Source organism: Actinoplanes teichomyceticus ATCC 31121 (assembly GCF_003711105.1).
Taxonomy (GTDB): domain Bacteria; phylum Actinomycetota; class Actinomycetes; order Mycobacteriales; family Micromonosporaceae; genus Actinoplanes; species Actinoplanes teichomyceticus.
On record NZ_CP023865.1, the window covers coordinates 57,672 to 114,435 of the forward strand.

The following is a 56,764-nucleotide window of genomic DNA, read 5'->3' on the forward strand; positions in this document are numbered from 1 at the left end:
TCTGCTGGGTGTCGGCGCCTTCCAGGAGTGCTTCCCGGCGTACCGGAAGGGGGTCCTTCCCGTCCGCGCCGCGGGCGAGGAAGTCGAAGCCCTCCGCCGGCACCGGCGTGGTCGGCGGCATGGCCCGGCGGCGTGCCGCCGCCGCGGTGGCGCTCACCGTGTCCGGACCCGCATCGGCCCGCGAGCTGTCGATCCGCCGCTGCGCCGCCTCGTCGGGCTGGAGGATGGCCGTGTCGTCCGCGGGCGAGCCCGCGTTCGCGGCCGCGCCCGCCGTCGCGGACCGGCTGCTCTCCGGCCAGGTGGCGCCCGGCTGCGCCGCGGCCTCCGGGACGGCACCGGACCGAGCGGCGCCCGGGAACGCCGGAGCAGCCGGCGGCGTGGCGGCCGCCGCCGCGAACGCGGGCTCGCCCGGCGCGCCGGTTGCCACGAACACGGAGTCTCGCGGTGGGGTGGCCGTCGGGAACGCGGCGTTTTGCGGTGGGGTGGCCGTCGGGAACGCGGCGTTTTGCGGTGGGGTGGCCGTCGGGAACGCGGCGTTTTGCGGTGGGGTGGTCGCCGGGAACGCGGCGTTTTGCGGTGGGGTGGCCGTCGGGAACGCGGCGTTTTGCGGTGGGGCGGCCGTCGGGAACGCGGAGTTTTGCGGTGGGGTGGCCGTCGGGAACGCGGAGTCTCGCGGCGGGGTGACTGCCGGGAATGCGGAGCCGGGGTGCGGAGCGGCGATGGCCCCGGGGAAGGCCGCGGCCGGGGATGCCGCCGCCGGGGATGCCGGGGCGTTCTGCCGGGTGGGCGCGGACCAGGCCGGGGCGGCGGCAGCCGTGGGCAGCGGAGCACCCGGCAGCCCGGGCGACCCGTTCGCCGGCGTGGCTGCCGGCACATCCGCGATGCCGGACTCGGCCGGAAGCCCGGGACCGGTCACGGCGCCGCGCGCGGGCCGGGACGAGCCGGCCGGCGAGGGGCTCACGTTCGCGCCCAGGCCCACCGGCGGTGTCAGTGGCCCGCCGGGCACGCCGTCCGGCGACGCGTCGCTCACACGCGGGATGTACGCGGTGTGGGCCTCGGCGTCGGGGGCGCGATGCCGTCCCCGCCCCGCCGGGCTCCCCGGGTACTCCGCGGGCGTGTTCGTCACTGGGCAGCCTGCGCGGATCGGAGGTCGGTCGACCCGTCGTACGCCCGCACTGTCACGTCCTTTTCCATCTTCTCCGTGTAACCGAGCCCGAAGTCGGCGACGGCCTCCCGGAACTGTCTGACTCCTTCTGCGGACTCCAACGCACGATGCATCGCTGTGGGTTCGCCGATCGCTGTGATCTTGAATGGTGGGGAGAAAACCTGGCCGTGAAGGAGCAGTGTGTTGCCGACACAGCGTACCGCGCTCGTGGAGATCACCCGGACATCCATGATCGTCATCGCCTCTGCTCCGCCGGCCCACATCGCGTTCACCACCGCCTGGACATCGCCCTGGTGAACGACCAGATCGTCGTTGTCGGGAGCATTGTCGCCGAAGTCCGATCCGCGCCGTGGCGAGTCGTTCAGAGTGACCGTCAGGCCGGGGCCGTGCAGGGCGGTGAACCCGGCCGGCTGGCGGCTGGCGTCGGCGTGTTCCCGGGCGGCCTTCACCGGGGCGTCGACCTCGGCGAGGCGGGCGGCCTCCTGATCGACCTCGGCGCGCAGGGCGGCCTCCCGCGCCTCGCCGGCGGCCAGGCGCTCGCGCTTGTCCGTGATGACCTGGGCCAGCTGGGGCCGCCGGTCGTCGCGCAACGACGTACCGTCGGCGGTCGTCGCGGACGTGGTGAAGAGCAGGCCCGCAGCCAGCGCGATCAGCGGAACCCCGACGGACCAGATCGTCCGGCGGCGGTCACGGCGGGGCCGGAGGCCGCGCGCGGCGCGCCGCAGCGCCAGCCGCCAGGAGGCTCCGTCGCGTCCACCTTGAAGAGCCACCGGAGCCTCCCTTCGAGCCGCGCCGGGCATTTTCTCGCCCCGGCGGGTGCCTGTTCGCGCACTGTCTTGATTACGCTAGCTGGCGAACAGTATTCGCCACGGGCAGCATTCGGAGTCCCCGGAGCCGCTCACCGGTGGTTGTTCACCACTTGTTGCCCTCAGGAGAGCACCGTGCCCAAGTCGCAGGTTCGCAAGAAGAAGGTCTACACCCCGCCGTCGGACATCCGCCCCGCGGTTGCAGCGGCGTCCAAGAAGCCGAGTCCGGTCTGGTTGCCGGCCACCGCGGTGCTGCTGATCGTGGTGGGCATCGCCTGGCTGGTGGTCTACTACCTGTCCTCGCAGCAGTGGCCGGTGGAGAGCTGGCGGTACTGGAACCTCGCGGTCGGTTTCGGCTGCATGGTGGCCTCGCTGGGCATCCTTTCCCGCTGGCGCTGAGGCGGGCGTGCCCGCCGCGGCGGGCACGTGACATCGATTCGTTCCAAGCGCACCCCCGCCTGGCGTGGGGTGCGCTTTCGGCTGAGGGGCCGTAAGTCCTTGACCTGCGGTCCGCACCGGCCTATTACTCATGGGTAACATAGGCTGGCGCCCAGCCGACCGAGGAGGCACACGCACATGGGCTACGCGCAGATCATCGCCACCGTCTTAGCGGGGGCGGTCACGGTGGTGGCCGTCGCCCTGGCAGTGCGCGCCGTACTCACGATCACCGCGGTGATCCGTCAGGGCCAGCCGGACCCGGCGCGGTTCACCGACCCGGCGACCCGGACGAGCACCCTGCTCAAGGAGTCGGTCGGGCACACCCGGATGCTGAAGTGGAGCGCGATCGGCGCCGCCCACTGGTTCGTCATGGTCTCCTTCGTCATCCTGTCGACGCTGGTCCTGGAGGCCTACTTCGAGGCGGTCGACCCGGAGGGCGAGCTGCCGATCATCGGCCACTGGGCCATCTTCGGCTTCGTCACCGAGTGGTTCGGGATCCTCGGCCTGATCGGCATCCTGTACCTGATCTACCGGCGGCAGGCGGACAAGCCGGGCAGCAAGAAGCGCAGCCGGTTCCTCGGCTCCACGATGTGGCAGGGCTACTTCGTCGAGGCGATCATCGTCGGGGTACTGATCTGCGGGTTCCTGATCCGCGGTTTCAAGGTGGCCAACGACCACTTCCCGTACCCGGTCTGGGCCGCCCCGCTGAGCCACGCGATCGGCAACGCCCTGCCCGCCTGGGAGGACGCTCCGACCTGGGTGGCGCTGGTCAAGCTGCTCATCTCGATGGGCTGGCTGATCACCATCTCGCTGAACCCCACGATGGGTGTGGCCTGGCACCGCTTCCTGGCGTTCTTCAACATCTACTTCAAGCGCAGCCCGGAGAAACCGGCCGGGTCCGGTCTCGGCGCGCTCAAGCCGATGATGAGCGAGGGCAAGCCGCTCGACTTCGAGGAGGCCGACCCGGAGAAGGACCTCTTCGGCGTCGCCCAGGTCGAGCAGTTCACCTGGAAGGGCCTGCTCGACTTCTCCACCTGCACCGAGTGCGGCCGCTGCCAGTCGCAGTGCCCGGCGTGGAACACCGCCAAGCCGCTCTCGCCCAAGCTGCTGGTGCTGTCGCTGCGGGACCACGCGTACGCCAAGGCGCCGTACCTGCTGGCCGGCGGCGGCAAGGACCTGACCGGCGAGGAGAAGGCGACGCAGGAGCAGCTGGCCGGCGTCGACGTGCTGGCGATGGCCGAATCGGAGCGGCCGCTGATCGGCGGCGTCGACGAGAACGGCGTCATCGACCCGGACGTGCTGTGGTCCTGCACCACCTGCGGCGCCTGCGTCGAGCAGTGCCCGGTCGACATCGAGCACATCGACCACATCGTCGACATGCGCCGCTACCAGGTGCTGATCGAGTCGAGCTTCCCGTCCGAGGCCGGCGTGATGCTGCGCAACCTGGAGAACAAGGGCAACCCGTGGGGCGCCCCGCAGAACACCCGCGAGGACTGGACCAAGGGCCTGGACTTCGAGGTGCCCCGGGTCGGCGAGGTCGAGGACTTCGAGTACCTGTTCTGGGTCGGCTGCGCCGGCGCGTTCGAGGACCGGGCCAAGAAGACCACCCGCGCGGTCGCCACGCTGCTGCACCAGGCCGGGGTCAACTACGCGATCCTCGGCGAGGGCGAGACCTGCTCCGGCGACCCCGCCCGGCGGATCGGCAACGAGTTCATCTTCCAGATGCTGGCCCAGCAGAACGTCGAGACGCTGCAGGAGGCCGGGGTCAAGAAGATCGTCGCGACCTGCCCGCACTGCTTCAACACCCTGGGCAACGAGTACGAGCAGCTCGGCCTCAAGGTCGAGGTGGTCCACCACACCCAGCTGCTGGCGCACCTGGTCGCCACCGGCAAGCTCACCCCGGTGCAGCCGGTCGACGGCGGGATCACCTACCACGACCCGTGCTACCTGGGCCGGCACAACCGGGTCTTCGAGGCGCCGCGCGAGGTGCTGGGTTCGGCGATCGAGGGCGGACTCACCGAGATGCCGCGCAACTCCGAGCGCTCCTTCTGCTGCGGCGCCGGCGGTGCGCGGATGTGGATGGAGGAGCGGATCGGCAAGCGGATCAACGTGGAGCGGACCGAGGAGGCCCTGGCCACCGGGGCGAAGACGATCGCGGTCGGCTGCCCGTTCTGCTACACGATGATCGGTGACGGGGTCACCGGCAAGGGCAAGCAGGACGAGGTCGAGGTGGTCGACGTCGCCACCGTGCTGCTGCGCTCGCTGAAGCAGGACGCCTGACGGTTCCGGAACGACCGGCCGCTTTCGCGGCCGGTCGTTCCGTGTTTCAGCCGCTGATCGCGGCGGTGCTGGTGGCGGCGACGGCGCCGGCCATGATCGCGGTCTGGATGTCCTGGATCGCCCGTTTCACCGCGGCCGCCGCCCAGGAGCCTTCGCCGATCTCCTTGAGCCGGGCCTTGACCTGCCTGCGGTCCAGGTCGGGGAAGACCTTGCGCTCCATCTGGGTCGCGGCGACCAGGGAGCAGAGCGCGGCGGTACGCGCGTCGACCTCCCCCGCCGTCGTCACCGCCACCCGCATCCGCTGCCGGGCATCGGTCTCGGCGACCGGTTCGGCGCCGTACGCCGCCGGGTACGTCGTACGCGGGAAGACCCACAGCACGGTCCCGTGCTCGACCCGGAGCACCTCGGCCGAAATCAGGTGATCAAGGACACGCTTCCGTGTGCCTTTCGCGAACTTCCCCACCCAGTGGGCGGGTTTGCGGGAGCGCGCGTCGTCACGGATCCTGGTCAGCGCGTCGTCCACCAGCGGGTCGCCGGTGGGCCTCGGGTCCACCACGGCCACCTTCTGGCCGACCACGTCGATCCGGCCGGCCAGGGCCAGTTCCAGCAACAACGCCCCACCCAGCCCGTAATCCAGGCGGATGCTGTCGAGGATCTTGCGGCCCTCGTCGTCGTACGCCAGGAGCAGCAGCTCACCGAGAAGGTTCATGACTCGACGTTAGAGGGCCCTGTCATCCACAGGGTTAGTGCCGGAAGGCACCGGTCCGGCAGAATGAGGTCCGAGGTGAAGCGATCATGGACGGCCTGCTCCTGACCGCGGTGCTCCCGCTGGCGGCTTTCGCGCTGCTGACGGCGGGCAACGCGTTTTTCGTGGCCGCCGAATTCGGTTTGGTCACCGTCGACCGGGCGGAGATCGACAAGCGTGCCGCCGCGGGTGACCGCCGGGCCGGCACGGTGCGCAACGCGCTGCACGAGCTCTCCTTCCAGCTCTCCGGCGCCCAGCTCGGCATCACGCTGACCGCGCTGCTCACCGGGTACCTGGCCGAGCCGGCCCTGTCCCGGTTGATCACCCCGGTGGTGGAGCCGGTGGCCGGATCCGCCACCGACACCATCACGCACGTGCTCGCGCTGGTCATCGCCACCCTGCTGTCGATGCTCTTCGGCGAGCTGGTGCCGAAGAACGCGGCGCTGGCCCGCCCGATGGGGATGGCTCTGACCACCGCGGCGCCCCTGCGCGCCTTCTCCCGGCTCTTCCGATGGATGATCGCCGCGCTGAACGGGACGGCGAACTGGCTGGTCCGCCGGATCGGCATCGAGCCGCAGGAGGAGCTGGCCAGCGCCCGCTCGCCGGAGGAGCTGGGCCTGCTCGCCGCGATCAGCGCCCGGGCCGGCGCGCTGCCGACCGAGACCGCGACGCTGATGCGCCGCACCATCCGGTTCGGCGAGAAACGTGCGGCCAAGGCGATGACCCCGCGGGTCGACGTGGTCGGGCTCAAGACCACGGCCAGCGCCGCCGATCTGATCACGGTGGCCCGCCGGACCGGGCACACCCGCTTCCCGGTGTACGAGAACACCCTCGACGTGGTGACCGGCGTGGCCGGCGTCAACGACGCGCTCGGGGTGCCGCCGGAGCGCCGCGCCGCCACCAAGGTGTCCGCGCTGGCCCGCGAGCCGGTCTACGTGCCGGAGAGCCTCGGCCTGGACAAGGTGCTGGCCGCGCTCCGGGCCGCCGACGCCGACCTGGCGATCGTGGTGGACGAGTACGGCGGGACCGACGGCGTGGTCACCGTCGAGGACCTGATCGAGGAACTGGTCGGGGAGATCGCCGACGAGTACGACACCGAGGTCGGCGAGACCGGCATCGTCGAGCTGACCGCCCCGGGCGGGGAGAAGACGTTCCTGGTCGACGCCCTGCTGCGGGAGGACGAGGTGCTCGAGCAGACCGGGTTCGCGCTGCCCGAGGGGCCGTACGAGACGCTCGCCGGTTTCCTGCTCGCCCGGCTCGGCCACATCCCGGTGGTCGGCGAGTCCCTGGAGGAGCACGGGTGGGAGTTCACCGTGATGGAGGTGGACCGGCACCGGATCGAGCAGGTCCGCGTGGTCGCCCCGCCGGAGGACCCGGCCGATGACTGAGCTGATCGTCACCGCGGTGCTGCTGCTGGGCAACGGGCTCTTCGTCGGCGGCGAGTTCGCGCTGATCGCCTCCCGCCGGACCGCGCTGGAGCCGCTGGCCGCCACCTCCAAGGCGGCCCGCTGGGCGCTGTCCGCGATGAACCAGATCCCGCTGATGATCGCCGGCGCCCAGCTCGGCATCACCATCTGCTCGCTGGCGCTCGGCGCGATCGCCGAGCCCGCCCTGGCGCACCTGCTGGAGGACCCGTTCCACGCGGCCGGCCTGCCGGAACGGGCGGTGCACCCGGTCGCCTTCGTGCTCGCCCTGATGGTGGTGGTCTTCCTGCACACCGTGGTCGGCGAGATGGTGCCGAAGAACATCACCCTGGCCGGGCCGGAACGCTCCGCGCTCATCCTGGGCCCGTTCATGCTGGCCTTCTGCACCGCCACCAAGCCGCTGCTGATCGCGATGCGCTGGGCTTCCCGGACGGTGCTCAAGTTGTGGAAGATCGAGGCGACCGACGCGGTCAAGACGGTGTTCACCGCGGAGGAGCTGGCCGGCATGGTCACCCAGGCGCGCAGCGAGGGCCTGCTCGGCTCCGAGCAGTACGCCCGGATCCACGCCGCGCTCGGCCTGAACAGCCGGACGGCCGCGGACACCCTGCTGCCGTGGTCGCGGGTGACCACGGTGGCCGCCGACGTGTCCCCGGCGACGCTGGAGGCGGTGGCCACCCGCAGCGGCCGGTCACGCTTTCCGGTGGTGCAGCGGGACACCCGGCGGGTGCTCGGGTTCGTCCACGTCAAGGACGTGCTCGGCTATTCCGGGGCGCAGCGGCGGCTGCCCATCCCGGCCGAGGTGATCCGGCCGCTCGCCGTGGTGGCGCCGGAGCGCAGCCTGGCCGATCTGCTGCTCACCATGCGCCGGGACCGGCTGCACATCGTGCTGGTCAGCGACGGGCGGCGGCCGCTCGGGGTGATCACGCTGGACGACGTGCTGCACGCGGTGGTCGGCGAGCCGGCCGGGGCCGCGCAGCTCCCGGCGGCGGTCCGCCCGCGCTGACGCTGGGCTGGGGGTCCGGCCGGTGGCTGGTTGCCGTGGTCCGGCTCCGGTGACGGTGGGCTGGGGGTCCGGCCGGTGGGTGGTTGCCGTGGTCCGGCTCCGGTGACGGTGGGCTGGGGGTCCGGCCGGTGGCTGGTTGCCGTCGTCCGGCTCCGCTGACGGTGCGGCCGCGGCCCGGCCGGTGGGTGGTTGCGCTGCGGTCCGCCCCGGCTGAGCGGGCCGGGTGTGCGGCGTCCGGCTCCGCTGCGGGCCCGCCGTCCGAGGCCGACGGCGGTGCGAGTCGCCGGTGACTTCCGCGTCCGCCGTCTATGCCTGAGGTCCATTCGTGAGTGGTGACGCTGGGGTCGCTCGGGTTCGGCGGATCGGGCTAACGCGTTCGGGTGGTCTTTCCCAGGTCCGGAGTTTCAACGCGGCCCGGAACCGACAATGCGGACAATAACCCCATGTTTCACTCCCGGCGGCGTGCCGTTCCGATCGGTGCCCTGTCAATGACCCTTGTACTGGGCAGCCTTGTCCTCCTGACCCCCCACTCCGTCAGCACCGCGGCGGGCGCTCAGCCCGCCTACCACCTGCTTCCCCCGCCCTCGGCCGGGGCGCTCCCCAATGCCACGCGTTTCCCGGCCTCCGCCGACCTCAGCCGCATCCAGGTGGCCACCGCGCCGGTGAGCCTGCGCTACGACTTCGACGCCGGGGTGGGCCGCCCCATCGCGGACACCGCGGGCGGCCACGAACTGCGGCCGCTCGGGCGCAACGGCGGGATGCTGCGCCTCGTACCGGAAGGAGCCGGCCTGGCCGTCGCCTATCCGGACCGATGCACCCTTCCCCGGGAACGGGATTGCCCCCGGGCGATCCTCGAAGGCCAGCGGGACGACAGCCTGAACCCGGGCCGCCGCCCGCTGCGCTACGGCGCCTCCGTCCTGATGACCCACGGTGACCTCGCGGACGGCGCGAACGTGCTGCAGAAGGGGTACTCGGTCGGCGGGGTGAGCCAGTTCAAGCTGCAGGTCGATCACCGGCAGGGGCATCCGAGCTGTGTGATCGCCGGCAACCCGGCGCGCATCTACCGCGCCGAGCCGCGCATCGACGTGGCCGACGGGCGCTGGCACGACCTGGAGTGCAACCGCACCGAGAACAGGCTGGTCATGCTGGTGGACGGGGTGCCCAGCGCGGCGGTCCCGGTGCCGCCGACGCTGTCCGTGGCGAACGCCGAGCCGCTGCGGGTCGGAGGCAAGGGGCCCGGCCGCGGCAACGACCAGTTCGCCGGCGAGATCGACAACGTGTTCCTGGACATCGGCGCATAGGTAGCCGTACTACATATGTAGCTGAGTTACGTATATAGTTCGGGCGTGACGAGTTCCGACGCGCCCGGCGGCTGGCTGTCCCCGATGCGCGAGCCGACGTACTTCATCCTGGCCGCGCTGCAGGACGAGCCCCGGCACGGCTACGCGATCATCAAGCGCGCCGCGGAGCTGTCCGGAGGCCGGGTCAGACCGGCGACCGGCACCCTCTACACCGCGCTCGACCGGCTCGCCGGCGAGGGTTTCGTGCGGGTGGTGCGGGAGGAGACGGTCAACGGTCGCGTCCGCCGGTACTACGCGCTCACCCCGGACGGGCTGGCCGCCCTGCGCGCCGAGGCGGTGCGGCTCGCCGAGGCCGCGAGCGTGGTCATCACCCTGTCCCCGCGTGCCGCGGGCGGCCCGGCATGACCACCCCGCTGGAGCGGACCTACGGCCGCCTGCTGCGCCTCTATCCGCCGGCGTTCCGCCGCGAGCGGGGCCCGGAGATGCTCGGCACGCTGCTCGACATGGCCGACGACGCCGGCCGGTCATGGCCGGCGCCCCGCGAGGTCGTCGCGATCGTGCTCGGCGCTCTGCGGATGCGGGCCGGCCGGCATCCGGGCGCCAGCGCCCGCGACGACCGGCTGACCGCCATCCGGGTCGGCGCGTTGCTGCTGATCGTCCAGGGCTGCACCGACCCGCTCGTGTCGCTCGCCGCCGACGCGGTCCATCGGATCCCGGGGGACCGCCATCCCGCGGCAACCCTCGGCGGCGCGGTCCTCGGCATGATCGCCCTGCTGCTGGCGGTCCGCGGACGTCACCTGGCCGCCGCGATCGGGCTGCTCCCGGCCGGCCTCGGCGGCCGGTGGCAGTTCCTCGTCGCCGCCGTGCTCCTGGTGATGCTTTTCGGTCACCGTCCGCTTCCCGCGACGGGACTGCTTCGGTACGCACCACTGGTCCCGTTGCCGCTCCCGCTGCTCGCGGAGTTGTCCGGGCAGGCGTTCCCGCAGATCGCCGGCATTCTGCGGTTCGGCTTCTGGGCCGCCCTGGCCGGCGCCGCACTGCTCTGGGTGGCCGTCGACGAGCGGGTCACGATGGCGGTCGGCGTGCTGTATCTGGGCGGTCTGATCATCCAGATCGGGTACGTGGCGGCCGAGGGCGTCCACAACTATGCCTGGGCGGCGCTGGACCTGGGACTCACCGCGTTGCCGGCGGCGATGCTGCTCGGCTCGGCGGGCGAGGCCGCCCACCGCCGCGCCAAGCTCTGAGGGGCGCCGGTTTGGCACCGCCGATCGTCGCGGGCGGGATGGATGGCGCAGGTGGGTGCGCATGGCGAGGCACCGGCATTCCGCCGTGGCGGGCATTCCGCCGTGGCGGCGCGCCACCACGGCGGGCGCGCGGCCGTGGCGGGCGCGCGGCCGTGGCGGGCGCGCGGCGCCTGGGTCGGCGCGCGGAAAGGCTCCGGCGCGCAGAGTTGCTCCCGGCTCCGGCCTGCGGTCCGCAACCGGTTCGACGCGGGGACGTGTCGAGGCGGTGGTGCGCCGACCGGACGATCAACGACCGAGGGCCAAGCCGGGAACGTGTCCTGGCCTGGCCCTCGATGTCCGAGCGGGTGACGGGAATCGAACCCGCACTGTCAGCTTGGGAAGCTGATGTTCTGCCATTGAACTACACCCGCAAGCGGCCCCACTATACCTGATTATCCGGCTCCGTGGCGCACGCACCCCGCAATGTGGTCACCTCCGTGCCGGTCGGCGCAGGTGGGCGGGGGAAGAGCTGCTGGCTTCGGTGCTGACGTCCGGCGCGTCGTTGCGACGCGGCGGTGGTCGGTGACCGAGGTGAGGCGGTCGTTCCGGTGGGCCCGAGCGGACGGGACGCGCGTGGCGGCCCGGTATGGGCCGTTGGGAGCGAGCGCGGTGGCCCGGTGTGGGCCGTTGGGAACGCGCGTGGCGGCCCGGTGTGGGCCGTTGGGAACGCGCGTGGCGGCCCGGTGTGGGCCGTTGGGAACGCGCGCGGTGGTCCGGTGTGGGTCGTTGGGAACGTACCGGTGGCCCGGTGTGGTCGCGGGAAAGGCGCCCCGGCATGGACGACCGCGCCACGGCGTCTTCGCCGCCGGGCACCCGCTCCTGCCTCCTGGTCCTGTGCGGGATGCCGGCTGCTGGGTAACGGGATGCCGGGGTGGCGGGGTGGTGGGGTGCCGGGATCAGCCGACCATGGCCAGCTGGCGGGGTAACTTCCGGGGCTCGTGCCAGCTCTGCGAGACGGGGATCGACAGCGGCGCGGAGGCCAGTGGCAGAGCGCCCGAGGGCCCGTGGTGGCGCAGGGTCGCGGACTCGATGGTGAGCTCGAAGAGCCGCCAGTCGACGTCCGGTGAGGCGCGCAGGGCGCCGGCGATGATCGCGACGGTGCGTGGGTCGCGGACCGGGTGGGCCCGGCCGGTCAGGTAGGCCTCGTCGTCGCTCTCCTCGGGCGGGTAGGAGTGCAGCGCGTAGCGGGGGTCGCGCTCCAGGTCGCGCCGTTTCGGGGAGGCGACCAGGAAGCAGTAGAGGCCGCCACCGGCGAAGACCGGTGAGACCGGGTGCACCCGGGGGCCGCCGTCGGGGCGGATGGTGGCGAGGTAGCCCATGCCGGGGCCGTACTGCTGCAGGAGCGCACGGATGCCGGCGGCGAGCGACGGCTCGGCGGCGGCGAATTCGGACCAGGAAGCCATGCAGACACTCTATCGAACAGGTGTTCGACGCAACTATCGAACACGCCGATCGGGGGATGCGGGGATGTCGGCGGCGCACCCTGCCGGGCCGCGTGGACCGGTCGCATCACCCCGTCGGTATGGTGTTGCGATGCTGCTCTCCGACCGTGACCTGGTAGCCGAGCTGACGACGGGCGATCTCGCACTGGAGCCGTTCGAGCCGTCGCTCATGCAGCCCTCCAGCATCGACGTCCGGTTGGACCGGTTCTTCCGGGTCTTCAACAACCACCTGTACACCCATATCGACCCGGCAGAGCAGCAGGACGAGCTGACCGCGGAGGTCGAGGTCAAGGACGGGCAGCCGTTCGTGCTGCACCCGGGTGAGTTCGTGCTGGCGTCCACGCTCGAGGTGGTGACCCTCGGCCAGGGGCTCGCGGCGCGTCTGGAGGGCAAGAGCAGCCTGGGCCGGCTCGGCCTGCTGACCCACTCCACGGCGGGCTTCATCGACCCCGGCTTCTCCGGTCACGTCACGCTGGAGCTCTCCAACGTCGCCAACCTGCCGATCAAGCTGTGGCCGGGGATGAAAATCGGTCAGCTGTGCATCTTCCGGCTGTCCAGTCCCGCTGAGCACCCGTATGGTTCGGCCGTCTACGGCTCTCGCTACCAGGGCCAGCGCGGCCCGACGCCGAGCCGCTCGGCGTTGAACTTCCGCACCTGGCCGACCAGCTGACGCACCTGGCCGACCAGCTGACGCACCTGGCCGACCAGCTGACGTGATCACCGGGTGACGTCTCCGCCGGAGCGGGCCCGGATCGCCCGTGCGGTGGCCGGGGGCCACCGCGCCGTACCCCGCAGGGATGAACTTCGGCAGGAATCCGAGGTGCGCCGAGGAGGCAGCCGTCGGGTGGCACCGTCACCGGGTGATCCGCCGGCCACGGCGGGAAGCGGTCCGCGCGCCGCCGCGAGTCTGCTTCCGTCCGCCGTGCGTTTCGGGTGTTCGGTGCGTTCGAGGTGACCGGTGGCCTTTGGAGCCGAACGGTGCCTTTCGGGTCGGTCGTGCATTTCGGGTGCGCTCTGCGTTTGGGGTGCGGGGCGTTCGGGGTGTGTGGTGCCTTCGGGGGTGCCTGGTGCCTCTGGGGTGCCGGTGCTCTTCGGGTGCGCGGTGCATTTCGGGTCCGCGGTGCGTTTCGATGTCCCGATTCGTCCGTCCGCTTCGGTACGCCATCCGGCACCGGCCCGTATTCGTCCGGGTCAGCGGTACACCCGTAACCCCCGCGCGACCGCCGCCTCGAGCACCTGCTCGACCTGCGACGGGGTCAGCCCGGTCGTCGGCACGCGCACCCACCGGCCGCCACGGAGCCCGAACATCAGTTGCCCGGACAGCGCCTCCACACTGCGGAAAGCCCGCCAGGCGTACGCGTGCCGCCGCTCCTCGTCCGAGCGCGCCACCCCGCCGTCGCTGATCTCGTAGGTGGTCGGCCGCCCGTTCCGCAGTGACCGGCGGGCGGCGTGGTTGACCAGCGCGATCGGCGCCACGACCGCGAGCACGGCCCCGCTCGCCAACAGCTCCGGCCGCATCACCCCGGTCGCGAACTGTGCCAGCACGGCCGCCGCCAGCAGCATCCACCCGGCGCAGCGCGCGGCCAGAACGGGGGCCCGCAGCCGACGCCGGGTCGCGGCGGCGATCAGCGCCGGGTCGGGGGCCGAGGTGATCTGGATCCGCACGCCGGAAACGTATCCCTCATAAGGGGCGAACCGGCACCGGCCGGACGGCTCGACCCGCTCGCCGCCCCGCCGGTCCGGCACGGCCGTCTCGCGTCCTGCGCCGGACGCGCGATCTACGATGACGCCGTGTATCTGATGATTTCGACCTACCAGAAGCCGCTCGCTGACGTCGACCAGGCTCGTGACCAGCACCTCGCATACATCGCCGACCTGGAGGAGCGCGGACTCGCGGTCACCGCGGGCCGCCAGGAGCCGCCGACCGGCGGCATCATCCTGCTGGACGTGGACACCGAGGCGCAGGCGCAGGAGCTGATCGCCCAGGATCCGTACGTGCAGCAGGGGCTGGCCACCTACGCCGCCGTCGGCTGGCAGATCAGCCGCGGCGCTCTCGCCGATTACCAGCGCAAGTACTGACCCCGGCGGGCGGCGCCGCCGGGGTCGTGTGAGGAGGCCCTGATCGGCCCGGCCGCCCCGCAACCCGAGGCCCGGCCGCCCCGCAACCCGAGGCGCCGCCGCGCAACTCGAGGCCCGGCCGCCCCGCAACCCGAGGCGCCGCCGCGCAACTCGAGGCGTCGCCGCGCAACCCGAGGCGCCGCCGCGCAACCCGAGGCGCCGCCGCGCAACCCGAGGCCCGGCCGCCGCGCGAGCCGAGGCCGCGACCGGCCCGCGGCGCGCCCGCAACCCGAGGCCCGGCCGCCCCCGGGACCTGCCGCGAGCCGAGGCGGCGGCCGGCGCCGCGCCCGGCGCTCCGAAATGGACGGCCGGGCGCTTCGTGCGAGTCTGCGAAGGGAACCCACGGCGAGCGCGGCACCGGCCCCGCTACGGGTCGAGGTCCGAGCCGGCCAGCAGGCTGCGGATGGACAACTCGGCGGTGACCTCCGGCGGGCACTCGTCGACGATCACGGCCGTACCCAGATAGCGGTTTCCGAGGAGCCGGCGCAGGCCGCGGGCCTGGGCCCCGGTCGAGGCCCAGTCGTCCACCACCAGGACCCGGTCGTCGTCGGCGAGCAACCGGCGGCGTACCCCGAGGTGTTGGGCGTCGCCGCGATGGTCGGCGGGCACCTCGGTCCAGATCATCGGTTCGGCGATGGCCCGGCGTGCCCCGGCCCGGTACGCCTCCACGAATCCCACCCCGAGCGCGTGCGCCACCAGCGGGCCGAGCAGGAAGCCGGTCACCTCCGGGGAGACCACCACGGTGGGCCGCGCGGCGCGGAAGAGGTCGGCCAGCGCCGGGCCGAGACCGTGCAGGATCACCGGATCGCGCCACCAGCCGGACCGGTCACTGACGAGATAGTCGGCGGGCGGGCCGGGATCGGTCCAGCGGAACGCGCCGCGCAGCCGGTCACGGAGATCGTCGGTCATCGGGACATCGTGTCACCGCCGCGCCGCCCCTCGTGGACCGACCGAATGACCTGACGGCTGACAGGTGGCCAGAACCTGATCGGACAACGGGTCAAGTTGATGCCCGACATGACGCGGATCGGGCATGCTGTTCGGCGGAACCATGCCTACCTTCGCCCCGGGCCGCCGCCCGATGAGTCCAGGGAACCGCGCCGGTCTCGGCGCGGCCCTCGTGCTGCTCGCGGTCGTGTCCGCGATGGAGTCCGCGAACCCCTCCTCGGTGCGGTACGCCGGACTGCTCGCCATCGTGCCGGTCCTGGCCGGGCTCTTCGCCGCCTGGCAGTTCGTGCTGGGCGCCGGGGTGGCCGCCACCCTGGTCGGCGCGATCTTCGTGGGGCGCTCGGAGTCGCCCGGCCCGGGCGTGATGGCCTACCTGCTCGGCATCGTGCTGGCCACCGGGATCGCGGTGGCCGGCGCGATGATGCGGCAGCGCCAGACGGAGCGGATCGCCGAGTTGCTGCGGCTCGCCTCGGTGGCCCAGCAGGCGGTGCTGCGGCCGATCGGGCCGCAGGTGGGTTCGCTGGCGGTGGCCGGGCGGTACATCTCGGCGACCGCGGCGGCGGACATCGGCGGCGACCTGTACGAGGCGTTGAACACGCCGTACGGGGTCCGGATCATCATCGGTGACGTACGCGGCAAGGGCCTGGACGCGGTGCGCCTGGCCAGCATCGTGCTCGGCTCCTACCGGCATGTCGCCTACGAGCGCGCCGATCTGAAGGCGATCGTGGCGGACCTCGACCGGGCGGTGGCGCGCAGCGTCGGCGACGAGGACTTCGTGACCGCGGCGCTGGTCGAGGAGCGCGGCGGAACCCTGACCATCGTCAACTGTGGACACCCGGCCCCGCTGCTGCTGCGCCGCGGCCTGGTGATCCCGCTGGAGCCACCGGCGCCGGCGCCCCCGCTCGGGTTCATGCCGGAGGTGAAGGCGCGGGTCGAGCGGCTGGAGCCGGGCGACCGGCTGCTGCTGTTCACCGACGGCCTGGGCGAGGCGCGCCGGGAGGGCGAGTTCTTCCCGACCGCGGACCGGGCGTGGCGGCTGCTGGGGCACGGCACGGTCGGCGACGGGCTGGCGTCCCTGGAGACCGCGCTGGTGGACTGGGTGCACGGCCGCCTGGAGGACGACATCGCCCTGGTGCTGCTGGAGTACGCCGGGCCGGACGCCGGGGCGTCGGTGCCGGTGCCGAGCTGGGAAGTCGGCGCGGCCGGAAGCTGACGACCCCGGCGTCCGCAACACGGGGGCTCAGGCGGCGCTCTCGTCCGGTTCGCCGGGTGCCGGGGAGGTCGGGGCCGGTACCGGTGGGACCGGCTCGGGCTGGCGATGCCGGCCGACGTAGTTGCGCGGCTGGCTGGCCTGGCGCGGCTCGGGAATCAGACTTTTGATCGTGGCGAACATGGCTACGCCCCCTCGAGGCTCCCGGCGAAACGTTCTTCGCTGTCTATCCGGAGCAACGAGCCTCATCGGTACGCGATACGTAGTCCCGGGATTCGAAGTAGGCAAATGGCCGATCGGTTGTACTCGTGACCAGCTGTTCGGAGGCGTTCGGCCCGCGGTTCGACGGACCGGTTCCCCTACCCGGGAAGGGCGACCCCGGTCCGGACCCGGGTTGTCGGTTCCTACCGATGAGTAATACAGTGCTGGTTACTGACGGGTAACTCGCGTTCGGAGAGCGGGGCCAAGCACCATGACTCACTACCAGAGCAACCTTCGGGACCTCCAGTTCAACCTGTTCGAGGTGTTCGGGGCGGACAAGGCGTTCGGCCAGGCGCCGTTCGACGAGATCGACGCGGAGACCGCACGGGACGTGCTCGCCGAGGTGAACCGGCTGGCTCGTGAGGATCTCGCGGCCAGCTACACCGACGCGGACCGCAACCCGCCGGTGTTCGACCCGGCCACCCACACGGCGCCGCTGCCGGAGTCGTTCAAAAAGTCCTACGAGACGTTCATGGCCTCGGAGTTCTGGCGGCTCGACCTGCCGGGCGCGCTGGGCGGCACGTTCGCCCCGCGGACGCTCTGGTGGGCGATCGCCGAGCAGATCCTCGGCTCGAACGCCCCGATCTGGATGTACGCGTCCGGCCCGTCCTTCGCCCACGTGGCGTACACCGAGGGCACGCCGGAGCAGAAGGAGTGGGCCAAGCTCTTCGTCGAGAAGCAGTGGGGCTCGACCATGGTGCTGACCGAGCCGGACGCCGGTTCGGACGTGGGCGCCGGCCGCACCCGGGCGATCCCGCAGCCGGACGGATCGTGGCACATCGAGGGCGTCAAGCGCTTCATCACCTCGGGTGAGCACGACCTGACCGACAACATCATCCACTACGTGCTCGCCCGGCCGGTGGGCGTCGAGGGCGTCGGCGGCCCGGGCACCAAGGGCCTGTCGCTGTTCATCGTGCCGAAGTACCACTTCGACCCGCAGACCGGCGAGCTGGGCGAGCGCAACGGCGTCTACGCCACCAACGTCGAGCACAAGATGGGCCTGAAGGTCTCCAACACCTGCGAGATGACCTTCGGCGAGCACGGCACCCCGGCCAAGGGCTGGCTGCTCGGCGACAAGCACGACGGCATCCGCCAGATGTTCATGATCATCGAGTACGCCCGGATGATGGTCGGCACCAAGGCGATCGCCACCCTCTCCACCGGTTACCTGAACGCGCTGGAGTACGCGAAGAACCGCGTCCAGGGCGCCGACCTGGTGCAGAACACCGACAAGGCGGCCCCGCGGGTGACCATCACCCACCACCCGGACGTACGCCGCTCGCTGATGCTGCAGAAGTCGTACTCCGAGGCCCTGCGCGCGCTGGTGATCTACACCGCGTCGTGGCAGGACAGGGTCGCGATCGCGCAGGCGGCCGGCGACGAGAAGGCCGCGAAGATCGCCAGCAAGGTCAACGACTTCCTGCTCCCGCTGGTCAAGGGCGTCGGCTCCGAGCGGGCGTACGAGCTGCTCGGCCACGAGTCGCTGCAGACCTTCGGCGGCTCCGGCTTCCTGCAGGACTACCCGCTGGAGCAGTACGTCCGGGACGCGAAGATCGACACCCTGTACGAGGGCACCACCGCGATCCAGAGCCTCGACCTGATCTTCCGCAAGATCGTCAAGGACAACGGCCGGGCCCTCGGCACCGTGGCCGCCGAGATCCAGGGCTTCATCGAGAGCGAGGCCGGCAACGGTCAGCTCAAGAACGAGCGGCTGGCGCTGGGCAAGGCGCTCGGCGAGATGCAGCAGATCCTCGGCGTGGTGATGGGCTGGCTCGCCGCGGTGCAGGGCGGCGAGTCCCGCGAGCTCTACAAGATCGGTCTGACCTCGCGCCGGATCCTGCTGGCCCTCGGCGACGTGGTCCTCGCCTGGCTGCTGCTGCGCCAGGCCGAGGTGGCGCTGAACGCGCTGAACGGCGAGGTGTCCGAGGCCGACCACAAGTTCTACACCGGCAAGGTGGCGGCGGCCCGCTTCTTCGTCCGCGAGGTCCTGCCCCGGATCGGCGCCGACCGCCGGATCGTCGAGAACACCACCCTGGACCTGATGGACCTGTCCGAGGACGCGTTCTGACCTGAGGCTTTCCCCACTCTCCTGAAAAAGACGTAGGCCGGCGGACAAGGGCGTCCGCCGGCCTACGTCGTCCCCGGTCAGCCGCGCGCGGTGTGCCGGCGGGCCAGGCGCATCGACCCCGGCTCGACCCGGGACCACGGCGCCTCGCCGGTGTGCACGGCGAGGGTGGACGTCTTCAGCTCGACCGTCACCCCGTCCCACTGGTCGTCCGGCAGGAGCAGGGCGGACACTTCGGACACCGTCGGGTTGTGCCCGACCAGCAGGACCGTACGCACGGTGTCCGGCACCGCCCGGAGCAGGTCGAAGACCTCGGTGCGCCCGCCGTGGTAGAGCCGGTCCTCGTAGTGCACCTCGGGCGTGCCGTGCGACCGGTCGCCCTGGGCCAGCGCCATCGACGCGGCCTGCCAGGTCTGCCGGGTGCGCCGGGCGGACGAGCAGATCACCAGGTCGGGGTGCAGCCGCTCGTCGACCAGCCAGGCGCCGGCCGCGTCCGCATCGGAGTGACCACGTTCGGTCAGGCTCCGGTCGAAGTCCGCCATTTCGCCCGGAGTCTCCGCTTTGGCGTGGCGTAGCAGGATCAGCGTCCGCAAGGTCATTGCCCCAGCTTGCCTGATTGGAACGTCACGCGTACGGGTATGGCGTCGATCGACGTATTTCAGCGCGGCCGGGCACGCCCTGCCCGTCCGCGCGGAAACCATCCGAGGAGGGCCCGATGGGCATCGGCGCAAGCATCTTCCTGCTGGCTCTGGGGGCGATCCTGGCGTTCGCCGTCAACGCGGACATCAGTGGCCTGGACATCAGCGTGATCGGCTGGATCCTGATGGCGGCCGGCCTGCTCGGGCTGATCACCACGCTGTGGTTCTGGAACAGCCGCCGGCGTACCGTGGTCACCCGCTCGACCGCCGCCCCGGTCGCCGGGCCGGGCTACACCAGTGAGTACCGCGAGGTGCGCCGCGACGACGTGCCGCCGCCCCCGCCGCCCGCGTACTCCTGACCCGTGCCGCGTACCGGGCCGTGACGCCCGGCCCGGACGGCGCACCCCCGGGCCGCGAGCCCACGACGTGGTGACCGGCCGGCTCCCGCCGGGAGCCGGCCGGTCGCGTGCTCAGGCGTAGAGCGCGAAGTAGATCGCGATGTGGTGGCAGATCGCCGCGACCAGCGTGCAGGCGTGGAAGAACTCGTGGTGTCCGAAAACGGTCGGCCACGGGTTGGGTCGGCGCAGCGCGTAGAAGACGGCGCCGACCGTGTAGATCAGCCCGCCGGCCATCATCAGCACCAGGCAGGTCACGCCGCCGGTGCGCAGCACGTCGGGCAGGATGGCGACGGCCACCCAGCCGAGCGCCACGTAGAGCGGCGCGCCGGCCCAGCGGGGCAGGTGCGGCCAGATCACCTTCAGCGCGACACCGCCGAGGGCGCCACCCCAGACCAGGGCCAGCATCACCGTCGCGGTGCCGGTGTGCAGCAGCGACACGCAGAACGGCGTGTACGTCCCGGCGATGAAGATGAAGATCATCGAGTGATCCATCCGGCGCATGATCTGGTAGCCGCGCTCGCTCCAGACCCGCCGGTGGTAGAGCGCGCTGATGCCGAACAGGCCGCACACCGTGATGCTGTAGATCAGGCAACTGATGAACGGCGCGATGCCCGGCCGGGTGGCCGCGATCGAGCAGAGCACGACGCCGCAGACCACGGCGACATAGAAGGCGTACTGATGCAACCGGCCGCGTAGTCGCGGCTTGCCGAGGTCGGTCGGCTTCATCCGAAACGGGGCTGAGGTCGTCACGTGCTTTAGGTTACGGCACCGTAGGTTACTGTCCGGTAGTGATGCTTGATACGACCTCTCGTGGCGGATGATGTCGGCATGAGGCTGCGACGGGTGGGAACCGGGGCACTGCTGCTGGAGTGCGAGGACGCGGAGCGGGCGGAGGCCTGGCGGGCCGAGCTGTGGCGCCGCCGGGAGGCCGGCGAACTGTCCGCCGCCGAGATCGTGCCCGGCGCGACGACCGTGCTGCTGGACGGCGTGGCGCCGGGAACCGCGCGGCTGCTCGCGGGCTGGACGCCGGACCCGGCCGCCACCGCGGCGGCCGGTCCGCTGGTCGAGATCCCCACCGTCTTCGACGGCGAGGACCTGCCCGACGTCGCCGAGCACTGGGCGGTACCGGTCGGCGAGGCGGTGCGCCGGCTCGCCGACACGGAATTCACGGTGGCCTTCTGCGGATTCGCGCCCGGGTTCGCGTACCTGCGGGGCCTTCCGCCGGAATGGGCGGTCCCCCGCCTGGCCGCGCCGCGGCCGCGGGTCCCGGCCGGCGCCGTCGGCCTCGCCTCCGGCTTCGCCGGGATCTATCCCACCGCGTCGCCGGGCGGGTGGCGGCTGGTCGGCCGGACCGGGTCGGTGCTCTTCGACGTACGCCGCGAACCGCCCGCCCTGCTCGCCCCGGGCACCCGCGTCCGGCTGGTGGTCCGATGATCACCGTGCTGCGGGCCGGGCCGCTGACCACCGTGCAGGACCTCGGCCGGCCCGGTTGGGCGCACCTCGGCGTCCCGCGCTCCGGGGCCCTCGACGTCCCCGCGCTGCGCCGCGCCAACCGGCTCGTCGGCAACCCGGACGGGGCGGCCGGTCTGGAAACCACCCTGATGGGCTGCCGGCTGCGGTTCGAGCAGCCGGCCACGGTCGCGGTCACCGGGGCGACGGCCGCCGTCACACTGGACCGGCTGGCGGTGCACGCGCCGGTGCTGCCGGTGCCGGCCGGCGGAGTGCTGGAGATCGGGCGGGCCACCGCCGGCGTGCGCTCCTACCTGGCGGTGGCCGGCGGGATCGCGGTGGAACCGGTGCTCGGCAGCCGGTCGACCGACACCCTGGCCGGGGTGGGGCCGGCGAAACTGGCCGACGGCATGACGCTGCCGGTCGGCTCGTCCACCGGCCGTGCCGGACCGCCGGACGAGGACGCCCCGGCGCCGGCCGCGGAGCTGGTGCTCGGGGTACGGCGCGGGCCGCGCGACGACTGGTACGACGTGGCGGGACTGTTCGAGCAGGCGTACACGGTCAGCCCGGTGAGCAACCGGGTCGGCGCCCGGCTGGCGGGTGCCCCGCTCACCCGCCGGATCGAGGGCGAGCTGCCGTCCGAGGGTGTGGTGCTCGGCGCGGTGCAGGTCCCGGCCGACGGGCAGCCCATCGTGTTCCTCGCCGACCACCCCACCACCGGCGGCTATCCCATCGTCGGCGTGGTCGGCGACGTGACGCCGCTGGCCCAGGCCCGGCCGGGGACTACCGTGAGGTTCCGTGACCTCGACTGAACCCTCGATCGACCTCAACGCGGACCTGGGCGAGGGCTTCGGCGCCTGGCGGCTCGGCGACGACGAGGCCCTGCTCGACGTGGTGACCTCGGCGAACGTGGCCTGCGGCTTCCACGCCGGGGACCCGTCCACGATGCACCGGGTGTGCCGGGCGGCCGCCGCGCGCGGCGTCGCGATCGGCGCCCAGGTGGGATACCGCGACCTGGCCGGGTTCGGCCGCCGCCGGATCGACTACGAGCCCGGTGAGCTGCGTGACGACGTGCTCTACCAGATCGGGGCGCTGGAGGCGTTCTGCCGGGCGGCCGGCGACCGGGTCCGGTACGTCAAGCCGCACGGCGCGCTGTACAACACCGCCGCCACCGACCCGGCGCAGGCCGGCGCCGTGGTGGCCGCGGTGCTCGCCTACGACCCGCGGTTGCCGGTGCTCTGCCAGCCCGGATCCGTGCTGTTCGAGCGGGCCGTCGCGGCCGGTCTCACCGCGGTCGGGGAAGGGTTCGCCGACCGCGGCTACCGGCCGGACGGCCGGTTGGTGCCGCGGTCGCAGCCCGGTGCGCTGGTGCACGAGCCGGCCGCGGTGGTGGAGCGCGCGACCCGGATGGCCGCCGGCGGCGAGGTGGTCGCCACCGACGGCCAGGTCGTCGCCTGCCCGGTGCGGTCGATCTGCGTGCACGGGGACACCCCCGGCGCGGTCGAGTTGGCCCGCGCGGTGCGCGCCGGGCTGGAGGCCGCCGCCCTCCGGGTACGCCCGTTCCTGCCGTAGCGGGCGCGTCGGCCGGAGGCCGCGGCCTTTCCGGGCGCCCCGCGGTCCGGCGGTGGCGGGCGCGGACCGGTCAGCCGCGGCCGGGGCGGCTCACGCGTCCAGGCCGCGCAGGATCAGCGGGAGCCGGTCCGGGCCGGCCTCGTCGATCACCACGGGCACGCCCCAGTCCTGCCGGGTCAGGTGGCAGGCGCCGAACTCGGCGTCCACGTCGCAGGTGGCCGCCTGCGCCACCACCTGGAGCACGCCCTTGGGCACGTCCGGGTTGAGCACCAGGGTGCGGGACAGCTCGGTGGTGGTGCCTTCGCCCGCCAGCAGCAGCTCGGCCGGGGAGGCCGAGACGGTCAGGCGCAGCGGCGAGCCGAACTGGCTGTCCAGCTTCTGCCCCGGCGCGGGCGTGAAGATCACGTCCAGGGTGACCTCGCCCGGCGCCAGGTGCGACGGCGGGCGCTCGGTCCGGTGCCGGGCGCCGGCGACCGTCTGCACCACACCGGGCGCGAGCCGGGTCAGCCGGTGGGCGGCCGACTCCACCACCAGCACCTCGCCGGCGCCGGTGACCAGCACGTCGCTCGGCTCGGCCAGGCCCGAGTCCACGGTGGAGACCTGCCCGGACGCCGGGTCGAAGCGCCGGACCGCGCCGTTGTACGTGTCCGCCACCAGCACCGAGCCGTCGGCCAGCGCGGCCACCCCGAGCGGGTGCTGGAACAGCGCCGTGCCCGCGGGGCCGTCCACGTGACCGAAATCGAACAGGCCCTGGCCGACCGCGGTGTGCATCACCCCGTCCTCGACGTAGCGCAGCGCCGACGTCTCGCTGTCGGCGATCCAGAGCCGCCGGCCGTCCGCGCTGACCGACAGGCCGGACGGCTGGGCCATCCACACGTCCGGCAGCGGGCCGTCACGCAGCGACTCGACCGTGGTGCCGGCGTAGACGCCCACCGTGCGCTGGATCGGGTCGAACCACCACAGCTGGTGGATACCGGCCATCGCGATGATCACGCGGTCGTCGTACCAGGCCAGGTCCCACGGGGACGACAGGTCGGCGGCGAGCGCGTCGTGCGCGTGGCCGTCCACCGTGGAGCGCCACGGCTTGCCGGAACCGGCGACCAGGGTGACCGCGCCGGTCCCGGTGTCGATGGCGCGCAGCTGGTGGTTCACCGTGTCGGCCACGAGCACGTCGTACCCGGCGAGCTCAGCGATCCGCGGCGGCAGCCGGAGAAGGCCCTGCGGCTCGTTGAACGGCTCCCGCCGGTCGGCCCCGAACCGGCGGACGAGGGTCTCGCCGTCCGCGGACAGCTCGACCACCGAGTGCCGGGCCGAGTCGGAGACCAGCAGGTTGCCACCGGGCAGCTCGATCGCCTTGCCGGGGAAGCGCAGCAGCCCTTCCGGGGCGGGCGGCGGGACGTACGGGCCGTCGCCGCGGTGCAGGGTGCCGTCCGCCTCGTGCTTGGCGACCAGCTCGTCGATCAGCCGGGACAGGCCCTCGGCGTGCCCCTCGCCGGCCATCGACGCGACCAGGTAGCCGGTCGGGTCGACGACGGCGAGCGTGGGCCAGGCCTTCGCGGCGTACTGCTGCCACAGGTGCATGTCGCCGTCGTCGATGACCGGGTGGTGCACGCCGTACCGCTCGACCGCGGCGGCCAGGGCCTGCGGGTCGCGCTCGTGCTCGAACTTCGGGCTGTGCACGCCGATCACCACGAGGGCGTCGCCGTACTTCTCCTCCAGCGGGCGCAGCTCGTCCAGGACGTGGAGGCAGTTGATGCAGCAGAACGTCCAGAAGTCGAGGACCAGGATTTTGCCGCGAAGGTCGGCCAGGGTGAGGGCCTTCCCACCGGTGTTGAGCCAGCCGCGGCCCTTGAGTTCGGGCGCACGCACGCGAGAAGTCATCCGACCATGGTGCCTCAGCGCCCGGGACGGATCAGCGGCGGAGTGTGGACGCCGTGTCGAGGGTCTCTCGCCACGGCGTCCGGATGCTCCGTCAGCTGGGCTTGGTCAGGCAGTAGACCTTCTCGCCGGCCACGATGTACGGCTGCGCCTTGTCGGTGCACTGGTCCTTGGCGCCGACGATCTGCGCGACCTGGTAGGCGCCCTGCTCGGTGCACGCCACCTCGGCCACCTTGTCGCCGTTCTTCACGCAGTCGCCCTGGCTGACGTCGAAGTCGTCGCCGCCCGACGAGATCAGCCAGGTCAGCCCGAACACCACGGCCAGCAGCAGCGCGGCGCCGAGCACCACGGCCAGGGTGACCGGGATGGTCCGGACCGTCGGCTTCGCCGCCGGTGCCGGTTGCTCGGCCTTGAACTGGTCGAACCTGTCCTGGTCGGCCGGTCCGGGCCAGCTCGTGGTGTCCTCCGGGCCGGGCGGGGTGACCGTGGCCCGGGCCGCCGGGTCGGAGCCGAACGGCTCGGCCGAGAACGGGTCCGGCGCGAACGGGTCGGAGCCCGGCGCCGGGGTGCCGGGCATCGGCGGCAGGGCCGGCGCCGGAACGTACGGCGACTTGCCGCGGCCGGAGACGTCCGTGGTGTGCTCGTTGAAGTGGTCGGTGCCGGGGGCCGCCGGCGCCTGGGCGCCGAATTCCGCCCAGGCCGGGCCGCCCTGCGGGGGCGTTCCGAACGGGCTCTGGTCGCCGGGCGCCGGGAACGGGGCCGTCGCCGGCGCGCCGGGGAAGGCGGACGTCGGTGGCGGGAACGCCGGGCCGTCGGTGGTCGTCGACGGGCCGGGGAAGGCGGACGTCGGTGGCGGGAACGCGGGACCGTCGGTGGTGGCCGACGGGCCGGGGAAGGCCGACGACGGTGGCGGGAACGCCGGGCCGTCGGTGGTGGCCGACGAGCCCGGGAAGGCCGACGACGGTGGCGGGAACGCGGGACCGTCGGACGGCGCCGACGAACCCGGCGCCGGGAACGGCATGCTGCCGTCCGGCGGGGCGACCCGGGCGCTGCCCGAGGCCGGGCTGGTCGGCGCGGCCGGCTCCGGCGGAGACACGCGGGCGCTGGCCGAGGCGCGGGCGGTGGCCCGGGCCGGCGACTGCGGCGCCGGTCCGGGGGTCTCGCCCTGGTGCGCCGGGAACGCGCCGAACCCGGCCGGGCCGTCCTCGCCATGCTGCGGGGCCGGGAACGGGCTCTCCTCACCGCGCTGCGCGGGCGGGAAGGAGCGCGACGTGGGCGCCGGGAAGCCGCGGTCGTCCAGCTCCGGGCCGGTCGCGCCGAACGGCGACCCGTTGTGCTCGGGAGCCTGGCCGAACGGGTGGCCCGGCCGATCCGCCTCGTCCCGTTCCGGGGTGAACGGGTTCGCGTGGGCCCCGCTGTGCTCCTGGCGTTCCGGGGTGAACGGGTTGGCGTGGGCCCCGCTGTGCTCCTGGCGTTCCGGAGCGAACGGGTTGGCGTGCGCTCCGGAGTGCTCCTGCTTCTCCGGGGCGAACGGCGACGCCTCGGGCATGTGCGCCCCCGGGAACGGCGAGCCGCCCGGGGCCGGGAACGCGGCCGGGGCCGACGGCTCCGGGATCTGCGGCGTCTCCGCGGGCTCCTCGACGACCGGCGCGGGGCGCCCGTACACCCGGGCCTGCGGCACGGCAACAGCCTGCGGGATCTCGGCCGCGTCGACCGGCGGGGCGATCCGGCCGGGCACCGACACGCTGGCGGACGCCGGCCGGGCCGAACCGGTGGCCGGCCGGGCCGCGGCGGCGTCCCGCGGCTGCGGAACGGAACCGGAGACCGGCACCGAGGCAGAACCGGACGGCACCGAGGCGGAGCCGGACGGCACGGACCCGGAGACCGGCACCGCGGCGGAACCGGACGGCACGGACGCGGAGCCGGACGGTGCGGACACCGCCGCCGAGGCGGTCGCGACCGGCACGGAGGCGGAGCCGGCGGACGGCACGGAGGCGGAGCCGGCCTGCGAGGGGATCGATCCCGCGGGGGGCGCGCTGGCGGGCAGCGTGCCGCCGGTGCCGAGGGCGGCGCCGGGAACCCGCTGCGGGAAGCCGGACGGGTTCGCCGGCTGCTCCGCCTGTGCCGGCGGGCCGCCGTAGGTTCCCGGGGTGCCTCCGGCCGGCGGCTGGCTGTCGCCGAACGGCGAGCCGGCCGGCGGCGTGGCGTACCCCGCTGAGCTGCGGATCGGCAGGTCCAGGCTGGGGGTGGCGCCGCTGGGCTCACCGTCCGGGTTCGGCCCGGCCGGGGCCCGCAGCGGGAACCCGCCGCTGTCGCCCTGACGGGTCGGGAACGTGTTGGAGCCCGGCTGCGGCGGCGTGGCCGGGGCGGACGGCTCGGCGGCCGGGCGGGCCGCGTTGCCGAGCCAGCTGTTCTCCGCCGGGCCGGTCAGGCCGGGGCGCCCGGGGGCGTCCGGAAGGTCGGTGAGGGTGGCGCCGGGCACGCGGGTCTTCTGGTCGCCGAAGGCGGAGAAGGTCGACTGGTCGGCCGCGGCGGCCGAGGCGCCGGGGGTCCGGGTCGGCAGGCCGCTGCTGCTGGTCGGCGGCGGGAAGGCCGGGCCGTCCCCGGCCGGCGGGAAGGACTGCCCGTCGCCCGCGGGTGACGGGAAGCCGGCGCTGCCCGACGGCGGCGGGAAGCCGGCAGCGTTACCGCTCGGCGGCGGGAAGCCCGCGGAGCCGCCGGAGGGCGGCGGGAAACCGGGGGCCTGCGCGGGCGGCGGGAAACCGTGGGTCTGCGGGGCGGCCTGCGCGGGCGGTGCGAAACCGGGGGCCTGCGGCGCGGCCTGCGCGGGCGGCGGGAACCCGGCCGCCCCGAACGGCGACTCGGACGGCGCCGGGCCGGCCGCGGCCGCCGGCGCCCAGGCCGACGCGGGCGCGCTCTCGCCCGACTGCTGCGCGAACGGCGAGCCCTGCGGCTCGAACGGCGAGCCCTGCGGCTCGAACGGCGAGCCCTGCGGCTCGAACGGCGAGGAGGGCGCCGGGGTGCCATAGGTGGAGCCGGTGCCGGCGGGGGAGACCGTCCCGTAGGGCGAAGCCGTACCGGGGGAGACCGAACCGTACGGCGACGCCTCGTCCGGCTGCGGCACCCGGGCCGAGCCGTACGGCGTACCGGCCGGGTTCGAGCCGGATCCGAAAGTCGAGACCGCGGGCACCACGAACGGTGAGCCACCGCCCGGCGCCGACTGGGGCGGAGGACCGTACGACGTGGGGGCTCCCTCGGTGGGAGGCGGTGCCGACGCCCGGCCGGAAACTCGCTGACCGTCGGGTTCGGGTCCGCCCGACGTGGCCTCGGCCGGCTGACCGGCGTGCTGCCCCTCGGACGTCATACGCGCCTCCTCATCGATGCGGCCGTGCCAGCTTTGCACGGACGCGATCCCGTCGGCGACCTTCCGCCACGGGTCGTGCCAGCTTCCAGGCCAGGCCGTGCTGGGGGCGCGACGGTGTGTGGCCGGCGGGCACCCCCTGGTCACCCAGCCCGACCGGCCGTGCCGGTTTGGGGACCGTGCCCAACCGTACCGGGCGTTCGCGGCAGACAAAATCCCGGTGTACGCCCCTGAGGTAAAGCCACGCGGGGTGTCGGCGCGGTCGCCGATACGAAACGGCCCGCCCGGGTGACGCGGGCGGGCCGGATGTCGTGGGAGTGGCCTAGAAAGGCTGACGGCGCTGGGCGAAGATGGCGATCTCGTCCCGCATGGAAGGGGTCATCGCGGACTGCATGGCCCGGTCGATGGCGCGGTTCTGGCGGTGGACCTGCCGACGCTGACGAATGCGGTCGATCATGCTGCTCATGGCACTTGCTCGATTCCCCGGTGGTTGCCGGTCTCACGACGTGCCACCCCCGGCCCGCTTGTGGCGGACACCGTCGGCGCACGTCTCAGGTGTGCCTCCAGTGTCCGCCTCCAGCATGGACCTTGCCAACTGTTTAGCGGGTGATCCGGGTCATCGGTTTAACAATCGAAGGTCATCCGGCTTTCAGGCCTAACGACCTTATGTCCATGCCAGGATTGCCGCCTCCGGGTCGGAGAGGAAGGCGCCGACGTCCCGGAGGAACTTCGAGCCCAGCTCGCCGTCGATGATCCGGTGGTCGAAGGAGAGCCCCAGGGTGGTCACCTGACGTACCTTGATCTTGCCCTTGTGCACCCACGGAGTCGGCCGGATCGCGCCGAACGCCAGGATCGCCGACTCGCCGGGCGGCAGGATCGGAGTCCCGGTGTCGACCCCGAACACGCCCACGTTGGTGATCGAGAGCGTGCCGTGGGCCATGTCGGCCGGCGGCGTCCTGCCCGACTTCGCGGTCCGTACCAGGGTGTTGAGCGCCTCGGCCAGCTCCCGCAGAGTGAGACGGCCGGCGTCCTTGATGTTCGGCACGATCAGCCCGCGCTCGGTTGCCGCGGCGATGCCGAGGTTCACGTACTCCTTGACCACGATCTCGTTGGTCGCCGCGGACCAGGCCGAGTTGACCATCGGATGCCGTTTGACCGCGAGCAGCACCGCCTTCGCCACCAGCAGCAGCGGGGAGATCCGCAGCTCGGCGAACTCCGGCCGGGACCGGAGCTTGTCCAGTGCCTTCATCGACCGGGTGACGTCGACGGTGAGGAACTCGGTGACGTGCGGCGCGGTGAACGCCGAGGCCACCATGTTCTCCGCGGTCAGCTTCCGTACCCCCTTGACCGGGATGCGCTGCTCGCGGGAGGCGTCGAAGACCGCCGCGGCCGGTGCGGCCGGCACGGTTGCCGCCGCGGCCGCCGGTTTCCGGGCGCCTTCGGCGGCCTGGCGTACGTCCTCGCGCGTCACCGACCCGAGCGGTCCCGTCCCCACCACGGTGGCGAGGTCGACGCCCAGGTCGCGGGCCAGTTTCCGGACCGGCGGCTTGGCCAGCACCGGCCCGCTGCGGACCGGGGCCGCCGGGGGGACGGCGGGGGCCGGGGTCACCGGTGCCGGCGGGGCCGCCGGCGCGGGCGTGGCCGCGGCGATCCGGGGCCGCCGCTTCGCGCTGGTCTCCCGCGGGCCGTAACCGACCAGCACCGCGGTGCGCCCACCCGGCGCGGGCCCGCCGATCATTCCGGGCTCGACCGCGCCCTCGGCCGGCGCGATCTCGACCGCGTCCAGCGATTCGGCGGACGGCACCGGCAACGACGGCTCGGGCGCCGGCGGCCCGGCGCCCGGATCGGTGTCGATCGAGATGATCGGCTTGCCGACCTCCACGGTGGTACCGGCCTCGTGGAAGATCTTGGTGACCACGCCGGCCCACTTCGCCGGGATCTCGACGGCCGCCTTCGCCGTCTCCACCTCGACGATCGGCTGGTTCAGCTCGATCGTGTCACCGACCTTGACCAGCCAGGCGAGGATCTCGCCCTCGGTCAGGCCCTCGCCCAGGTCGGGCAGGTTGAACTCCTTGATCCGCGACATCGGCGTCACCAGCCGAACGAGCGGTCGACGGCGTCCAGCAACCGGTCCAGGTCGGGGAGGTACTCCTCCTCCACCCGGGCCGCCGGGTACGGGATGTCGTACCCGGTCACGCGCAGCACCGGCGCCTCCAGCGAGTAGAAGCACTCCTCGGTGATCCGGGCGGCCAGCTCGGCGCCCAGGCCACCGTTGCCCGGCGCCTCGTGCACCACCACCGCGCGGCCGGTCCGGCGGACCGACTCGAAGATCATCGGGTAGTCCACCGGGGACAGCGTGCGCAGGTCGATGACCTCGAGGTTGCGCCCGTCCTCACCGGCGGCGGACGCGGCGTCCAGTGCCACCCGCACCATCGGCCCGTACGCCAGCAGCGTCGCGTCGGTCCCGGGCCGCGCCACCCGCGCCGCGTGCAGCGGGTAGGCGCCGCTCACCGGCGCGTCCAGGTCGACCTCGCCCTTCTCCCAGTACCGCCGCTTCGGCTCGAAGAACACCACCGGGTCGTCGGAGGCGATCGCCTGCTGGATCATGGTGTACGCGTCCGACGGGTTCGAGCAGCTCACCACCTTGAGACCGGGGGTGTGCGCGAAGTACGCCTCGGGCGACTCGGAGTGGTGCTCGACCGCCCCGATGCCGCCGCCGTACGGGATCCGGATGACCATCGGCACCCGGACCTTGCCCTTGGAGCGGTAGAACATCTTCGCCACCTGGGCGACGATCTGGTTGTACGCCGGGAAGACGAAGCCGTCGAACTGGATCTCGCACACCGGGCGGTAACCCCGGATGGCGAGGCCGACCGCGGTCCCGACGATGCCGGCCTCGGCCAGCGGGGTGTCGATGACCCGATCCTCGCCGAAGTCCTTCTGCAGACCGTCGGTGATCCGGAAGACGCCGCCCAGCTTGCCGACGTCCTCTCCCATGATCACGACCTTGGGGTCGTTCTCCAGGGCGCGGCGCAGGCCGTGGTTGAGGGCCTTGCCCAGGGTGATCTTCTCGGCCATCAGTGTCCACTCCCCTCGAACGACGCGTGGTACTCCGCGAACGCCGTGCGCTGCGCCTCGATCTCCGGCGAACCGTTCGGATAGACGTGGTCGAACATCGTGACCGGTTGGGGATCCGGCATGGCCAGCACCCGCTCGCGCAGGTCCAGGGCGAGCTTGCGGGCGCTCTCGTCGACCTCGGCGAAGAAGTCCGCGTCGGCCATCTTCTGCTTGGTGAGGAAGGCCTTGACCCGGGCGATCGGGTCCTTGGCCTTCCACGACTCGACCTCGCTGGCGATGCGGTAGCGGGTCGGGTCGTCCGAGCTGGTGTGCGCGCCCATCCGGTAGGTGTACGCCTCGATCAGCGTCGGGCCCTGGCCGTTGCGGGCGTTGTCCAGCGCCTGGCGGGTCACGGCGTAGCTGGCCAGCACGTCGTTGCCGTCGATCCGGACGCCGGGGAAGCCGTAACCGGCGGCCCGCCGGTACAGCGGGATGCGGGTCTGCCGCTCCAGGGGCTCGGAGATCGCGTACTGATTGTTCTGGCAGAAGAAGACGATCGGGGCGTTGAACACCCCGGACCAGACGAACGACTCGTTGACCTCACCCTGGCTGGTCGCGCCGTCACCGAAGTAGGCGATCACGGCCTCGCCGTCCGGGCTGCCGGTCTTGCCGTCCATGGTGACGCCCATCGCGTACCCGGTCGCGTGCAGCGTCTGTGAGCCGATCACGATGGTGTAGCCGTTGAACTTGTGCTCGTTGGCGTCCCACCCGCCCTGGTCCACGCCCCGGAACAGGCCGAACGGCATGATCGGGTCGATCCCGCGGCAGTACAGCACGCCGTGCTCGCGGTAGGTGGGGAAAGCCATGTCCTGCGGGCGCAGCGCCCGGCCGGAGCCGACCTGAGCCGCCTCCTGCCCCAGCAGACTGGCCCAGATACCCAGCTCGCCCTGCCGCTGCAGAGCGGTCGCCTCGGCGTCCAGCCGGCGGACCGTCACCAGATCCCGGTAGAGGCCCTGGTACTCCTCGACGGTGAAGTCGACCGAGTACGTGGTCCCGTCCGCCGTGGTGACGCTGCCGAGATGCTCGCCGTCGGGTGTGAGCAGTTGAACGAAGCCGCCGGCCGGGGCGTCCCCGCCCGGAATGCGGTCCACCGCGCCGTCCGCGGGCGCCGGTGGCACAGCCCCGGCTTTGCGTTCGCCTTTCGCCATCCGTGTCTCCCTGTATCTCTCTGCGCCCGCGGCGGGTGTCTCCCGGCCACGAGGCGGACCACTGGGTGCGCGCATGTGCCGGGTGAGGCTGCCGCGCGGCGTTCCGGCCGGGAGCCTGCCCCTGCCGGGACGGCCCGCCGTTGCCCCGCTGGTCGGCGGAAGGCGACGGCGGCGGTGCCGTCGCCCCCATCCTGACAGAGGGAGTGAGGTGGGTTACAGAGTGCGTGGATCACGAATAGAGATTTTCTGCTGACATATCGTTAAGGGTATTTGCCCGACTTAGCGATCTTTGGGAGGCACTCCCGTACGAATGGTCCCGGCCCGCCGATGCCGAAAGGCCGATGGGTCGTTCATCCCTCTGACCGGAACGGATCCAGGTTGATCTTTGGTTGGAGAGGGACACCCGCGTGCCGCACCTGCCCGACGACGACGGCTACGAGCCGCCCCTGAAGGTGCTCCGGAAGCGGCTCAACGGGGTGTACCGCGAGGACCACGGCCTGTCCGGCCCGACCCGGCGGTACATCCTGATGGTCGCCATGCTGGTCGGCCTGGCCTCGGTGCCCACCCTCGCCGTGATCACCGCCGGGACCAGCGAGATCGCCGGGAAGGGCCGCGAAGGCGCGATGGACGCGCCGTTCCTGCCGCCGCCGGCGAGCGGTCCGGTGCGGCTCTCCCCCAGACCCCAGAGACATTCCGGGTACGACCATCCGGGCCGGCCGCCGTCCGATTCCGGTACCCCGCCGGTGGCGGACCCGGGCGTGTCGCCGCACCGCACCGGTGTAGCCCCGCCCCCCTGGCCCACGGTGCCCGGGCTGCCGCCGCTCCCGGCCGAGCCACCCGCGTCGGCCCCCCGCTCCACCCGCGCCCCGTCACCGGACCGCCCCGGCTCGGCCGGGCCGCCGCAGCGCGGCTCCGCCGACGAGGGCGTCTCCCGCCCCGAGCCGGTGACCGTCTTCCCGACGGTGCCCGGCCTGCCGGTGGTGCCGGACGAGGAGTGGGACGACTCGCCCGCTCGCCGCATCGCACCGCCGTCCGGGCGCTCCGGAGCCCGCCCGGGCCCGGCCGACTCCGCGACGGACGCTCCGGACGGCGCGGATCCCCCGGACGCCGCCACCGAGGACGCCGCCACCGAGGACGCCGCCACCGAAGATGCCGCCACCGAGGACGCCGACGCGACCGAGGAGGGCGCCGCCACCGAGGAGGGCGCCGACGCCGAGGAGGGCGCCGACGCCGAGGAGGCCGGCGCCGACGGCGGCGCGGACGCGGACGGCGGCGCGGACGCGGACGGCGGCGCGGACGCGGACGACGCCGGCCGGACGGCCCCCGACGACTCCCCGCACCACGAGTGCGAGGCCACAACCACGCAGGACATCCGGTCCCGCCGCCGCCCCGGTCGCACCACCCCCGCGACCGTCCACATCGGCGGCCCGGCGCCCGGTGCCACCATCGCCCGGCCGCCCGGCCGGTCCGCGCCAGCCGGAGGTCAACGGTGACCGAACGCCCCCATCACATCAACGCCGCCCGGATCCTCGACCACCGCTACGGCGACCGCCGCAACGTCCGCCATTCGGTGGTCCAGCCCTGCTCCGCGGAAGACCGGATCACCAACCGCCCGTACCGCGGGCACCATCGTGCCGAGCACACCCTGCACGACGAGAACGGACCGGCCCGCCGGCGCGGCTCACGCGTCGGCCGCCACCACGCCGAGCCGGTCGGTGATCACCACCTGAACCACCGCTGAGCCCGGCCGGCGGATCAGCTGTCGCCCAGCCGGTCGCGGTTGGCCTGCAGCCAGGCGTCGATGGCCGCGGAGTCGTTCGGGTCGACGCCCTCGGCGATCAGCTGGGCCACCGCCGCGGTGGCCGGGCTGCGCCGCTCGCCGGTGGTGTGCAACCGGACGAACTCCGGCACGAGCTTCTCCACCTCGGCCGCGGTCTCGGCGACCGCGGCCGGGGGAAGCCCGCGCCGCCAGGTCGCGTACGCCGACCAGGCGCGCACCACCCGCGGCAGCATGGCCGCGTCGTCGATGTCCAGCACCGCCCGCCGGTGCACCCAGTCGAGCAGGAACAGGCCGGCCACCGCCGGACTCCAGCGCAGCGGGTCACCGCCCGGCAGCGTCGCCGCGTGGTCGAGCAGCAGGCTGACGCAGAACTGCAGGGACGCCTGGTCGGCATCCGGCCCGGCCAGGCCCGCGCGGGCGGCCTCGGGCGAGGCCAGGAAGTCGCGGACCAGTTCGGCGGCGTTCGGGCCGGCCGGCTCGGTGAGCGGCGGGGTGGTCGCCGCGGGCAGCAGCGCCAGCCGGGCCGCGGCCAGCGCCCGGTCGGTGGCCAGCGAGCCGTCCGCGGGCAGGTCGCCGAGCTCGTCGGTGACCCGCAGATGCCGTTCCACCTCGTCACGCAACCGGCCCGGGTCCTCGTCGCGGAACCAGGTCAGCTCGTCGTGCTCGCACATCGCCCGGACCTGGCCGAGGATCCGCTCGGCGGAGGCGGCGACGAACAGGTCCTTGACGATGCCGATGTTGTGGTCGACCAGGGCCACGACCGCGTGCTCGGGCCCGCCGTCCGAGTCGTCCTCGTAGGCGTAGGTGACCAGGTAGGAGGTCTGGTCGCCGTACACGTCGCCGTAGGCGTGGCAACCGGTCGGCCGGACCCGCCCCAGATGCCCGGCCCACGACGGACCCGGCGTGCCGTGCCCGACCTCGCCGGCGCCCTCGGCGTCCGGCACCAGCGCGGCGAACACCTCACGGATCGCGGTGGCGGCCGGCTCCGGCCGCCGGGCGGTGGCACTCAGGAACCCGCCGACGAACTCCCGGACGGCGGCCGCCCGATCGCCCTCCGCGACCGAGTACACGCTGCCGAGCAGCGCCGTGCCCAGCATCTCCGCGTCCAGCGCGCAGGTCAGCCTGGTGACGTCGCGGGCCGCGTGCAGCACCGCCTCGTACGCGCTCCGGGGTGCCGACATGCCGCGAGCCTACCGCCCGCGGCATGTCCGCCGAACTACTCCGAGCGCACCACACCGAGCGCTTCGCGTGCCTGGGCGTAGGCGTTGAGCACCTCGCGCACCGGCGCCACCACGTATCCACGGCCGACGTCGGTGACCGCGGCCCGCAACCGTTGCTCGGCACGTCGCCGGGCGCGTCGCCCGCCGGCCTCGACGAGCGGTTTCAGCAGCAGCCAGAGCAGCAGACCGGCGAACAGCCCGCCGAGCAGCAGCAGCGTGGGCAGCGGGACCACGCCGACCCGCGGACTCTCCAGCTCGGGCAGGCCCAGGGCGCGCAGGGCGTACCCGAGCACCAGCCAGACCAGGCCGGTCACCGCCGCGGCGAGCAGCAACCACTGCAGGGCGCCGACCACCCGCCACCAGACCGGCCGGTGGTCGGTGCCCAGGTCGGTCTTGGCGATCGCCCGGTCGAGCGCGTCCGGCAGGTCCCCGGTGCGCGACCGGGCGGCGGCGGTCAGCGCGGGGGCCCAGACCTCCGGCAGCGGCGCGGCGGCGCGTTCGGCGACCGCGCGGACCGACAGGCCCACCGCGGACTTCTGCGCGGCGTCGGCTTCCGGCAGCGAGGTACGCGGCACGACATCCGTGGAAACCGCGTCGGTCTGCGCCGGCTCGGCCAGGTGCAGCTTGCGCAGCGGGTCCGGGCGCAGCCGGCGCAGTCCGCGCACCAGCGGCCAGCCGGTCGCCGCGGCCGCGCGGTGGCGGTACGCGGCGGCGGTCGCGTCGGCCACCGCCGGCACCCCGGCGGACGCCGCGAGCGCGTCGGTCAGCTGCCGGACGGTCGCCCGGTCCACCTCGTCCTCGGCGGCCGGCGGGCCGATCATCTCGGCCAGCTCCTCGCTGACCGCGTCCACGTCGGCGGCGAGCCGGCGCAGCGCGGCCTGCCGTGCGGCGACCGTCTCCTCCAGCGCCTCCCGCAGCTCACCCAACATGCCGGGCTGCTTCGCCGAGGTGGCCAGCACCGGCGCGCCGGTCAGCCCGTCCTCGTCGAGCAGCCGGCGCAGGTCGGTGAGCACCGCCTCGGTGTCCGGGGCGCTGAGCCGGTCGGCCTGGTTCAGCACCACGATGGTCACCCCGGCGTGCGTGCTGAACTGGGACAGGTACGCGCGGTGCAGGATGCGGTCGCCGTACTTCTGCGGGTCGACCACCCAGACGATCTGGTCGACCAGCCCGAGCAGCCGGTCCACCTCCAGCTGGTGCGCGCGCTCCACCGAGTCGAAGTCGGGCAGGTCGAGCAGGACCAGCCCGCGCAGCGCGGCCTCGTCGTCGCCGTCGAGCGCGCTCTCCCGGACGAACCGCTGCCGGGGCAGCACGCCGATCCAGTCGAGCAGCCGGCTGGCCGGCTCCAGCGGCCCCCAGACCACGGCGTGCGCGGTGCCGGTGGTGGGCCGGCGCACCCCGACCGGCGACAGCTTGAACCGGGCCAGCGCGTTGAACAGGCTGGATTTGCCGCTGCCGGTGCTGCCGGCGAGCGCCACCACGGTGTGGTCCAGCGACAGCGTGAGCCGCCCGCTGGCGCGCTCCACGATGGTGTGTGCGGTGACCAGCTCGCCGTCGGGCAGGTACGGATCGACCAGCCGGAGGAACCGGGCCAGCGCCTCCAGCCGCCGGGTGAGTCCCTCGGCGTCCACCCGGTCGCCGCCCCGGTCGCCGAGGGATTGCTTCTCCACCAGATTCATGACCCCGATCCGGTCAACGCGATGTCCTTCCTGGCGCTCTCCACCGTGGCGGCGGCCTGGCGCAACAGTGTGCCCGGCTCCGCCTCGCGGCGCACCGTGGCGGTCCGCTCCGTGTACCGCGCGGCCTCGGCCTCGAGCAGTTCGTCGACCCGGCCGATCAGCTCGGTACGGGCCCGGGTGGCAAGGGTACGGATGGCCTGGTCGCCGAAGACCGCCTCGAGCACCTTCTGCGCGGCGACCGTGGTGCCCGCGCCGACCGCGACCTCCAGGCCGGTCGGGATGAACGCGGTCGAGGTGAACACGGCGACCATCACGGCCAGGCCGGCGCCGTTGACCGCGTACGCCGCGCCGCGGGCCACCGAGCGCTTGTCGCCCGCCTCGCGGCGGACCAGGTCCAGCACCCACTGCTGCCAGTCGCGGACCAGCCGGTCGGCCCGCTGGGGCAGGTCGGCCGAGGCGGACTTGAGGTCGCCGTGCAGCAGCGTCTCCCCGGCCGGGTGCGCCTGCCACGACGCGTACGCCTGCTCGGCGGCGTCCGTCGCCACCCCGCGCAGCAGGGTGACCAGCTGTGACTCCAGCGCCACGCGCAGGCTGCGGCTGGGTCCGGGGCGGCCGGTGACGGCGGCGATGACGCGGTCGCGCAGCTGCCCGACCCGCGACTCCAGGCTGCGGACGAACTCGCCGGTGCCGACGAACTCCTGCCAGCGGGCCAGCACCTCGCCGCGGAGCAGCCGGCCGTCCTGCAGCCCGTCGCGGACCGTCCGTTTCGCCGTCCGGTACGCCGTGTCGACCCGCTCGTCCAGCGCCTGCGCGGTACGCGTCTGGTCCTCCGCCGCCTCGGCCAGCCCCTCCACCGCGGGGGCCAGCGCGGCCAGCGCGCCGTCCAGGGTCTGCCGGGCCACCGCGTCGCGCGCGCCCGGGTCCGCCGACAGCTGGGCGAACCACTGCCGCATCGGCTGGATCACCGGGTCCGGCAGCATGCCACGGGTGTCCAGCTGGGTCTCCGGGAGCACGAACAGCGGGGCGTTGCCCAGGTCGTGCTCGGTCAGCATCTCGCCGAGATGTGCGGAGATCTCGGCGGCCGCGTCGAGCGGCACCCGGTCCAGCACCAGGGCGATCACGGTGCCCCGCAGCCGGGCGGTCTTGAGCAGCTCCCACGGCACCGCGTCGGCGTAGCGCGCGGCCGTGGTGACGAACAGCCACAGGTCGGCGGCGGCCAGCAGCTGGGCGGCGAGCTGGCGGTTGTGATCGACCACCGAGTCGACGTCGGGCGCGTCCAGCAGGGCCAGGCCGGGGCCGATCCCGCGGGCGCCGATCACCTGCAGCGAGTTCGGGTCGTCGCTGCTCTTCACCGTGCGGATCAGGCCGGGCAGCAGGTGCGGCTGCTCGAACCAGCCGAGGTTCTCCGGGTGGGCGACCAGCACCGGCGAGCGGGTGGTCGGGCGCAGCACCCCGGCGTTGGTCACCGGCTCCTGGACCAGGCTGTTGACCAGGGTGGACTTGCCCGCGCCGGTGGAGCCGCCGACCACCACGAGCAGCGGCGCGTCCAGCCGGTTGAGGCGGGGCAGCAGATAGTCGTCGAGCTGGGCGAGCAGGGCGGCGCCGACCCGGCGCGCCTCGTCCGCCGAGGGCAGCGTCAGCGGGTACGCGACGGTGCCGAGCGCCGCCCGCAGTCGGGTCAGCGCCGCCGTGAGCCGGGCTACGGCGGCGGGCGGTTCGACCGGTGCGGTGGTGATGCCGTTCTCCTTGTTCGCCGGACGGACCGGGCCGTCCCCCGTACCATCGGAAAGGTCTGCTCTCGCCGGGCTGACCTGCTCTTTGTTCCTCGTTACGGCGGGGACGGCGGGTGGGGCCGACGGACCGACCGCGTCTCCGTGCGTCGTCACGGGTAAAGCGTGCACGATCCGCCCAGGGCGAGCAACGGCTACCGGTATGCCGTGACCGGACAGGTATGTAGCTGATTACCCGCGGTGCGGGCGCCCAAACGCGCGACTTGCGTCTGTCCGGCTCAACTTCGATTTGACGGTTGGCCGTCGCGTGGCATCATTGAGTCGGTTCCACTCAACCCTGTACGGACTCACGCTCGTACGAACCCAGCCGGTAACGAAGCGAGGAACACCATGGCACGTGCGGTCGGCATCGACCTCGGCACCACGAACTCCTGCGTCAGCGTTCTGGAAGGAGGCGAGCCCACCGTCATCGCCAACGCGGAGGGCTCCCGGACGACGCCGTCGATCGTGGCCTTCGCCCGCAACGGCGAGGTGCTCGTCGGCGAGGTCGCCAAGCGTCAGGCGGTGACCAACCCGGATCGGACGATCCGCTCGGTGAAGCGGGAGATCGGCACCAACTGGTCGATCGACATCGACGGCAAGAAGTACACCCCGCAGGAGATCTCCGCGCGGGTGCTGATGAAGCTCAAGCGCGACGCCGAGGCGTACCTGGGCGAGCAGATCACCGACGCGGTGATCACCGTCCCGGCGTACTTCAACGACGCGCAGCGCCAGGCCACCAAGGAGGCCGGCGAGATCGCGGGCCTGAACGTGCTGCGGATCGTGAACGAGCCGACCGCGGCCGCCCTGGCCTACGGCCTGGACAAGGGCTCCAAGGAGCAGACCGTTCTGGTCTTCGACCTGGGTGGCGGCACCTTCGACGTCTCCCTGCTGGAGCTGGGCGACGGCGTCATCGAGGTGAAGTCGACGTCCGGTGACAACCACCTGGGCGGCGACGACTGGGACCAGCGGATCATCGACCACCTGGTGAAGACGTTCCGCGGCGAGCACGGCATCGACCTGTCCCAGGACAAGATGGCGCTGCAGCGTCTGCGCGAGGCCGCCGAGAAGGCCAAGATCGAGCTGTCCGCGGCCACCACCACCAGCATCAACCTGCCCTACATCACCGCCGGGGCGAACGGCCCGCTGCACCTGGACACCACGCTGAGCCGGGCCGAGTTCCAGCGCATGACGCAGGACCTGCTGGACCGCTGCAAGGGCCCGTTCGAGTCCGCGATCAAGGACGCCGACGTCAAGCTCTCCGACATCGACCACGTCATCCTGGTCGGCGGCTCGACGCGTATGCCGGCCGTGACCGAGCTGGTCAAGAGCCTGACCGGCCGCGACCCGAACAAGGGCGTCAACCCGGACGAGGTCGTCGCCGTCGGCGCCGCCCTGCAGGCCGGTGTGCTCAAGGGCGAGGTCAAGGACGTCCTGCTGCTCGACGTGACCCCGCTGTCGCTGGGCATCGAGACCAAGGGCGGGATCATGCACAAGCTGGTGGAGCGCAACACCACCATCCCGGCGCACCGCTCCGAGGTCTACACCACCGCGGACGACAACCAGCCCTCCGTGCTGATCCAGGTCTACCAGGGTGAGCGCGAGATGGCCGCGTACAACAAGAAGCTGGGCACGTTCGAGCTGAGCGGCATCGCGCCGGCTCCGCGCGGCGTGCCGCAGATCGAGGTCTCCTTCGACATCGACGCGAACGGCATCGTGCACGTGTCCGCCAAGGACCTGGGCACGGGCAAGGAGCAGAAGATGACGATCACCGGCGGCTCCGCGCTGCCGAAGGAAGACATCGAGCGCATGATGCGCGACGCCCAGGACCACGCGGACGAGGACAAGAAGCGCCGCGAGGACGCGGAGACCCGCAACCTGGCCGAGCAGCTGCAGTGGCAGACCGAGAAGTTCCTGGCGGAGAGCGGCGACAAGCTCCCCGAGGACAGCAAGAGCAAGATCAGCGAGGCGCTCGGCGAGCTGCGCGGCGCGCTGGGCGGCACCGACATCGAGAAGATCAAGTCGGCCCACGAGCGGCTGTCGCAGGTCTCCCAGGAGGCCGGTTCGCTGCTCTACTCGCAGAGTGAGGCGCCGCAGGCCGGGGCCGCCGGCGCGGGCGCGCCGGGTGGCGCGACCGGTGCGGGCGCGGCCGCCGGTGGTGACGACGTCGTGGACGCCGAGATCGTGGAGGACGACAAGAAGTGAGTGCCAGGGACGACGAGAACGACGGTCCGGCGGCCGAGCGGGAAGTCATCCAGGGCGAGATCGACTCGACGGCCGAGGAGACTCCCACCAAGCCGGGCAAGGCGGCCGGCGCGCACCGCGCGCCGGAGGAGGAGAGCGAGGCCCCGGCGGCCGAGGAGGCCAAGCCCGGTCTCGGCGCCGAGCTCGACGCGCTGCGCAGCGAGCTCGACGAGCGGACCCACGACCTGCAACGGGTGACCGCGGAGTACGCCAACTACCGCAAGCGGGTGGACCGCGACCGGGGCGCCGCGGCGGAGCAGACCACCGGCTCGGTGCTGACCGCGCTGCTGCCGGTGCTGGACGACATCGACCGGGCCCGCGAGCACGGTGACCTGGTCGGGCCGTTCGCCTCGGTGGCGGAGCAGCTCACCGCGGCGACCGGCAAGCTGGGGCTGGTGGCCTTCGGCGAGAAGGGCGACCCCTTCGACCCGAACCGCCACGAGGCGGTCGCGCACCAGACGTCCGCGGACGTCACGGAGCCGACCTGCGTCGAGGTGATGCGCCGCGGCTACACCCTGGGCGAGCGCCTGCTGCGCCCGGCGCTGGTCGCCGTCGCCGATCCCGAGTGAGTTTCCGCATGTGTCCCGTCCGCCGGTTCGCCGGTGGGCGGGACGTCACCCATCACCAGTCGAGGAGGTGGACCAACTGAGCTCGAAGGACTGGCTCGAGAAGGACTTCTACGCCGTTCTCGGCGTGAACAAGTCCGCCTCAACCGACGAGATCAAGAAGGCGTACCGGAAACTCGCTCGCGACCTGCACCCGGACCGCAATCCGGGCAACAAGGAGGCGGAGGAGAAGTTCAAGGCCGCCTCCGAGGCCTACGACGTGCTCGCCGACGACAAGAAGCGCAAAGAGTACGACGAGATGCGTTCCCTGTTCGGCTCCGGCGCGTTCCGCCGTGGCGCCGGACGCCCGGGCGCGGGTGGCGCCCAGTTCGACCCGTCCGACCTGTTCGGCGGGTTCACCGGGGCGGGCGCCGGTGGTGGCGGGGGTGACCGCCGGTTCGGCGGCACCGGTTTCTCCGACATCTTCAGCTCGATCTTCTCCGGTGGTGGCGCCGGCGCTCCGGCCGGGCGGCGCGGCCCGCAGCGCGGCCGGGACGTGGAGACCGAGGTGACCTTGGACTTCGCTCAGGCCGTCCGCGGCACCACCCTGCCGCTGACCCTGCGCACGCCGGGGGCCTGCGACACCTGCCGGGGCACCGGCGCCAAGCCCGGCACCACCCCGCGGGCCTGCCCGAAATGCCACGGCACCGGGCTGATCTCCAGCAACCAGGGGTCGTTCAGCTTCTCCGAACCGTGCCGGGACTGTCAGGGCTCGGGCAGCATCGTGGACGAGAAGTGCCCGGAGTGCCGGGGTTCCGGTGGCGTCACCAAGAGCCGGACCATCAACGTCCGGTTCCCGGCCGGGGTCGCCGACGGGCAGCGGATCCGGCTCAGCGGCCGGGGCGAGCCGGGCGACCGGGGTGGCCCGGCCGGCGACCTGTACGTCCAGGTCAAGGTGCGGCCGGACGAGCTGTTCGGGCGCAGCGGGGACGACCTCACGCTGGTCGTCCCGATCACCGTCGCGGAGGCCGTCCTCGGCACCGACCTGCGGGTGCCGACCCTGGACAACCCGGTCACGCTGCGGGTGCCGGCGGGCACCCCGAGCGGTCGCAAGCTGCGGGCCCGGGGCAAGGGCGTGGTGCGCAAGGAGGGCCAGGCCGGCGACCTGATCGTCACGGTCGAGGTGCAGATCCCGCCCGGTGTGACCGGCGAGGCCCGGGACGCCCTGGAGAAATTCGCCAAACTGACCCCGCCGGCCGGGCGGGAACGGCTCGAAGCACGCCTGCGCAAGACCGGCTAGAGACCTTCCGGAGGTGGGACATGTATGAAGAGATCAGCATCTCGATGGAACAGGCCTCCGACGCGAAGGTCCTGATCATCTCGGTGGCCGCCCGGCTGGCCGGCATGCACCCGCAGACCTTGCGCCAGTACGACCGGCTCGGCCTGGTGCAGCCCGGGCGCGCCGGTGGCGGCGGCCGGCGCTACAGCGAACGCGACGTGGCGCTGCTGCGCGAGGTGCAGCGGCTGAGCCAGGAGGACGGCGTCAACCTGGCCGGCATCAAGCGGATCATCGGCCTCGAACAGATGGTGGGTGACCTGCAGCAGCGGGTCGCCGAGCTGGAGCAGCAGCTGGAGGACGCGTACGCGCGGATCGCCCAGCTGGAGACGATGAATCCGTACGCGGGCCGGGCGGACCTGGTCCGTCAGGAGACCCACTCCACCGCGCTGGTGGTGTGGCGGCCACGCCGCGCCGCGGAGAGATGAAACGGCGGCCCCGGATCGGGGCCGCCGTTACTGCACGTAGTTACCGGTCGATCACTTACGGTGGAAGAGGCCGAGCCGGCGCGGGTTGCGCACCAGGCCGCCCTCCATCCAGTCGTGGTGGTCGAACAGTTCCGGTCGGGTCATCAGGACCCGGCAGTTGTGCGCCCAGATCTGCATCGGCTCGTCGCCGACCTCCTCGGCGCGCTCCACGAACTTCTTGAGCCGCCGTTTGCGCTGGCCGCTCGCGTTCTGCCGGACGCCGTCCGCCGCGTAGATGTACATGCAGTGCTGTGCGAACCGGCGGGCCGGGCACTGCCGGTCCATGGCCAGCTCGAACAGGGTCGGCCCGAGCACGTCGCCGGAGATGAGCAGGTCCCAGTCCCGCGGCATGGAGCTCAGCGGTACCGACTCCGGGTGGTACGCCCACGCCTCGATCTCCGCCGGCCGGGGATCGACCGGATTTCCGAACCCGATGAATGTCGCCTCACGCACGCTCAACGCTGCCGCCTTATTTCACCCGTTCTCCCGCGACGGGGATCACCGATCCGTCGTGAGTGTCGAACGTCCCAACACAGAGAGTTGTCGCGGCGCAACGGTAGCGCGATCAATGCATGAACGGAAGTATCAAAAATTCACATTCGGATACTGGACAGTAACCTTCGGCAGGGGTCACAGTGACCGACGTCACTCAACTGTCGGCACGGGTTCGGCCGTAGAACGCTGTGCCGCCATCCTGCGGCGGACCAGCTTCTTGAACCAGGCGTAGTCCGGCAGGCGCGCCAGCATCGGACCGGAGACAACCGTGATCAACACGTACGCGGTGGCGAGCGGAGCGAGGCGCGGCTGCACCCCGGAGGCGACCGCGAGTCCGGCGATGACCACCGAGAACTCGCCGCGCGGGGTGAGCGCCAGGCCGGCCCGGAGCCGGCCGGGCAGGGCGGTCCCGGCGCGCCGCGCCGCCAGGTACCCGGTGGCCACCTTGGTCAGCATGGTCAGCACGGCCAGCCCGAGCGCGGGAAGCAGCACCGGCGGCACGTCGGCCGGATCGGTGGAGAGCCCGAAGAAGACGAAGAACACCGCGGCGAACAGGTCGCGCAGCGGGGACAGCATCTGGGTGGCGTGGTGCGCGACCGGGCCGGAGAGCGCGATGCCGACCAGGAAGGCGCCGACCGCCTCGGACACCTGCAGCTCGGCCGCGACCCCGGCCACGAACAGGGTCAGCCCCAGGACGCTGAGCAGCAGCGCCTCCGGGTCCTTCACCGACATGAGGCGGCTGATCGTTCCGCCGTACCGGATCGCGACCACCAGCACCGCGACCACGGTGACCACGGCCACGCCGAGCGTGCTGAAGCCGCCGACCAGGCCCACGTTCGCCAGCACCGCGGTGACGATCGGCAGGTAGAGCGCCATCGCCAGGTCCTCGATGACCAGCACGGACAGGATCACCGGGGTCTCCCGGTTACCCAGCCGGCCCAGGTCGCCGAGCACCTTGGCGATCACCCCGGACGAGGAGACCCAGGTGATCCCGGCGAGCACCAGCGCCGCTTTCAGGTCCCAGCCGAGCAGCAGCGCGAACAGCGCGCCGGGCAGCGCGTTCAGCAGCATGTCGATCACGCCGGCCGGAGCCGCCGAGCGCAGGTTGCCGACCAGCTCGTCCGCCGAGTACTCCAGGCCCAGCATGACCAGGAGCAGGATCACCCCGATCTGGGCGCCGATCGCGATGAACTCCTTGCTGGCCGAGAGCGGGACCAGCCCGCCCTGTCCGAAGGCGAGACCGGCCAGCAGGTAGAGCGGGATCGGGGAGAGCCCGAACCGGCGCCCGGCCCGGCCCAGCATGCCGAGGCCGAACAGCAGCGCGCCGATCTCGATGAGCAGGACCGTCGTGTGGTGCACGAGGTGGCCTCAACCGTCGGTGTCGCCGGCCAGGATGGCGGTGACGCCGTCCAGGCCCTCGCGGGTGCCGACGGCCACGACCACGTCGTTCGCCTCGAAGAGGAACGCGGGCCCGGGCGAGGCGATCACCTCGCGGTCACGCAGCACGGCCACGATCGACGCGCGGGTGCGGGTGCGGGCCCGGGTGTCCCCGAGCCGGCGGCCGACGAACGGTGAGCCGGCCGGCAGCGCGATCTGCTCGGTGAGCAGCCCGGCCGCCTGCTGACGCAGGCCGGCCAGCTGGCCCAGCATCAGCGACGCGCCGAGGACGTCGGCCAGGGCCTCCGCCTCGCCGTCGGTCAGCGGGATCGAGGCCAGGCAGGCGTCCGGGTCGTCGACGTCGTAGAGGACCAGGTCACGACGGCCGTTGCGGTGCGAGACCACCCCCACCGTACGCCCGGAGGAGGTGACCAGGTCGTGTCGGACGCCGATTCCCGGCAGCGGAGTCTGTTCCACCCGTACGCGCACGACTACCACGTTATCCCGCGGGTAGTGACTTTCGTCGCAGCAGCTCAAGCCTTCCCGAGCTCGACCAGCGGCTCGGCGGCGGCTGCCGGGCGGGCCGGTGGCCGCGCCACCAGCAGCAGGATCAGGCCGAGGACGGCGAGGATCAGGTTCATCACGTACGCGAGGCGGTAGTCGTACTGCTGGGCCAGGCCGAACAGCGGCGCGGCCAGGATCTGCCCGATCGGGAAGGTGTTGGTGAACATCGTGGTGGCCCGGCCCGGGTGCAGCGGCATCATGTCCTGCACGTACGAGATGCCCAGCCCGGAGTTGGCCGCGATGAACAGGGCGTTCACCACCTGGGCGGCGGCCAGCATCCAGGTCGAGTGCGCGGCCACCGCCAGCGCCTGGTAGACCACCCCGAACACGGCGCCGGCCAGGATCAGCCGGCGCAGCGGCATCCGGGTGCTGAGCGCGCCGAAGCCGAGCATCAGCGGGATCTCCAGCGCCGCGCACAGCCCGAGGATCAGGCCCGCGTCGCCGACCGAGCCGTGCAGGTCGGCGCCGACGTACAGGGACATGGCCTGCACGCCGAGCACCATCGTGGTCTGCAGCAGCACGAAGCCCGCGATGATCGGGTAGATCGCGCGTGGCGGGCGGACCTCCTCGCCCCGGCCGGGGGTCGTGCCGGCCGGCGCCTCGATCTCCGGCAGCCAGCGGGTGGCGATCAGCGCGGCGACCAGGTAGAGCACCGCGGCGGTGCCGTAGACGTACCGGAAATCGGCGACGTCCAGCAGCAGCGCCGCCAGCGGCGGACCGCCCACCCAGGCGATCGAGAAGACGGTGCGCAGCGCGCTGATGCCCATCGCGGCCCGGGCCGGGGAGTCGCTCTGCAGCACCTGACGGGCATAGGCGAACGACTGCGGATACAGCGCCCCGGCCACCGCGGTCGCGGTGACGGTGATCGCGAGCAGGACCCAGTAGTTGCGCACCGTCGAGGTGAGGCCGGTGCCGGCGCAGCCGGCCAGGGCGGCCGCGATGAGCAGCGCGCGACGCATCGGGCGGCGGTCCGAGATGCGGCCGATCACGTGCGACATCGCGACGCCGGAGAGCGAGGCGACGACCAGGAACGCGGAGGCCTGCACCGGGCTGGCGTGCACCTCGCTGCTCAGGAACATGCCCAGGAACGGGCCGACCACCGCGGTGGCTATCCCGGCGGCGAGAAAGATGAAGCCGAGCGGGAGCAGCCGCCGCGACAACAGGCGCGTCACCATCCGTACGTTACGGCGGTTCGATGGGCAGCGCCCTCGCCGGTGGTGACCGTCACGCCTCTTCGACGGCCTTTCCCGGACGAGTTAAAGTTGAGTGGAATACGCTCAAGTCTGTTGGGTCACACCCGGTGGGAAGCCGATCAGGGGAGCTCATGAACGCCGAACGTTTGACCACCAAGAGCCGCGACGTGATCACCGGCGCGGCGGCCAACGCCGCTCGGAACGGCCACGCCACGGTGGAGCCGTGGCACATGCTGCTGTCGCTGCTGGACACGGCCGGGTCCACCGCGCCGGCGCTGCTGCGCGCCATCGGCGCCAACCCGGCCGACGTACGCCGCGCCGCCGCCCGCGCCGTCGAGCAGCTGCCCAGCGCGCGCGGTGCCAGCACCGCCGAGCCGGGCCTCTCCCGCGAGTTCGTCAACGCGATCGGCGAGGCCGAGCTGATCGCCAAGCCGCTCGGCGACGAGTACGTCTCGACCGAGCACCTGCTGGCCGGCCTGGCCCGGGTGGGCGGCGCGGTGAGCCGCACGCTCAAGGAGGCCGGCGCCACCGAGGAGAGCCTGGTCGCCGCGTTCCCGCAGGTGCGCGGCGGGGACCGGAAGGTGACCAACGCCGATCCCGAGCAGACCTACAAGGCGCTGGAGAAGTACAGCGTCGACCTGACCGCCCAGGCGCGGGAGGGCCGGATCGACCCGGTGATCGGCCGGGACGCCGAGATCCGCCGGGTGGTGCAGGTGCTCTCCCGGCGTACCAAGAACAACCCGGTGCTGATCGGCGAGCCGGGCGTCGGCAAGACCGCGATCGTCGAGGGTCTCGCCCAGCGCATCGTGGCCGGCGACGTGCCGGAGACGCTGCGCGACAAGAAACTGGTCTCGCTCGACCTCGGCGCCATGGTCGCCGGCGCGCAGTACCGCGGCCAGTTCGAGGAGCGGCTCAAGAGCGTGCTGGAGGAGATCCGCAGCTCGAACGGGCAGGTCGTGACGTTCCTCGACGAGCTGCACACGGTCGTCGGCGCCGGCAAGGGCGAGGGCTCGATGGACGCCGGCAACATGCTCAAGCCGATGCTGGCCCGGGGCGAGCTGCGCATGGTCGGCGCCACCACGCTCGACGAGTACCGCGAGCACATCGAGAAGGACCCCGCCCTGGAGCGGCGTTTCCAGCCGGTGGTGGTCGGCGAGCCGACGGTCGAGGACACCATCGGCATCCTGCGTGGCCTCAAGGGGCGCTACGAAGCGCACCACCGGGTGCAGATCACCGACGCGGCGCTGGTCGCCGCGGCCAGCCTCTCCGACCGCTACATCAGTGACCGGTTCCTGCCGGACAAGGCGATCGACCTGATCGACGAGGCCGCGTCCCGGTTGCGTATGGAGATCGACTCCCGGCCGGTGGAGCTCGACCAGCTGCAGCGCCAGGTCGACCGGATGCGGGTGGAGAAGCTCGCGCTGGACAAGGAGACCGATCCGGCCTCGCAGGCCCGGCGCGAGCGGCTGGAGCGCGACCTGGCCGACCGGGAGGAGGAGCTGACCGCCCTGAACGCCCGGTGGGAGCGCGAGCGGGGCGGGCTGAACCGGGTCGGCGAGCTGAAGAAGCAGCTCGACGAGGCCCGGGCCGCTCAGGAGCGGGCCCAGCGCGACGGCGAGCTGCTCGAAGCATCCCGTCTGCTCTACGAGGTGATCCCCGGCCTGGAGAAGGAGATCCAGGCGGCCGCCGAGTCGGAGGAGGAGAACACCGAGCCGCCGATGGTCAAGGAGGAGGTCGGCGCGGACGACATCGCCGAGGTGATCTCCTCGTGGACCGGCATCCCGGCCGGCCGGATGATGGAGGGCGAGACCGCCAAGCTGCTCCGCATGGAGGAGTCGCTGCAGGCCCGGGTGATCGGCCAGCGGGAGGCGGTCGCGGCGGTGGCCAGCGCGGTCCGGCGGGCCCGGGCCGGCATCGCCGACCCGGACCGGCCCACCGGCAGCTTCCTGTTCCTCGGCCCGACCGGCGTCGGCAAGACCGAGCTGGCCAAGGCACTGGCCGGTTTCCTCTTCGACGACGAGCGGGCGATGGTCCGGATCGACATGAGCGAGTACGCCGAGAAGCACTCGGTCGCCCGCCTGGTCGGCGCCCCGCCCGGCTACGTCGGGTACGAGGAGGGCGGCCAGCTGACCGAGGCGGTGCGCCGCCGGCCGTACAGCGTGGTGCTGCTCGACGAGGTGGAGAAGGCCCACCCGGACGTCTTCGACGTGCTGCTGCAGGTGCTCGACGACGGGCGGCTGACCGACGGCCAGGGCCGTACGGTGGACTTCCGCAACGCCATCCTGGTGCTGACCTCGAACCTCGGCTCGGCGACCGCCGACTTCACGATGAGCGACGAGGAGCGGCACGACGAGGTGCTGGCCGCGGTCCGGGCGCACTTCAAGCCGGAGTTCCTCAACCGGCTCGACGACATCGTGGTCTTCCACGCGCTCACCAAGGACGACCTCACCAAGATCGTGGACATCCAGCTCGAACGGCTGCGCGCGCGCCTCGCCGAGCGGCGGCTCACCCTCTCGGTGACCGGCGCTGCGGTCGACTGGCTGGGCGAGCACGGGTACGACCCGCTCTACGGCGCCCGGCCGCTGCGGCGGCTGGTCCAGGCCACGATCGGTGATCTGCTGGCGAAGGCGCTGCTGGCCGGGGAGATCCGGGACGGGGACACGGTGGTGGTCGACCTGAACGCGGCGAAGGACGGGCTGACGGTCGAGCGCGGCTGAGCCACCGCACGAAGCGGGCCCCGGAGTCTCCTCCGGGGCCCGCTCCCTATGCGGCTGCTTCGCGCTGCCGGTACGCGTGGGTCATCAGTACGTCCGTGATGGCGTGCTCGCCGTCCGCGGACCAGATCCGGATCCCGTCCCGATGTAGTTCATATCGGACGTCCTCGAACCGGGTCCGGGTGTCGTCATGGTGAACGACGGTCAGGGTGTCGGCGTGCGGCATGGGACTCACCGGTCCTTGTCAGGTCTGGGGCGGCCGCGGTGTGGTCACGCGGCCGGCGCAATCGGAAGGATCTCCCGGAACGGTCTGCCTCGGCCCCGGCGATCGGTGGGCGGGGCGGGCGACTCGTGCGGGCAGGGGGCGTCGCCGGAGGTCTCTGGTGCCTGCCGGACGCCACGGCATGGAAGTCTAGGGGTCGCGGTCCAGCGGTGTCGCCCCCCGAACGGGCGACTCTTTGCGGTGATTTGCGGCATCCTCGCCTGATGTCGCCACGACGTCGCGCTGCGTGCGTGCCGGTCGCGGGCCGTGGTCCCGGACCGATACCGTGAATGGATCTAGAGGAGGACTCTGTGACCGTTCCCACATATCCGGCGCCGTATCCTTCGGCGGCGCCACCCCACCGGCCGGCCACCGTGACGGTCGCGTCCGTGCTGCTCTTCCTGATCGCCGCCGCCCAGGTGGGGTACGCGATTCTCGCCTTCTCGACCTTCGAGAAGGCCGGGCCGATCCTCGACCAGGAGTACTACGGCACCGAGTACGAGGGCTTCGGCAGCGCGCTGGTCGCGTTCGCCGTGCTGATGATCGTGCTGTACAGCCTCATCGCGGTCGGCCTGATCCTGCTGGGCATCTTCGACCTCCGGGGCAAGCAGCCGGCCCGGGTGACCACGTTCATCGTCGGCGGCCTGCTGATGTGCTGCTCGCTCGTCCTGCCGTACACGTCGATCGTCATGGTCACGCGCTTCGCCGACGCGGTCGGGACCGGCACCGGGATCGACCGGCTGCCCACCCAGCGGGAGCTGGACGCGCGGCTCGACGGCGTGGTGCCCGACTGGATCGAGTCGGCCGCGGTGCTGTTCACGCTGTTCGCGCTCGGGGCACTGATCACGGTGGTCATCCTGCTGGCGGTGCCGGCGTCGAACCGGTTCTTCAAGAAACCGGCGGCCGGGTGGAATCCGTACCAGACCGGATATCCGAGTGGGTATCCGCAGCAGCCGGCGTACGGGCAGCCGTATCCGGGCGGTCACGCGCAGCCGGGACAGCCGGGACAGCCCGAGTACGGTCAGCCGGGTCAGCCGGCGCCGGGCCTGCCGCCGTACCCGGGGCAGCCTTCGCCCTATGCCGACCCGTCGTCGGCGTACCCGGGGCAGCCCTCGGCCTATCCGGGCCAGCCGTCGGCGTACCCGGGGCAGCCTTCGGCCCCGTCGCCCTATCCCGGGCAGCCCGGTAGCCCGGCAGGTCACCCGGCGCCCGGGAGCCCGGCGGGTTATCCGGCGCCGGGCGGTTCGGCGGGTCATCCGGCGCCCGGGAGCCCGGCGGGTTACCCGGTGCCCGGCAGTTCGGCGGGTTACCCGGTGCCCGGCGGTTCGGCGGGTCATCCGGCGCCGGGCGGCGCGGCGGGGCACTCGCCGTCCGGAGGGTCCTACGCCTCTCCGGCCGGGCCGGGGACGTCTCAGCCCGGGGCGCCGGAGGCCGCTCACGGACCGGCGAGCGATCCGTGGGCGTCTCCCGCGTCGTCCACCGCGGATGCTCCGTCGCGCGGCCCGGCATCGGCCGAGGGCCCGATGTCCGGTCCGGCCACGGGCGGTCCGGCTGCGGGGGGCCCTGGTGTAGGAGGTCCTGAGGTTGAAGGCCCTGGGGTAGGTGGCTCGGGTCTGGGCGGCCCTGTCGCGGGTGGCTCTGAAGCGGGCGGCTCGCCGTCGACCGCTCGGGGAGCGGGCTATCCCGGTCCGGCCAGCGACCCGTGGCAGTCCCCGGCCGCATGGCCGGCCCAGCAGCCATCTCCCGGTGAACAGCCGTCGGCGCCGTCATCATCACCGTCCTCCTCCTCCTCCTCGTCCTCCTCCGGTGAGCAGTTGGCGGCTTCCTCCGGCGATCACCCGTCCTCGGCGTCCGGGTCGCGGCCGGAGACACCACCGGCCTCTCCCGCCGCCGACGAGCCGCGGCCGCCGCACGAGCCGCGGCCGCCGCACGAGCCGCGGCCGCCGCACGAACCGGCCTGATCCGAAGCCCGGCCTCCCGCCGACGATCCTTCCATCGATTTCCGGAACCGGCCCGCTTGTCCACAGGCGGGCCGGTTCGCTTATCCACAGGCGGGCCGATTCGCCTGTCCACAGGCCGACCGGTCCGCCCACGTCACACCACCGGTACGCGATAGGTTCGTGCCAGCCGAACACCGCGGGAGCCATCGATGTCCTACGCCGCCCTGCCGCCCGACGCCGCGCCTGCGCCGCCGCCCACCGACGCGCGCCCGCCCGCGGTGTCGACCGCCTCCGCCCTGCTCTGGCTGATGGGTGCGGCCGGGTTGTGTTACGCCGTGGCCGCGGTCGCCATCGCGCCCGGCACGGTGAGCCGCTTCCGTGACGCGGTCACCAGCGACCAGGCGGAGAACTTGGTCTCGGTGGTCTGGCTGGACGCCGCGCTCGCCGCCGTGCTGTCGATCCTGGCCTTCGCGCTCTTCGTGGTGCTCGGCCTGGGCCTGCGCCGGGGCAGCCGGGTCGCCTGGGTGGTCACACTGATCGTGTGCGGGCTGGGCGTGCTCGGCGGTCTCGGGTCATTCGTCACGGTGCTGGCGCAGCGTTCCGGCGATCCGGTGCCGGGCTCGGTCGGCGAAGCGCTCACCTCGGCGTACCCGGACGGGTGGATCGGTCTGAACGTCGTGGTCTCGGGCTTGCAGGTCCTGGCCTACCTCACGGTCGCCGCGACACTGCTGGCCGCCCCGCGGACCTTCTTCGGCCACGCCCCGGGCCAACCCGGGCTGTCAATCCCGGCGGGGTCCCCGGTCCCCCACGGCGCGCCACCGCCCTACGGCGTGCCGTCGCAGCCCTACGGCGCCGCTCCACCGCCCTACGGCGTGCCGGCTCAGCCCTACGGCGCCGCTCCGCAGCCCTACAGCGTGCCGTCGCAGCCCTACGGCCCCGCTTACAGCGTGCCGTCGCAGCCACAGGGCACCGCGCCCGCGCCGCAAGGGGCCCCTTCCGCGTCCTACGGGGCCGCGTCCGCGTCCTACGGGGCCGCGTCCGCGTCCTACGGGGCCGCGTCCGCGTCCTACGGGGCCGCGTCCGCGTCCTACGGGGCCGCGTCCGCGTCCTACGGGGCCGCGTCCGCGTCCTACGGGGCCGCGTCCGCGCCCTACGGGGCCGCGTCCGCGCCCTACGGCGCCTCATCGGCGCCCCATAGCGCCGTGCCGCACGACACCCCGGCCACGCCCCACAGCGCCGCGTCCGCGCCGCCCGGCACCCCGGCCATGCCCTACGGCGGCGTGCCGGCGCCCGGCGAGGTTCGATCCGCGCCGTACTTCCCCCCGCTGGAAACGTCTCAGGGTGCGAATCCCGGCGAGGCGCCCGGGGTACCGCATCCGGGTGTCGCGGCAGCCGGTTCAGCGGTGCCCGCTTCGGGGTACGTGTCTCCGGTGCATCCTTCCCCGTACGCCCCGGCCACGCCGCCGGGCTTCCCTCCGCCGGCGTCGCCCGCCCCGGATCTGTCCGGCTACCTGCCGCCGGTGTCGCACACGGGTTACCCGCCTGCGGGGAGTACGCCGGCCCCTGCCCCCTCAGTCGGCTTGCCGACCGGGACGGCCGTCGATGGCAGCCCCTCGGGCGCGGCGGGGGCCACATCGGGCACGGCCGGACGATCGCCGGGCGTGGTGACGGAGGGTCCGAGGGGCGAAGTCGCAGTGCCCCCGGCTACGCACAGTGGTGAGGGACACAGTGAGGCCACGACGCGGCCGGGTGATCCGTCGCCGAACCGGCCCGCGCCTGCGTCCGATGACGAATACTGGCGTAGGCCGCCCGAGTGACCTTGCCGAGGGGCGGCCGGATCCGGTTCCGTATCGACGACTGTGGGTCACTCGAAGGGGTACAGACTGTTTCCTTCGCCGTCACCCGATCGGCTGTCCGGATAGCGGCAGATCGGCCGTCCGGTGGGTGTTTTCCCCCGGTCGGACAAAGGTGATTTCCGGGGTTCACAGCACTCTCACAGCGCGGCTACCAGGTCATCTTGAGGAGCGCCTGGGTACCGTGGCGGTGTTACCCGCTTTGAGCTGCATCTATGGTCGCCGGAAAGGTCGAGACCTGTAGTCCGATCGGTAAACCTTCTTTACAGAGCCATGTAGAGGCCTGGGTCAATAGTTCCGTTCCGCCCCGGCGGGGCGAAAGATTCCGGTTTCCTTCAAGCCAGTACGCTCGATGTCATGAAGGCAGGGCACGACCTGGGTAAATTCATCACTGAATTGCCCGTCGCGCAGCGTGGTGTCGTGCTTTCATCGGGTCGTGAGGCGCGTAGCGACCTGTTGATCGCGCAGCGTGGCGTGATGGGTTCAACGCGTTCCGTGCCGAGTCATCGCCTGGATCGGTGAACCGAAACAATCGATGAATTGACAATGTGGGTTGGCTCACTCCCGAGAAGGGGATCGAGAGCTCGACACGGATGGGTAGCGACCAGATGGCGGCTGAGGCGTTGCAGGAGGCAGAGACCGAAGTCGGTGTGGCGGAAAGGTTGATCGGATGGGTGACGCGGTACGGAGCTCCGGCCCGCGTCGGCGGTCGACCGACGCGGCGATCGATGTCGGCCTTACGGCCTGAAAGTTAGCCGGTTCGTTCCTGCTCACATGCAGGAGAATCGATGCAGTTGGTGGAAGGATGGAGATCGTGGGAACTGCGTTGGCGGAAATGACGATGCCTCAGATCTCGCCGCTTGCCGGCGAGCCGATTGAACGCGCCGACGCCGAGCGCCTGGCGGGAGTGCTGAAGGCACTCGCCGACCCGGCCCGGCTGCGGCTGCTGAGCCTCATCCAGTCCGCAACGGACGGTGAGGCGTGTGTTTGTGACCTGACGGCACCGCTCGGTCTCTCGCAGCCGACTGTGAGTCACCACCTGCGGATTCTGACCGAGGCGGGGCTGCTGGAGCGCGAGAAGCGGGGAGTGTGGGCGTACTACCGCCTCGTGCCGACCGCTATCGCGACCATTGCGGACCTGCTGACGCCGCCCCGCAAGCGGGCGACCAAGAAGGCTCGCTGATCGATGGGCACTGCCTGGCGTCACTGGGAACATGGGGGCGTGACGCCAGGCCGAGGACCTCTTCCCCGGCCACCCCTGGCGATTCGAGGAGGAACGCGTGAACTACGTGCCTGGTGACCTGCGTGATCAGCTTGCACACGTGGGTTACGACGTGGTCCAGGCCGGCCTCGTCTGCGGATCGGGCGGCAATCTGTCGGCCCGGATCCCGGACGAGGACGCCATCTGGGTCACCGCGAGTGGCGCCTGGCTCGACCGGCTCAGCCGGGCGACGTTCGCGCCGGTTCGCATCACGGACGGTGAACCTGCGACGGTCGGCACCGTGCCACCGCCGCGGATCGAGCCGACCAGCGAGCTCGCGCTGCATCTCGCGCTCTACCGGGTCCGGCCGGACGTGAACGCCGTGGTGCACCTGCACCCGCAGACGGCCCTGCTGCTCGACGCGCTCGGCGAACACATCCGGCTCGTCACCACGGACCACGCGTTCTACCTGCGCCGGGTCTCGACCGTGCCGTTCCGGCTGCCCGGTACGACCGAGGTGGCCGCCCTGACCGCGGCGATGGCCGCGGACGGGACCGACTGCCTCGTGCTCAGTCACCACGGCTGTGTGGTCCTGGGCGACTCGGTGGAACTGGCGCACAAGCGCGCTCGCAATCTCGAGGAAGCGGCGGCGCTGACCTACCGAGCACTGACCGCCGGCCGGCTGGAGACTCTCCGGGACTGCCCGGAGGAGTTCCTCGACCGGCTCTCGGGATCCGCCACCGTCAAGATCTAGGCGGAGGGCGCTGACGCTGCCAGCCGGCCGTCCCTATGGCCGGCTGGAACGCGTCGGCCCGCTTCTTCCGTACGATCTCGGCAATCTCCGTCGAACTTCCCGGCTGTCTCCGCGTTCCCGCCTTCGCCTCGCCGGGTCCTTCCGCGTTTCTGCCTTCGCCTCGCCGGGTCCTTCCGCGTACCTGCTTTCGCCTCGCCGGGCCCTCCCGCGCATCCGCCTTCCCTCGCCCGGTCCCTCTGGTGTCCGCCTTCGCCTCGCTGAATCCTTCCGCGTACCTGGACCCGGCCTCAGCCGCGCCCCGCGGCCCTACCGCCCGGGCCGGACCCTCCTGGCCCGGTGGGGCGTCCGGACGTGCCGGACGGCTGGACGGTCCCGGTCGGCGACGCGCCCACCGCCGGGCTGTCTCCCTCATCGCCGCGTCGGTGCTTGCCCGCGCTCAGGCCGGCACCCCGGTGCCCGGAAACGCGTCGGCCGGCCCCGGTGAAACCGGGACCGGCCGACGCGGTGGACTGATCAGGCGCGGTGCGAACGCGGCCGGCGATACGGCTCCTCGTCGTCCTCGTCGTGGTGGGCGGCCGCCTCGGCGAGGCCGGCGATGCTGGCCGCGGCGACCACGCCGACCGCCGCCGCCGGCTGCGGGCCGTGCTGCGTGCCGTTCTTCTTCGCCTTCCGCTCGCGGAGCATCTCGATGAAGATCGGCAGCGCCGAGATGACCACGATCAGCACGACCACCGGCAGGATGTAATGGTCGATCTTCTCGCCGATGGCGTCGTAGATCTGCTGAGCCAGCAGGTAGCCCACCAGCAGCACACCGTCGGTCCAGAGGATGGCACCGACGATGTTCCACAGCAGGAACTTGCGGGCCGGCATGCCCAGGGTGCCGGCCACCGGGTTCAGGAACGTCCGCACGATCGGGATGAACCGGGCCAGCACCACGGCCTTGGCCGGGCCGAACTTCTGGAAGTAGTACTCGGCCTTGTCCACGTACTCGCGCTTGAACAGCTTCGAATCCGGGCGCTCGAACATCTTGCGGCCGTACCGTGCGCCGAGCCAGTGCCCGAACTGCGCGCCGACGATCGCGCAGATCGGGGCGCCGATCAACAGACCGGGCAGCGAGATCTGGGTGCCGTCGCCGAAGATGGCGTTGGCCACCGGCGACGCGGCGATGCCTGCCAGGAACAGCAGCGAGTCACCTGGGAAGAAGAATCCGACCAGCAGGCCGGTCTCCGCGAAGAGGATGGCCCACACGCCGTAGAGCCCGAAGGTGTGGATCAGATCCTTCGGGTCCATCGGGTTCAGGGCGAGCTGCTCGGTGAGCGCACGG

At 72.5% G+C, this 56,764-nt stretch carries 51 protein-coding genes and 1 tRNA gene (2 of these 52 only partly in view); 27 read left to right on the top strand and 25 right to left on the bottom strand.

From position 1 onward, the window contains the following. Positions 1-433: the beginning of a class E sortase gene (locus tag ACTEI_RS37665; protein WP_239082217.1), read on the bottom strand. 1,592 nt of this gene lie to the left of the window's left edge; only the first 433 of its 2,025 coding nucleotides appear in the window; its start codon is at positions 431-433; the stop codon falls past the left edge of the window. A gap of 689 nt (positions 434-1,122) precedes the next feature. Continuing rightward, positions 1,123-1,965 carry a DUF881 domain-containing protein gene (locus tag ACTEI_RS00255; RefSeq protein WP_122975792.1) on the bottom strand — a complete coding sequence of 281 codons (843 nt, stop codon included), beginning with the start codon at positions 1,963-1,965 and terminating at the stop codon, positions 1,123-1,125. A 141-nt stretch (positions 1,966-2,106) separates the two neighbouring features. On the opposite strand from ACTEI_RS00255, the gene ACTEI_RS00260 reads away from it, so the two are divergent. Both ACTEI_RS00260 and ACTEI_RS00265 read left to right on the top strand, forming a co-directional pair. Continuing rightward, positions 2,107-2,370, top strand: coding sequence for a cell division protein CrgA (locus tag ACTEI_RS00260; RefSeq protein WP_122975793.1), 264 nt, complete (start codon positions 2,107-2,109; stop codon positions 2,368-2,370). Positions 2,371-2,547: 177 nt separating this feature from the next. Beyond that, on the top strand, positions 2,548-4,689 hold the full coding sequence (locus tag ACTEI_RS00265) for a heterodisulfide reductase-related iron-sulfur binding cluster (protein ID WP_122975794.1): 2,142 nt from the start codon (positions 2,548-2,550) through the stop codon (positions 4,687-4,689). A 46-nt stretch (positions 4,690-4,735) separates the two neighbouring features. Here ACTEI_RS00265 and ACTEI_RS00270 read toward each other — a convergent pair whose 3' ends face one another. Beyond that, positions 4,736-5,398: a GOLPH3/VPS74 family protein gene (locus tag ACTEI_RS00270; RefSeq protein ID WP_122975795.1), complete on the bottom strand. Its 663-nt coding sequence runs from the start codon at positions 5,396-5,398 to the stop codon at positions 4,736-4,738. Between the two features lie 86 nt (positions 5,399-5,484). Between ACTEI_RS00270 and ACTEI_RS00275 the strand changes: the two genes are divergently transcribed. The 5 genes from ACTEI_RS00275 (at position 5,485) to ACTEI_RS00295 (ending at position 10,406) form a co-directional block, all read left to right on the top strand. Then, positions 5,485-6,822: a hemolysin family protein gene (locus ACTEI_RS00275; protein WP_122975796.1), complete on the top strand. Its 1,338-nt coding sequence runs from the start codon at positions 5,485-5,487 to the stop codon at positions 6,820-6,822. After that, positions 6,815-7,861 carry a hemolysin family protein gene (locus ACTEI_RS00280; RefSeq protein WP_122975797.1) on the top strand — a complete coding sequence of 349 codons (1,047 nt, stop codon included), beginning with the start codon at positions 6,815-6,817 and terminating at the stop codon, positions 7,859-7,861. The genes ACTEI_RS00275 and ACTEI_RS00280 overlap by 8 nt, the downstream gene beginning before the upstream one ends. Positions 7,862-8,349: 488 nt before the next feature. Beyond that, a complete protein-coding gene (locus ACTEI_RS00285; protein WP_239082218.1) occupies positions 8,350-9,162 on the top strand; it encodes a laminin G domain-containing protein in 813 nt (270 codons plus the stop codon). Between the two features lie 45 nt (positions 9,163-9,207). After that, positions 9,208-9,567, top strand: a complete 360-nt coding sequence (locus tag ACTEI_RS00290) for a PadR family transcriptional regulator (protein ID WP_307837876.1) — start codon at positions 9,208-9,210, stop codon at positions 9,565-9,567. Next, entirely contained in the window at positions 9,564-10,406 is an 843-nt protein-coding gene (locus tag ACTEI_RS00295) for a hypothetical protein (protein WP_122975800.1), read from the top strand. Before ACTEI_RS00290 ends, ACTEI_RS00295 begins: the two co-directional genes overlap by 4 nt. Positions 10,407-10,745: 339 nt before the next feature. Here ACTEI_RS00295 and ACTEI_RS00300 read toward each other — a convergent pair. Continuing rightward, positions 10,746-10,816 (bottom strand) — tRNA-Gly (locus ACTEI_RS00300). 525 nt (positions 10,817-11,341) lie between these two features. Further along, positions 11,342-11,848, bottom strand: a complete 507-nt coding sequence (locus ACTEI_RS00305) for a pyridoxamine 5'-phosphate oxidase family protein (protein ID WP_122975801.1) — start codon at positions 11,846-11,848, stop codon at positions 11,342-11,344. A gap of 130 nt (positions 11,849-11,978) precedes the next feature. Between ACTEI_RS00305 and dcd the strand changes: the two genes are divergently transcribed. After that, positions 11,979-12,557, top strand: coding sequence for a dCTP deaminase (gene dcd / locus ACTEI_RS00310; RefSeq protein ID WP_122975802.1), 579 nt, complete (start codon positions 11,979-11,981; stop codon positions 12,555-12,557). A gap of 521 nt (positions 12,558-13,078) precedes the next feature. Here dcd and ACTEI_RS00315 read toward each other — a convergent pair. Then, positions 13,079-13,552, bottom strand: coding sequence for a YcxB family protein (locus ACTEI_RS00315; RefSeq protein ID WP_122981830.1), 474 nt, complete (start codon positions 13,550-13,552; stop codon positions 13,079-13,081). Positions 13,553-13,687: 135 nt separating this feature from the next. Between ACTEI_RS00315 and ACTEI_RS00320 the strand changes: the two genes are divergently transcribed. Then, positions 13,688-13,966, top strand: a complete 279-nt coding sequence (locus ACTEI_RS00320) for a YciI family protein (RefSeq protein WP_122981831.1) — start codon at positions 13,688-13,690, stop codon at positions 13,964-13,966. Positions 13,967-14,371: 405 nt separating this feature from the next. Here ACTEI_RS00320 and ACTEI_RS00325 read toward each other — a convergent pair whose 3' ends face one another. After that, positions 14,372-14,914, bottom strand: a complete 543-nt coding sequence (locus tag ACTEI_RS00325) for a phosphoribosyltransferase (protein ID WP_122975803.1) — start codon at positions 14,912-14,914, stop codon at positions 14,372-14,374. Between the two features lie 124 nt (positions 14,915-15,038). Here ACTEI_RS00325 and ACTEI_RS00330 point away from each other — a divergent pair, with 124 nt between their 5' ends. Then, a complete protein-coding gene (locus ACTEI_RS00330) occupies positions 15,039-16,166 on the top strand; it encodes a PP2C family protein-serine/threonine phosphatase (protein WP_122975804.1) in 1,128 nt (375 codons plus the stop codon). 27 nt (positions 16,167-16,193) lie between these two features. Here ACTEI_RS00330 and ACTEI_RS36630 read toward each other — a convergent pair whose 3' ends face one another. Further along, positions 16,194-16,346 carry a hypothetical protein gene (locus ACTEI_RS36630; RefSeq protein WP_164465799.1) on the bottom strand — a complete coding sequence of 51 codons (153 nt, stop codon included), beginning with the start codon at positions 16,344-16,346 and terminating at the stop codon, positions 16,194-16,196. Between the two features lie 289 nt (positions 16,347-16,635). On the opposite strand from ACTEI_RS36630, the gene ACTEI_RS00335 reads away from it, so the two are divergent. Then, entirely contained in the window at positions 16,636-18,492 is a 1,857-nt protein-coding gene (locus ACTEI_RS00335; RefSeq protein ID WP_122975805.1) for an acyl-CoA dehydrogenase, read from the top strand. Positions 18,493-18,569: 77 nt separating this feature from the next. On the opposite strand, the gene ACTEI_RS00340 is transcribed toward ACTEI_RS00335, so the two are convergent. Next, positions 18,570-19,088 (bottom strand): SixA phosphatase family protein, encoded by a 519-nt coding sequence (locus ACTEI_RS00340; protein ID WP_122975806.1) that lies wholly within the window; start codon positions 19,086-19,088, stop codon positions 18,570-18,572. 116 nt (positions 19,089-19,204) lie between these two features. On the opposite strand from ACTEI_RS00340, the gene ACTEI_RS00345 reads away from it, so the two are divergent. Next, on the top strand, positions 19,205-19,486 hold the full coding sequence (locus ACTEI_RS00345; protein ID WP_122975807.1) for a DUF6458 family protein: 282 nt from the start codon (positions 19,205-19,207) through the stop codon (positions 19,484-19,486). 111 nt (positions 19,487-19,597) lie between these two features. Here the strand turns inward: ACTEI_RS00345 and trhA are convergent, their stop codons facing one another. Then, complete coding sequence (gene trhA, locus ACTEI_RS00350; RefSeq protein ID WP_122975808.1) at positions 19,598-20,275, bottom strand: PAQR family membrane homeostasis protein TrhA; 678 nt, start codon at positions 20,273-20,275, stop codon at positions 19,598-19,600. A 78-nt stretch (positions 20,276-20,353) separates the two neighbouring features. On the opposite strand from trhA, the gene ACTEI_RS00355 reads away from it, so the two are divergent. The 3 genes from ACTEI_RS00355 to ACTEI_RS00365 are packed head-to-tail and all read left to right on the top strand — an operon-like array spanning position 20,354 to position 22,546. Then, positions 20,354-20,959 carry a 5-oxoprolinase subunit B family protein gene (locus tag ACTEI_RS00355; RefSeq protein WP_122975809.1) on the top strand — a complete coding sequence of 202 codons (606 nt, stop codon included), beginning with the start codon at positions 20,354-20,356 and terminating at the stop codon, positions 20,957-20,959. Continuing rightward, a complete protein-coding gene (locus ACTEI_RS00360) occupies positions 20,956-21,786 on the top strand; it encodes a 5-oxoprolinase subunit C family protein (protein WP_122975810.1) in 831 nt (276 codons plus the stop codon). The genes ACTEI_RS00355 and ACTEI_RS00360 overlap by 4 nt, the downstream gene beginning before the upstream one ends. A 7-nt stretch (positions 21,787-21,793) precedes the next feature. Then, positions 21,794-22,546, top strand: coding sequence for a LamB/YcsF family protein (locus tag ACTEI_RS00365; protein ID WP_122981832.1), 753 nt, complete (start codon positions 21,794-21,796; stop codon positions 22,544-22,546). Positions 22,547-22,636: 90 nt separating this feature from the next. On the opposite strand, the gene ACTEI_RS00370 is transcribed toward ACTEI_RS00365, so the two are convergent. The 6 genes from ACTEI_RS00370 to pdhA all read right to left on the bottom strand — a co-directional run bounded on the left by ACTEI_RS00370 (position 22,637) and on the right by pdhA (position 32,050). Beyond that, on the bottom strand, positions 22,637-24,427 hold the full coding sequence (locus ACTEI_RS00370) for an NHL domain-containing thioredoxin family protein (protein WP_122975811.1): 1,791 nt from the start codon (positions 24,425-24,427) through the stop codon (positions 22,637-22,639). A 91-nt stretch (positions 24,428-24,518) separates the two neighbouring features. After that, complete coding sequence (locus tag ACTEI_RS00375; protein ID WP_145830787.1) at positions 24,519-27,614, bottom strand: hypothetical protein; 3,096 nt, start codon at positions 27,612-27,614, stop codon at positions 24,519-24,521. Positions 27,615-28,107: 493 nt separating this feature from the next. Next, entirely contained in the window at positions 28,108-28,251 is a 144-nt protein-coding gene (locus ACTEI_RS36635; RefSeq protein WP_164465800.1) for a hypothetical protein, read from the bottom strand. A 198-nt stretch (positions 28,252-28,449) separates the two neighbouring features. Then, entirely contained in the window at positions 28,450-29,871 is a 1,422-nt protein-coding gene (locus ACTEI_RS00380; RefSeq protein ID WP_122981833.1) for a dihydrolipoamide acetyltransferase family protein, read from the bottom strand. A 5-nt stretch (positions 29,872-29,876) separates the two neighbouring features. Continuing rightward, on the bottom strand, positions 29,877-30,863 hold the full coding sequence (locus ACTEI_RS00385; protein WP_372443219.1) for an alpha-ketoacid dehydrogenase subunit beta: 987 nt from the start codon (positions 30,861-30,863) through the stop codon (positions 29,877-29,879). After that, positions 30,863-32,050 (bottom strand): pyruvate dehydrogenase (acetyl-transferring) E1 component subunit alpha, encoded by a 1,188-nt coding sequence (gene pdhA / locus ACTEI_RS00390; protein WP_239082219.1) that lies wholly within the window; start codon positions 32,048-32,050, stop codon positions 30,863-30,865. Before pdhA ends, ACTEI_RS00385 begins: the two co-directional genes overlap by 1 nt. 407 nt (positions 32,051-32,457) lie before the next feature. Between pdhA and ACTEI_RS00395 the strand changes: the two genes are divergently transcribed. Together ACTEI_RS00395 and ACTEI_RS00400 are read left to right on the top strand one after the other, a co-directional pair. Continuing rightward, complete coding sequence (locus tag ACTEI_RS00395; protein ID WP_122975813.1) at positions 32,458-33,543, top strand: hypothetical protein; 1,086 nt, start codon at positions 32,458-32,460, stop codon at positions 33,541-33,543. Beyond that, positions 33,540-33,791, top strand: a complete 252-nt coding sequence (locus tag ACTEI_RS00400) for a hypothetical protein (RefSeq protein ID WP_122975814.1) — start codon at positions 33,540-33,542, stop codon at positions 33,789-33,791. The genes ACTEI_RS00395 and ACTEI_RS00400 overlap by 4 nt, the downstream gene beginning before the upstream one ends. Before the next feature lie 14 nt (positions 33,792-33,805). On the opposite strand, the gene ACTEI_RS00405 is transcribed toward ACTEI_RS00400, so the two are convergent. From ACTEI_RS00405 to ACTEI_RS00415, 3 genes are read right to left on the bottom strand one after another with little or no spacing between them, the layout of a single operon-like run. After that, positions 33,806-35,011, bottom strand: coding sequence for a hypothetical protein (locus tag ACTEI_RS00405; protein ID WP_122975815.1), 1,206 nt, complete (start codon positions 35,009-35,011; stop codon positions 33,806-33,808). A gap of 35 nt (positions 35,012-35,046) precedes the next feature. Beyond that, the gene (locus ACTEI_RS00410) at positions 35,047-36,726 is read right to left on the bottom strand and encodes a GTPase family protein (RefSeq protein ID WP_122975816.1); all 1,680 of its coding nucleotides are present in this window, start codon (positions 36,724-36,726) and stop codon (positions 35,047-35,049) included. Further along, complete coding sequence (locus tag ACTEI_RS00415; RefSeq protein WP_372443220.1) at positions 36,723-38,612, bottom strand: GTPase domain-containing protein; 1,890 nt, start codon at positions 38,610-38,612, stop codon at positions 36,723-36,725. Before ACTEI_RS00415 ends, ACTEI_RS00410 begins: the two co-directional genes overlap by 4 nt. Before the next feature lie 234 nt (positions 38,613-38,846). Between ACTEI_RS00415 and dnaK the strand changes: the two genes are divergently transcribed. The 4 genes from dnaK (at position 38,847) to ACTEI_RS00435 (ending at position 43,048) form a co-directional block, all read left to right on the top strand. Continuing rightward, complete coding sequence (dnaK, locus tag ACTEI_RS00420) at positions 38,847-40,700, top strand: molecular chaperone DnaK (RefSeq protein ID WP_122975817.1); 1,854 nt, start codon at positions 38,847-38,849, stop codon at positions 40,698-40,700. Further along, positions 40,697-41,308: a nucleotide exchange factor GrpE gene (gene grpE / locus ACTEI_RS00425; protein ID WP_122975818.1), complete on the top strand. Its 612-nt coding sequence runs from the start codon at positions 40,697-40,699 to the stop codon at positions 41,306-41,308. The genes dnaK and grpE overlap by 4 nt, the downstream gene beginning before the upstream one ends. A 76-nt stretch (positions 41,309-41,384) precedes the next feature. After that, complete coding sequence (gene dnaJ, locus ACTEI_RS00430) at positions 41,385-42,584, top strand: molecular chaperone DnaJ (protein WP_122981837.1); 1,200 nt, start codon at positions 41,385-41,387, stop codon at positions 42,582-42,584. A gap of 20 nt (positions 42,585-42,604) precedes the next feature. Beyond that, positions 42,605-43,048 carry a heat shock protein transcriptional repressor HspR gene (locus ACTEI_RS00435; RefSeq protein ID WP_122975819.1) on the top strand — a complete coding sequence of 148 codons (444 nt, stop codon included), beginning with the start codon at positions 42,605-42,607 and terminating at the stop codon, positions 43,046-43,048. Between the two features lie 51 nt (positions 43,049-43,099). Here the strand turns inward: ACTEI_RS00435 and ACTEI_RS00440 are convergent, their stop codons facing one another. From ACTEI_RS00440 to ACTEI_RS00455, 4 genes are all read right to left on the bottom strand, one after another. Further along, positions 43,100-43,546, bottom strand: coding sequence for a hypothetical protein (locus ACTEI_RS00440; protein WP_122975820.1), 447 nt, complete (start codon positions 43,544-43,546; stop codon positions 43,100-43,102). Between the two features lie 186 nt (positions 43,547-43,732). Continuing rightward, on the bottom strand, positions 43,733-44,941 hold the full coding sequence (locus tag ACTEI_RS00445; RefSeq protein WP_122975821.1) for a cation:proton antiporter: 1,209 nt from the start codon (positions 44,939-44,941) through the stop codon (positions 43,733-43,735). 9 nt (positions 44,942-44,950) lie between these two features. After that, the gene (locus ACTEI_RS00450) at positions 44,951-45,448 is read right to left on the bottom strand and encodes a cation:proton antiporter regulatory subunit (RefSeq protein WP_122975822.1); all 498 of its coding nucleotides are present in this window, start codon (positions 45,446-45,448) and stop codon (positions 44,951-44,953) included. A gap of 44 nt (positions 45,449-45,492) precedes the next feature. Next, a complete protein-coding gene (locus ACTEI_RS00455; RefSeq protein ID WP_122975823.1) occupies positions 45,493-46,698 on the bottom strand; it encodes a sugar efflux transporter in 1,206 nt (401 codons plus the stop codon). 149 nt (positions 46,699-46,847) lie between these two features. Between ACTEI_RS00455 and clpB the strand changes: the two genes are divergently transcribed. Next, positions 46,848-49,433 (top strand): ATP-dependent chaperone ClpB, encoded by a 2,586-nt coding sequence (clpB, locus tag ACTEI_RS00460; protein WP_122975824.1) that lies wholly within the window; start codon positions 46,848-46,850, stop codon positions 49,431-49,433. A 46-nt stretch (positions 49,434-49,479) separates the two neighbouring features. Here clpB and ACTEI_RS36640 read toward each other — a convergent pair whose 3' ends face one another. After that, the gene (locus ACTEI_RS36640; protein WP_164465801.1) at positions 49,480-49,656 is read right to left on the bottom strand and encodes a hypothetical protein; all 177 of its coding nucleotides are present in this window, start codon (positions 49,654-49,656) and stop codon (positions 49,480-49,482) included. Between the two features lie 347 nt (positions 49,657-50,003). On the opposite strand from ACTEI_RS36640, the gene ACTEI_RS00465 reads away from it, so the two are divergent. From ACTEI_RS00465 to ACTEI_RS00480, 5 genes are all read left to right on the top strand, one after another. Then, a complete protein-coding gene (locus ACTEI_RS00465; protein WP_145830788.1) occupies positions 50,004-51,653 on the top strand; it encodes a hypothetical protein in 1,650 nt (549 codons plus the stop codon). A 188-nt stretch (positions 51,654-51,841) separates the two neighbouring features. Beyond that, complete coding sequence (locus tag ACTEI_RS00470) at positions 51,842-53,449, top strand: hypothetical protein (RefSeq protein ID WP_122975826.1); 1,608 nt, start codon at positions 51,842-51,844, stop codon at positions 53,447-53,449. 393 nt (positions 53,450-53,842) lie between these two features. After that, positions 53,843-54,007: a hypothetical protein gene (locus tag ACTEI_RS36645; RefSeq protein ID WP_164465802.1), complete on the top strand. Its 165-nt coding sequence runs from the start codon at positions 53,843-53,845 to the stop codon at positions 54,005-54,007. Positions 54,008-54,290: 283 nt separating this feature from the next. Continuing rightward, complete coding sequence (locus ACTEI_RS00475; RefSeq protein WP_014440216.1) at positions 54,291-54,668, top strand: ArsR/SmtB family transcription factor; 378 nt, start codon at positions 54,291-54,293, stop codon at positions 54,666-54,668. A 97-nt stretch (positions 54,669-54,765) separates the two neighbouring features. Further along, complete coding sequence (locus ACTEI_RS00480) at positions 54,766-55,440, top strand: class II aldolase/adducin family protein (RefSeq protein ID WP_122975827.1); 675 nt, start codon at positions 54,766-54,768, stop codon at positions 55,438-55,440. Between the two features lie 513 nt (positions 55,441-55,953). Here the strand turns inward: ACTEI_RS00480 and ACTEI_RS00485 are convergent. Next, positions 55,954-56,764 carry the 3' portion of a DedA family protein gene (locus ACTEI_RS00485; RefSeq protein ID WP_239082221.1) on the bottom strand. Its footprint extends 8 nt past the window's final position, so the window shows 811 of its 819 coding nt (coding positions 9-819); its start codon lies beyond the right edge, outside the window — the gene reads right to left on this strand; the stop codon is at positions 55,954-55,956.

Coding starts and splice junctions, on each gene's coding strand:
- ACTEI_RS00410 (WP_122975816.1), bottom strand. CDS start 36,726: ATGAATCTGGTGGAGAAGCAATCCCTCGGCGACCGGGGCGGCGACCGG.
- ACTEI_RS36645 (WP_164465802.1), top strand. CDS start 53,843: ATGAAGGCAGGGCACGACCTGGGTAAATTCATCACTGAATTGCCCGTC.
- ACTEI_RS00360 (WP_122975810.1), top strand. CDS start 20,956: ATGATCACCGTGCTGCGGGCCGGGCCGCTGACCACCGTGCAGGACCTC.
- ACTEI_RS00320 (WP_122981831.1), top strand. CDS start 13,688: ATGATTTCGACCTACCAGAAGCCGCTCGCTGACGTCGACCAGGCTCGT.
- ACTEI_RS00370 (WP_122975811.1), bottom strand. CDS start 24,427: ATGACTTCTCGCGTGCGTGCGCCCGAACTCAAGGGCCGCGGCTGGCTC.
- ACTEI_RS00405 (WP_122975815.1), bottom strand. CDS start 35,011: ATGTCGGCACCCCGGAGCGCGTACGAGGCGGTGCTGCACGCGGCCCGC.
- ACTEI_RS00380 (WP_122981833.1), bottom strand. CDS start 29,871: ATGTCGCGGATCAAGGAGTTCAACCTGCCCGACCTGGGCGAGGGCCTG.
- ACTEI_RS00265 (WP_122975794.1), top strand. CDS start 2,548: ATGGGCTACGCGCAGATCATCGCCACCGTCTTAGCGGGGGCGGTCACG.
- ACTEI_RS00455 (WP_122975823.1), bottom strand. CDS start 46,698: ATGGTGACGCGCCTGTTGTCGCGGCGGCTGCTCCCGCTCGGCTTCATC.
- ACTEI_RS00340 (WP_122975806.1), bottom strand. CDS start 19,088: ATGACCTTGCGGACGCTGATCCTGCTACGCCACGCCAAAGCGGAGACT.
- pdhA (WP_239082219.1), bottom strand. CDS start 32,050: ATGGCGAAAGGCGAACGCAAAGCCGGGGCTGTGCCACCGGCGCCCGCG.
- ACTEI_RS00285 (WP_239082218.1), top strand. CDS start 8,350: ATGACCCTTGTACTGGGCAGCCTTGTCCTCCTGACCCCCCACTCCGTC.
- ACTEI_RS00345 (WP_122975807.1), top strand. CDS start 19,205: ATGGGCATCGGCGCAAGCATCTTCCTGCTGGCTCTGGGGGCGATCCTG.
- ACTEI_RS00470 (WP_122975826.1), top strand. CDS start 51,842: ATGTCCTACGCCGCCCTGCCGCCCGACGCCGCGCCTGCGCCGCCGCCC.
- ACTEI_RS00385 (WP_372443219.1), bottom strand. CDS start 30,863: ATGGCCGAGAAGATCACCCTGGGCAAGGCCCTCAACCACGGCCTGCGC.
- clpB (WP_122975824.1), top strand. CDS start 46,848: ATGAACGCCGAACGTTTGACCACCAAGAGCCGCGACGTGATCACCGGC.
- ACTEI_RS36630 (WP_164465799.1), bottom strand. CDS start 16,346: ATGTTCGCCACGATCAAAAGTCTGATTCCCGAGCCGCGCCAGGCCAGC.
- ACTEI_RS00325 (WP_122975803.1), bottom strand. CDS start 14,914: ATGACCGACGATCTCCGTGACCGGCTGCGCGGCGCGTTCCGCTGGACC.
- dcd (WP_122975802.1), top strand. CDS start 11,979: ATGCTGCTCTCCGACCGTGACCTGGTAGCCGAGCTGACGACGGGCGAT.
- dnaK (WP_122975817.1), top strand. CDS start 38,847: ATGGCACGTGCGGTCGGCATCGACCTCGGCACCACGAACTCCTGCGTC.
- ACTEI_RS00355 (WP_122975809.1), top strand. CDS start 20,354: ATGAGGCTGCGACGGGTGGGAACCGGGGCACTGCTGCTGGAGTGCGAG.
- ACTEI_RS36635 (WP_164465800.1), bottom strand. CDS start 28,251: ATGAGCAGCATGATCGACCGCATTCGTCAGCGTCGGCAGGTCCACCGC.
- ACTEI_RS36640 (WP_164465801.1), bottom strand. CDS start 49,656: ATGCCGCACGCCGACACCCTGACCGTCGTTCACCATGACGACACCCGG.
- ACTEI_RS00335 (WP_122975805.1), top strand. CDS start 16,636: ATGACTCACTACCAGAGCAACCTTCGGGACCTCCAGTTCAACCTGTTC.
- ACTEI_RS00475 (WP_014440216.1), top strand. CDS start 54,291: ATGGAGATCGTGGGAACTGCGTTGGCGGAAATGACGATGCCTCAGATC.
- ACTEI_RS00280 (WP_122975797.1), top strand. CDS start 6,815: ATGACTGAGCTGATCGTCACCGCGGTGCTGCTGCTGGGCAACGGGCTC.
- ACTEI_RS00435 (WP_122975819.1), top strand. CDS start 42,605: ATGTATGAAGAGATCAGCATCTCGATGGAACAGGCCTCCGACGCGAAG.
- ACTEI_RS00275 (WP_122975796.1), top strand. CDS start 5,485: ATGGACGGCCTGCTCCTGACCGCGGTGCTCCCGCTGGCGGCTTTCGCG.
- ACTEI_RS00295 (WP_122975800.1), top strand. CDS start 9,564: ATGACCACCCCGCTGGAGCGGACCTACGGCCGCCTGCTGCGCCTCTAT.
- ACTEI_RS00330 (WP_122975804.1), top strand. CDS start 15,039: ATGCTGTTCGGCGGAACCATGCCTACCTTCGCCCCGGGCCGCCGCCCG.
- ACTEI_RS00270 (WP_122975795.1), bottom strand. CDS start 5,398: ATGAACCTTCTCGGTGAGCTGCTGCTCCTGGCGTACGACGACGAGGGC.
- ACTEI_RS00255 (WP_122975792.1), bottom strand. CDS start 1,965: ATGCCCGGCGCGGCTCGAAGGGAGGCTCCGGTGGCTCTTCAAGGTGGA.
- ACTEI_RS00305 (WP_122975801.1), bottom strand. CDS start 11,848: ATGGCTTCCTGGTCCGAATTCGCCGCCGCCGAGCCGTCGCTCGCCGCC.